This window comes from Nonlabens sp., assembly GCF_051251825.1.
In the GTDB taxonomy this organism is placed as follows: domain Bacteria; phylum Bacteroidota; class Bacteroidia; order Flavobacteriales; family Flavobacteriaceae; genus Nonlabens.
Window position 1 is genome coordinate 57,672 of record NZ_JBPOGG010000001.1, and the last position, 57,671, is coordinate 115,342.

The 57,671-nt window shown below is 36.2% G+C and carries 50 protein-coding genes (1 of these 50 only partly in view); 39 read left to right on the top strand and 11 right to left on the bottom strand.

Annotated features, from left to right (window positions below):
* Positions 1-27 precede the first annotated feature (27 nt).
* Genes ACSHWW_RS00270 through ACSHWW_RS00280 form a run of 3 tightly spaced genes read left to right on the top strand, consistent with a single transcriptional unit; the run spans position 28 to position 3,838 of the window.
* Complete coding sequence (locus tag ACSHWW_RS00270) at positions 28-1,212, top strand: phosphoglycerate kinase (protein WP_435680396.1); 1,185 nt, start codon at positions 28-30, stop codon at positions 1,210-1,212.
* Between the two features lie 15 nt (positions 1,213-1,227).
* A complete protein-coding gene (locus ACSHWW_RS00275; protein ID WP_435680397.1) occupies positions 1,228-2,853 on the top strand; it encodes a LysM peptidoglycan-binding domain-containing protein in 1,626 nt (541 codons plus the stop codon).
* Between the two features lie 7 nt (positions 2,854-2,860).
* Complete coding sequence (locus tag ACSHWW_RS00280; RefSeq protein WP_435680398.1) at positions 2,861-3,838, top strand: DUF4837 family protein; 978 nt, start codon at positions 2,861-2,863, stop codon at positions 3,836-3,838.
* A gap of 160 nt (positions 3,839-3,998) precedes the next feature.
* Here the strand turns inward: ACSHWW_RS00280 and ACSHWW_RS00285 are convergent, their stop codons facing one another.
* Positions 3,999-4,190 carry a Sec-independent protein translocase subunit TatA/TatB gene (locus ACSHWW_RS00285; RefSeq protein ID WP_435680399.1) on the bottom strand — a complete coding sequence of 64 codons (192 nt, stop codon included), beginning with the start codon at positions 4,188-4,190 and terminating at the stop codon, positions 3,999-4,001.
* Positions 4,191-4,295: 105 nt separating this feature from the next.
* Between ACSHWW_RS00285 and ACSHWW_RS00290 the strand changes: the two genes are divergently transcribed.
* The 19 genes from ACSHWW_RS00290 (at position 4,296) to ACSHWW_RS00380 (ending at position 24,138) form a co-directional block, all read left to right on the top strand.
* Positions 4,296-5,162 carry a M23 family metallopeptidase gene (locus ACSHWW_RS00290; RefSeq protein ID WP_435680400.1) on the top strand — a complete coding sequence of 289 codons (867 nt, stop codon included), beginning with the start codon at positions 4,296-4,298 and terminating at the stop codon, positions 5,160-5,162.
* Positions 5,162-6,661, top strand: a complete 1,500-nt coding sequence (locus ACSHWW_RS00295; RefSeq protein WP_435680401.1) for a GH3 auxin-responsive promoter family protein — start codon at positions 5,162-5,164, stop codon at positions 6,659-6,661. Before ACSHWW_RS00290 ends, ACSHWW_RS00295 begins: the two co-directional genes overlap by 1 nt.
* A gap of 254 nt (positions 6,662-6,915) precedes the next feature.
* Complete coding sequence (locus ACSHWW_RS00300; protein WP_435680402.1) at positions 6,916-8,643, top strand: DUF6909 family protein; 1,728 nt, start codon at positions 6,916-6,918, stop codon at positions 8,641-8,643.
* A 75-nt stretch (positions 8,644-8,718) separates the two neighbouring features.
* Positions 8,719-9,756, top strand: a complete 1,038-nt coding sequence (locus ACSHWW_RS00305; RefSeq protein WP_435680403.1) for a hypothetical protein — start codon at positions 8,719-8,721, stop codon at positions 9,754-9,756.
* Complete coding sequence (gene rfbB, locus ACSHWW_RS00310) at positions 9,749-10,765, top strand: dTDP-glucose 4,6-dehydratase (RefSeq protein ID WP_435680404.1); 1,017 nt, start codon at positions 9,749-9,751, stop codon at positions 10,763-10,765. The genes ACSHWW_RS00305 and rfbB overlap by 8 nt, the downstream gene beginning before the upstream one ends.
* Positions 10,762-11,625, top strand: a complete 864-nt coding sequence (gene rfbA / locus ACSHWW_RS00315; protein ID WP_435680405.1) for a glucose-1-phosphate thymidylyltransferase RfbA — start codon at positions 10,762-10,764, stop codon at positions 11,623-11,625. The genes rfbB and rfbA overlap by 4 nt, the downstream gene beginning before the upstream one ends.
* A complete protein-coding gene (rfbC, locus tag ACSHWW_RS00320; protein ID WP_435680406.1) occupies positions 11,622-12,152 on the top strand; it encodes a dTDP-4-dehydrorhamnose 3,5-epimerase in 531 nt (176 codons plus the stop codon). The genes rfbA and rfbC overlap by 4 nt, the downstream gene beginning before the upstream one ends.
* Before the next feature lie 11 nt (positions 12,153-12,163).
* A complete protein-coding gene (gene rfbD / locus ACSHWW_RS00325) occupies positions 12,164-13,006 on the top strand; it encodes a dTDP-4-dehydrorhamnose reductase (RefSeq protein ID WP_435680407.1) in 843 nt (280 codons plus the stop codon).
* Positions 13,007-13,026: 20 nt separating this feature from the next.
* Positions 13,027-13,377: a DUF2085 domain-containing protein gene (locus ACSHWW_RS00330; protein ID WP_435680408.1), complete on the top strand. Its 351-nt coding sequence runs from the start codon at positions 13,027-13,029 to the stop codon at positions 13,375-13,377.
* Between the two features lie 12 nt (positions 13,378-13,389).
* On the top strand, positions 13,390-13,620 hold the full coding sequence (locus tag ACSHWW_RS00335; protein WP_435680409.1) for a hypothetical protein: 231 nt from the start codon (positions 13,390-13,392) through the stop codon (positions 13,618-13,620).
* 130 nt (positions 13,621-13,750) lie between these two features.
* Positions 13,751-14,878, top strand: a complete 1,128-nt coding sequence (gene gmd, locus ACSHWW_RS00340) for a GDP-mannose 4,6-dehydratase (protein WP_435680410.1) — start codon at positions 13,751-13,753, stop codon at positions 14,876-14,878.
* Between the two features lie 125 nt (positions 14,879-15,003).
* Positions 15,004-16,056: a GDP-L-fucose synthase family protein gene (locus ACSHWW_RS00345; RefSeq protein WP_435680411.1), complete on the top strand. Its 1,053-nt coding sequence runs from the start codon at positions 15,004-15,006 to the stop codon at positions 16,054-16,056.
* A 41-nt stretch (positions 16,057-16,097) separates the two neighbouring features.
* Complete coding sequence (locus ACSHWW_RS00350; protein ID WP_435680412.1) at positions 16,098-17,354, top strand: oligosaccharide flippase family protein; 1,257 nt, start codon at positions 16,098-16,100, stop codon at positions 17,352-17,354.
* On the top strand, positions 17,347-18,420 hold the full coding sequence (locus ACSHWW_RS00355) for a glycosyltransferase (RefSeq protein ID WP_435680413.1): 1,074 nt from the start codon (positions 17,347-17,349) through the stop codon (positions 18,418-18,420). The genes ACSHWW_RS00350 and ACSHWW_RS00355 overlap by 8 nt, the downstream gene beginning before the upstream one ends.
* A gap of 2 nt (positions 18,421-18,422) precedes the next feature.
* Entirely contained in the window at positions 18,423-19,706 is a 1,284-nt protein-coding gene (locus ACSHWW_RS00360) for a hypothetical protein (RefSeq protein ID WP_435680414.1), read from the top strand.
* On the top strand, positions 19,707-20,975 hold the full coding sequence (locus ACSHWW_RS00365) for an O-antigen ligase family protein (protein WP_435680415.1): 1,269 nt from the start codon (positions 19,707-19,709) through the stop codon (positions 20,973-20,975).
* Positions 20,968-22,239: an O-antigen ligase family protein gene (locus tag ACSHWW_RS00370; protein ID WP_435680416.1), complete on the top strand. Its 1,272-nt coding sequence runs from the start codon at positions 20,968-20,970 to the stop codon at positions 22,237-22,239. Before ACSHWW_RS00365 ends, ACSHWW_RS00370 begins: the two co-directional genes overlap by 8 nt.
* Before the next feature lie 86 nt (positions 22,240-22,325).
* Positions 22,326-23,414, top strand: a complete 1,089-nt coding sequence (locus tag ACSHWW_RS00375) for a glycosyltransferase family 4 protein (RefSeq protein ID WP_435680417.1) — start codon at positions 22,326-22,328, stop codon at positions 23,412-23,414.
* A 178-nt stretch (positions 23,415-23,592) separates the two neighbouring features.
* On the top strand, positions 23,593-24,138 hold the full coding sequence (locus ACSHWW_RS00380; RefSeq protein WP_435680418.1) for a putative colanic acid biosynthesis acetyltransferase: 546 nt from the start codon (positions 23,593-23,595) through the stop codon (positions 24,136-24,138).
* A gap of 7 nt (positions 24,139-24,145) precedes the next feature.
* Here the strand turns inward: ACSHWW_RS00380 and ACSHWW_RS00385 are convergent, their stop codons facing one another.
* A complete protein-coding gene (locus ACSHWW_RS00385) occupies positions 24,146-25,084 on the bottom strand; it encodes a hypothetical protein (protein ID WP_435680419.1) in 939 nt (312 codons plus the stop codon).
* Between the two features lie 138 nt (positions 25,085-25,222).
* Here ACSHWW_RS00385 and ACSHWW_RS00390 point away from each other — a divergent pair, with 138 nt between their 5' ends.
* The 5 genes from ACSHWW_RS00390 to ACSHWW_RS00410 are packed head-to-tail and all read left to right on the top strand — an operon-like array spanning position 25,223 to position 30,244.
* Positions 25,223-26,440 carry a WcaI family glycosyltransferase gene (locus ACSHWW_RS00390; protein WP_435680420.1) on the top strand — a complete coding sequence of 406 codons (1,218 nt, stop codon included), beginning with the start codon at positions 25,223-25,225 and terminating at the stop codon, positions 26,438-26,440.
* A 60-nt stretch (positions 26,441-26,500) separates the two neighbouring features.
* Positions 26,501-27,490 carry a UDP-glucuronic acid decarboxylase family protein gene (locus tag ACSHWW_RS00395; RefSeq protein WP_435680421.1) on the top strand — a complete coding sequence of 330 codons (990 nt, stop codon included), beginning with the start codon at positions 26,501-26,503 and terminating at the stop codon, positions 27,488-27,490.
* A complete protein-coding gene (locus ACSHWW_RS00400) occupies positions 27,453-28,841 on the top strand; it encodes an undecaprenyl-phosphate glucose phosphotransferase (RefSeq protein ID WP_435680422.1) in 1,389 nt (462 codons plus the stop codon). Before ACSHWW_RS00395 ends, ACSHWW_RS00400 begins: the two co-directional genes overlap by 38 nt.
* Positions 28,842-29,615: a glycosyltransferase family 2 protein gene (locus ACSHWW_RS00405; protein ID WP_435680423.1), complete on the top strand. Its 774-nt coding sequence runs from the start codon at positions 28,842-28,844 to the stop codon at positions 29,613-29,615.
* A 5-nt stretch (positions 29,616-29,620) separates the two neighbouring features.
* Complete coding sequence (locus ACSHWW_RS00410) at positions 29,621-30,244, top strand: hypothetical protein (RefSeq protein ID WP_435680424.1); 624 nt, start codon at positions 29,621-29,623, stop codon at positions 30,242-30,244.
* 69 nt (positions 30,245-30,313) lie between these two features.
* Here ACSHWW_RS00410 and ACSHWW_RS00415 read toward each other — a convergent pair whose 3' ends face one another.
* On the bottom strand, positions 30,314-31,612 hold the full coding sequence (locus ACSHWW_RS00415; protein ID WP_435680425.1) for a phenylacetate--CoA ligase family protein: 1,299 nt from the start codon (positions 31,610-31,612) through the stop codon (positions 30,314-30,316).
* Positions 31,613-31,674: 62 nt separating this feature from the next.
* Between ACSHWW_RS00415 and purD the strand changes: the two genes are divergently transcribed.
* The gene (gene purD, locus ACSHWW_RS00420; protein ID WP_435680426.1) at positions 31,675-32,946 is read left to right on the top strand and encodes a phosphoribosylamine--glycine ligase; all 1,272 of its coding nucleotides are present in this window, start codon (positions 31,675-31,677) and stop codon (positions 32,944-32,946) included.
* 10 nt (positions 32,947-32,956) lie between these two features.
* On the opposite strand, the gene ACSHWW_RS00425 is transcribed toward purD, so the two are convergent.
* The gene (locus tag ACSHWW_RS00425; protein WP_435680427.1) at positions 32,957-33,199 is read right to left on the bottom strand and encodes a DUF6341 family protein; all 243 of its coding nucleotides are present in this window, start codon (positions 33,197-33,199) and stop codon (positions 32,957-32,959) included.
* 46 nt (positions 33,200-33,245) lie between these two features.
* On the opposite strand from ACSHWW_RS00425, the gene ACSHWW_RS00430 reads away from it, so the two are divergent.
* Genes ACSHWW_RS00430 through ACSHWW_RS00440 form a run of 3 tightly spaced genes read left to right on the top strand, consistent with a single transcriptional unit; the run spans position 33,246 to position 35,850 of the window.
* On the top strand, positions 33,246-34,157 hold the full coding sequence (locus tag ACSHWW_RS00430; protein ID WP_435680428.1) for a hypothetical protein: 912 nt from the start codon (positions 33,246-33,248) through the stop codon (positions 34,155-34,157).
* Positions 34,158-34,213: 56 nt separating this feature from the next.
* Entirely contained in the window at positions 34,214-34,822 is a 609-nt protein-coding gene (locus tag ACSHWW_RS00435; protein ID WP_435680429.1) for a DUF4254 domain-containing protein, read from the top strand.
* Positions 34,823-34,824: 2 nt separating this feature from the next.
* Positions 34,825-35,850, top strand: a complete 1,026-nt coding sequence (locus ACSHWW_RS00440) for a glycosyltransferase family 9 protein (protein ID WP_435680430.1) — start codon at positions 34,825-34,827, stop codon at positions 35,848-35,850.
* Between the two features lie 3 nt (positions 35,851-35,853).
* Here the strand turns inward: ACSHWW_RS00440 and ACSHWW_RS00445 are convergent, their stop codons facing one another.
* The 5 genes from ACSHWW_RS00445 to ACSHWW_RS00465 form a co-directional block, all read right to left on the bottom strand.
* A complete protein-coding gene (locus ACSHWW_RS00445; protein ID WP_435680431.1) occupies positions 35,854-36,669 on the bottom strand; it encodes a sugar kinase in 816 nt (271 codons plus the stop codon).
* A gap of 101 nt (positions 36,670-36,770) precedes the next feature.
* Complete coding sequence (locus ACSHWW_RS00450; RefSeq protein ID WP_435680432.1) at positions 36,771-37,757, bottom strand: SPFH domain-containing protein; 987 nt, start codon at positions 37,755-37,757, stop codon at positions 36,771-36,773.
* 88 nt (positions 37,758-37,845) lie between these two features.
* Entirely contained in the window at positions 37,846-38,145 is a 300-nt protein-coding gene (locus ACSHWW_RS00455) for an antibiotic biosynthesis monooxygenase family protein (protein ID WP_435680433.1), read from the bottom strand.
* Positions 38,146-38,149: 4 nt separating this feature from the next.
* Positions 38,150-38,536 carry a hypothetical protein gene (locus ACSHWW_RS00460; RefSeq protein ID WP_435680434.1) on the bottom strand — a complete coding sequence of 129 codons (387 nt, stop codon included), beginning with the start codon at positions 38,534-38,536 and terminating at the stop codon, positions 38,150-38,152.
* A 30-nt stretch (positions 38,537-38,566) separates the two neighbouring features.
* Entirely contained in the window at positions 38,567-44,083 is a 5,517-nt protein-coding gene (locus ACSHWW_RS00465) for an alpha-2-macroglobulin family protein (protein WP_435680435.1), read from the bottom strand.
* A gap of 351 nt (positions 44,084-44,434) precedes the next feature.
* On the opposite strand from ACSHWW_RS00465, the gene ACSHWW_RS00470 reads away from it, so the two are divergent.
* The 4 genes from ACSHWW_RS00470 (at position 44,435) to ACSHWW_RS00485 (ending at position 51,254) form a co-directional block, all read left to right on the top strand.
* Positions 44,435-46,174 carry a hypothetical protein gene (locus ACSHWW_RS00470; RefSeq protein ID WP_435680436.1) on the top strand — a complete coding sequence of 580 codons (1,740 nt, stop codon included), beginning with the start codon at positions 44,435-44,437 and terminating at the stop codon, positions 46,172-46,174.
* 53 nt (positions 46,175-46,227) lie between these two features.
* A complete protein-coding gene (locus tag ACSHWW_RS00475) occupies positions 46,228-46,632 on the top strand; it encodes a hypothetical protein (RefSeq protein WP_435680437.1) in 405 nt (134 codons plus the stop codon).
* Positions 46,633-47,060: 428 nt separating this feature from the next.
* Positions 47,061-50,468: a hypothetical protein gene (locus tag ACSHWW_RS00480; protein WP_435680438.1), complete on the top strand. Its 3,408-nt coding sequence runs from the start codon at positions 47,061-47,063 to the stop codon at positions 50,466-50,468.
* Between the two features lie 345 nt (positions 50,469-50,813).
* Positions 50,814-51,254, top strand: a complete 441-nt coding sequence (locus ACSHWW_RS00485; protein ID WP_435680439.1) for a hypothetical protein — start codon at positions 50,814-50,816, stop codon at positions 51,252-51,254.
* A gap of 246 nt (positions 51,255-51,500) precedes the next feature.
* Here the strand turns inward: ACSHWW_RS00485 and ACSHWW_RS00490 are convergent, their stop codons facing one another.
* On the bottom strand, positions 51,501-53,054 hold the full coding sequence (locus tag ACSHWW_RS00490) for a glycine--tRNA ligase (RefSeq protein ID WP_435680440.1): 1,554 nt from the start codon (positions 53,052-53,054) through the stop codon (positions 51,501-51,503).
* A gap of 112 nt (positions 53,055-53,166) precedes the next feature.
* Between ACSHWW_RS00490 and ACSHWW_RS00495 the strand changes: the two genes are divergently transcribed.
* Together ACSHWW_RS00495 and ACSHWW_RS00500 are read left to right on the top strand one after the other, a co-directional pair.
* Positions 53,167-53,880, top strand: a complete 714-nt coding sequence (locus ACSHWW_RS00495) for a glycosyltransferase (RefSeq protein WP_435680441.1) — start codon at positions 53,167-53,169, stop codon at positions 53,878-53,880.
* Complete coding sequence (locus tag ACSHWW_RS00500) at positions 53,877-55,214, top strand: glycosyltransferase family 39 protein (protein ID WP_435680442.1); 1,338 nt, start codon at positions 53,877-53,879, stop codon at positions 55,212-55,214. The genes ACSHWW_RS00495 and ACSHWW_RS00500 overlap by 4 nt, the downstream gene beginning before the upstream one ends.
* A 45-nt stretch (positions 55,215-55,259) precedes the next feature.
* On the opposite strand, the gene ACSHWW_RS00505 is transcribed toward ACSHWW_RS00500, so the two are convergent.
* Positions 55,260-56,141 (bottom strand): hypothetical protein, encoded by an 882-nt coding sequence (locus ACSHWW_RS00505; RefSeq protein WP_435680443.1) that lies wholly within the window; start codon positions 56,139-56,141, stop codon positions 55,260-55,262.
* 47 nt (positions 56,142-56,188) lie between these two features.
* Between ACSHWW_RS00505 and ACSHWW_RS00510 the strand changes: the two genes are divergently transcribed.
* The gene (locus ACSHWW_RS00510) at positions 56,189-56,875 is read left to right on the top strand and encodes a ComF family protein (protein WP_435680444.1); all 687 of its coding nucleotides are present in this window, start codon (positions 56,189-56,191) and stop codon (positions 56,873-56,875) included.
* Between the two features lie 215 nt (positions 56,876-57,090).
* Positions 57,091-57,671, top strand: partial view of an Ig-like domain-containing protein gene (locus tag ACSHWW_RS00515; RefSeq protein WP_435680445.1) — the 5' end (the start) only. The gene runs 1,018 nt beyond the window's last position; 581 of the gene's 1,599 nt are visible here — the first part of the coding sequence; the start codon lies at positions 57,091-57,093; its stop codon lies off the right edge, out of view.

The following is a 57,671-nucleotide window of genomic DNA, read 5'->3' on the forward strand; positions in this document are numbered from 1 at the left end:
ATTTGTCACTATACATTATAAATAACTATGAAGACGATCAACGATATTAATTTTAAGGATAAAAAAGCACTCATAAGAGTAGATTTCAACGTACCACTTGATGATAACTTTGAGGTTACAGATGCGACTCGCATACGTGCAGCAAAGGATACCATCATAAAAATTCTAGAAGATGGAGGCGCTGTGATTTTAATGTCGCATTTAGGTCGTCCTAAAGGAAAGCAAGAAGAATTTTCATTACAGCACATCGTAAATACTGCTACCGAAATTCTAGGAGTTCAAGTAAATTTTGTGAACGATTGCATCGGTGAAACGGCTGAGCAGGCTGCTGCAAACTTGCAACCTGGTGAAGTATTGTTGCTAGAAAACTTGAGATTTTATAGTGAAGAAACTGCTGGTGATTCCGCTTTCGCGAAAGCGTTATCTCAACTAGCAGACGTGTACGTGAACGATGCCTTTGGAACAGCACACAGAGCTCATGCTTCTACAGCAGTTATCGCACAATATTTTGAGGAGAAATGTTTCGGTAAATTGATGACTCGTGAGATTGAAAGTTTAAATAAAGTGCTGGAAACTCCAGAAAAACCAGTAGTAGCTATATTAGGTGGTGCAAAAGTATCTTCTAAAATTACGGTAATTGAAAATATTCTTTCTAAGGTGGATGATCTTATCCTCGCTGGTGGAATGGCTTACACTTTTATAAAAGCACAAGGTGGCAAAATAGGAGATTCACTATGTGAAGATGATAAAATGGAATTGGCTCTAGAAATTCTAGAAATGGCCAAAAAACACAACACAAATATTCATCTACCAGTTGATTCTATAACAGCCGACTCATTTTCTGAACACGCAACTAGAGATATGGCACCTATAGACGCTATTCCAGATGGATGGATGGGACTAGATATAGGTGAAAAATCTAGATCACAATTTCATACGGTGTTAATGCAAGCCAAAACTATTCTTTGGAATGGTCCTGCAGGTGTTTTTGAAATGGAACCATTTGCACACGGAACAATTTCTTTAGGAAAGTCTGTAGCTCAGGCAACAGCAGCTGGTGCATTCTCGTTAGTAGGTGGTGGCGACTCAGTTGCAGCTGTAAAACAATTTGGTTTTGAAGATCAAGTAAGTTACGTTTCAACTGGTGGTGGTGCTATGCTAGAAATGCTAGAAGGAAAAACGCTTCCTGGTATTGCGGCTATTTTAGATTAATTATTAGATTTTTACATGAAATATATTCTCTTTTCCCTTTTTTCCTTCCTTTTTCTACCGCTTGCGGCTCAAACTGAAAAAGACTCCACTGAGACTAAGGGAAAGGTGATTTCTTACGAGCAATTTAAAAAACAGCAATCTGCTCATGTAATCATTAAAAAGCCTACAGATTCAGTAAAACCTGCATTGGAAACAGTAGTAGATACGGTACAACAAGTGGTTGAGACTATAGTGGAAACTGCTGTAGAACCTACTACTGCGATAACTATTCCAGTACAATCAGTTGAATTACCTGTTCTCAAGGAATTTCCAGAAGTAGATGATTTTGATGAGAAACTACTGCAGGAATTGTACAATAATGATATGTATGATTACATGTATGATGAGATCATACAAATGGATTACAGTGATGCTGTTTTAAAATCATTACCTACTGACACGCTTAAGGCTCGTTTGAAACGTATCAACGAGAGCACACCTTTTCAAATTGATTATAATCCAGTTTTAGAACAGTTGATTAATAAAAAACTGAGTTACCAGCGCGTTTATATGGAGCGCTTGATGACCTTGAGTGATTATTATTTTCCGCTATTTGAGGCAACGCTGGATAAATATGATATTCCGCTAGAGATGAAATACTTAGCGGTGGTAGAAAGTGCACTTGACCCAAGAGCAAAAAGTCGAGTAGGCGCAACAGGTTTGTGGCAATTTATGTTTGCTACGGGACGTGATTTTGACCTTGAGGTGAACTCTTATGTAGATGAGCGCATGGATCCTATCAAGTCTACAGAGGCTGCTTGTAAGTTCTTAAGAAGTTTATATAATATTTATGGAGACTGGGATCTGGCACTTGCGGCTTATAATTCTGGTCCAGGAAATGTAAATAAAGCCATAAGACGCAGTGGCGGCTATAAAAATTACTGGAATTTAAGGCCTTACTTACCACGTGAAACGGCTGGATATGTTCCTGCTTTTCAAGCCATGGTATATTTATATACTTATGCCAGTGAGCATGGTTTTCAACCACAACAAACAGCTCATAAAACCATCGCTACAGACACGATTCACGTGAAAAAAATGATCTCACTCGAGCACGTCGCTCAGTTTACTGATGAAGATATAGAAACTGTTCAATTTCACAATCCTAGCTATAAACTAGATGTGATTCCAGCCATATCTGGACGTAATTATTACTTGAGATTGCCAGTGAGAGCTGCGAGTAAATTTGTGAGTAATGAGGATGCGGTGTACGCTTTCGCGAAAGCGGAATTTGACAAAAAAGAAAAACCTTTACCAGAACTCGTTAAGGCAGAATCTCGCGTGGTCTATCGCGTTAAAAATGGAGACTACTTAGGGAAAATAGCCAATAAATATGGTGTGAAAGTAAGCCAACTCAAGCGCTGGAACAGCCTGCGCAGTAACAATTTAAAAATAGGACAGCGATTATACATTCATCCTAGAAAACCAGTAACAAGTTCCTCATCACTTGCGACAACTACTCCTAGCACCTATAAAGTGAAAAGTGGTGATAGTTTATGGAAAATAGCAAATCGCTATGGCATAACTATTGCTCAAATAAGAAAATTGAATTCTGGTAAAACAGAAGACCTACAACCAGGAACCACTTTAAAACTTAAATAATCCTCTTATGAGATCTTTAATTTATACGTTTATAGCTATTATCTCTCTTACCAGCTGCAATGATGCACCAGTTGTAGTGACTGACAGCGCAGGAAGAATGAATGATATTCTACTTATCATAGAAAATGATTTATGGGAAAATGCAGTAGGTGATACCATCCGTCAAGTGCTCGCTGCGCCTGTGGATGGATTAGTACGTGAAGAACCACAATTTTCATTGAACCAGATCGATCCAGACTCTTTTAAAGGAAGACTGATGAAGAATCGCAATTACATGAAAGTAGAAGTTTCTAATAAAGAAGCTGGCGTGAACGTGACTAAAGGTCTGTATGCAAATCCGCAGACTGGTGTGGTGATAAGAGGAAAAAATGCCGTAGGAATTATAGATCAAATTGTTGCAAATGCTGACCAAATTAAAACACTTTTTAATGATGGAGAAATTGTTGAGAAACAACGTATCATGAAAAAAGCAGCGTTGAACGTGGAACAGATTAAGGAGCGTTTTGGTATAGATTTAATTGCTCCAAGAGCTTATCGATATGCAGCACCTAATGATAAAGACTTTTTCTGGTTGCGACGCAATATTAAGGAAGGAACTATGGACGTGATGATTTATGAAGTAGCACGAGAAGCAATTCCTCAGGATTCAAATGTAGTCGCTAGTATTACTAAAGTTAGAGACTCTGTAGGGACTTTAAAAGTACCTGTAGATAATGGCGCTTTTATAACAGAGCAGGCTTTTTCACCTTATGTAAATGAAAGTCAAGTAGATGGGAAATTTGCTTATGAGACTAAAGGATTATGGGAAGTAAGCGGTCAGTTCATGTCTGGACCATTCTTAAACTATGCGATTTACAACGAGAAAAAAGACAACTGGCTCATTATAGAAGGATATATTTTTGCACCTAGCGCAAAGCAACGCAACTACCTTTTTGAACTAGAATCTATTCTAAAGAGTGTAAAGTTTATAGAGGAAAAGAAGTAATAGCTAGTCTTTAGTCTTTAAGTCTACAATCTTTAAAACTTCTGAATTTCCACATATGATGCGGAATCTGCTGTTACGAACAATAGGATTTTAAAATCACCTCACAAAAAAGCCGTTTCAAATCAATTGAAACGGCTTTTTTAATGGAATATGAGATAGACTATTTTGTAGAGTCTATTTGATCTTTATCTTCTTTTCCTTCTTTAGTAGCGTCTTTAAATTCTTTAATTCCGCCACCTAGGCCACGCATTAATTCTGGTATTTTTTTACCACCAAAAATCAATAACACTACAAGCGCTATTAATATGATGCTACCATAACCTGGCATTCCTAATATAAAATTTGCTAACATAATATGTGCTTTTAAAAACAGTACAAAGATACAATAACTGAACATCATAGAAATAACGTGCGTACTATTATATTATTTTATCTTTGGGAATCGTTATAATAAGCAATGGCAAAGGATAAAGAAAAAGGGAAATTAAAGAAAAAGTGGTTGCACCGCTACCGCATGGTCGTGTTGAATAACGACACCTTTGAAGAACGCTTTTCTTTAAACTTGACCAGGCTCAATGTTTTTGTAGTTACGGTACTATCGGCCATTATATTGATAGGTTTAACAACCGTACTTATTGCATTTACTCCTTTAAGAGAATTTATTCCTGGATATGCGAGTACTAAGTTGACTAAAGACGTTATCGTTTTAGAAAATAAAACCGACTCATTATTGACATCAATAGCTCTACAACAGCAAAAATACGATCGCATTCAAATGGTCTTAAGTGGTAACATTACCACTGCAGAGTATGCAAGAATAGATAGCATTGCAAAGGTAGAAACTGCTAGAGATCAAGATTTGCCAGAACCTATTGAAGAAGATAGTTTATTGAGAGAAGAAGTAGATCGTGAGGATAAATACAATGTCATAGAAGGAGCAACCTCACGTACTAACTTTGTATTCTTTACACCAGTAACAGGAACCATATCAGATAGTTTTAATGCAGATAAATCTCATTATGCGGTAGATATCACAGCTGCAGCAAATTCCCCAGTAAAAGCCGCAGCAGATGGAACTGTTATATTTTCAGGTTGGAGTGCAGATACTGGAAACACTATTCTCATGGAACATTCCTATGGTGTGATAACAGTTTACAAACACATGGCAACTTTAAATAAAAAACAGAATAGCCAGGTCCAGGCTGGCGAGGTCATAGGAATAGTAGGTAATACGGGAGAATTAACTACAGGACCACATTTACATTTTGAATTATGGATCGATGGGTATCCTCAAGATCCTACTAATTTTATCAACTTCCAGTAATGTCTATAAAATCTCTTGCAGCTCGAGTTTTTGCTGCCATCATAGACAAACAAACCAAAAAATGGTCCAGTAAACCTATTGCTGCACAAGAAAAAGTGTTCAAATACTTAATTGGCACAGCTAGCTCAACAGCTTTTGGAAAAGCACATTCTTTTAATTCCATAACTTCTTATAAAGATTTTCAAGAAAAAGTTCCCGTTCGCGATTATGAAGAGTTACGACCTTTTATAGATCGAGTTGTCGCAGGAGAAACAGATATATTATGGCCTGGTAAACCCTTGTATTATGCTAAAACATCGGGAACAACTAGTGGAGCAAAGTATATACCTATTACTAAGGAATCAATGCCAGAGCATGTAAAAGCTGCTCGTAATGCGATACTTAGTTACATTCACGAAACTGGAAAAGCCGCCTTTGTAGATTCTAAAATGATTTTCCTTCAAGGAAGTCCTGAAATGACTGACAAGAATGGCGTTCAATTAGGTCGTTTAAGTGGTATAGTTGCGCATTATGTTCCTGGATATTTACAAAAAAACCGTTTACCTTCTTGGGAAACTAATTGTATTGAAGACTGGGAAACAAAAGTAGAAGCAGTTATAGATGAAACGCTGCCTGAAAAAATGGGCGTGATTTCGGGAATTCCTAGTTGGGTGCAAATGTATTTTGAACGCATCGTGAAACGTACCGGTAAAAAAGTAGGTGAGGTATTTCCAGATTTTAGTCTATTCATTTATGGTGGAGTGAATTTTGAACCTTACCGACCTAAATTTGACCAACTCATAGGTAGAAAAGTAGATAGTATTGAGCTGTTTCCAGCTAGTGAAGGATTCTTTGCTTATCAGGATAAGCAGGATGAAAAAGGAATGCTGCTTTTACTCGATGCAGGAATTTTTTATGAATTCATACCAGCAGATCAATTCTTTGAAGAAAATGCGCCACGATTAACCATCGGTGATGTAAAAATAGGTGTGAATTATGTACTAATCATTTCCACAACGGCTGGTTTATGGGCCTATAATTTAGGCGATACGATTGCGTTTACTTCAACAAGTCCTTACCGTGTAATTGTTACAGGCCGTATTAAGCACTATATTAGTGCGAGTGGTGAACACGTGATAGGAAAAGAAGTAGAACAAGCCATGGAAGATGCTGCTGCGATACATAATGTTATTATTAATGAATTTACTGTCGCACCACAGTTAGCGCCACCGCAAGATGAATTACCATATCACGAGTGGTTTATAGAATTTGGAGCAGTACCGCAAAACTTACAAGAGTTTAAAGAAGCTCTAGATCTCAAGATGAGAGCCCAAAACTCGTACTACGATGATCTCATAGTAGGTAAAGTATTGCAACCTTTAATAATTACTCCAGTTAAGGAAAATGGTTTTAAGGAATACATGAAAACTATAGGCAAACTAGGTGGACAGAATAAATTACCGCGACTTTCAAACGACCGCAAAATAGCTCAGGTACTCGAGCGATTACTAGAGTCGTGAGATATTGAACTATTTTATTAATGAAAGTACGCTAAAGAGCTTCACTTGATATCTCTATAAAATATTATTTTAATTTTGATAGTCTTAAAAAAGGAAGAACAGTATTCATCGCTCATTAAACTCCTTCCTTTGAAGGAAGGTTGGGATGGATGTTATACAAGTGCTTTTAAAACCTTAATTAAAAGCAATTACAGTGTTGCATGACTACTGCAAACTGCGACTTAAAATATTACCTTTGTAAAGAAATTGAATATATGCCCATACTTAACGTAGAACCACGTACCAGAGCCCAAGAAAGTACAAATGCCATAGAACGCATATACATTACTATGCGACATTTATTCAATCGCGGTTTTTATAAACCTATGGGCGTGAGTGGAGAATCTTTGAGAGAATCCCTATTAACACTACGACCTGAAATCTACGGCTCCATTGCCGAGGATAAAATAGAGCTCAACGGTTTACTCTACGTTATGGACCGCTTGCCAGCTGGAATAGAAGAATGCACCTATATCAATTTAACCAGTGATGAAGGATATCAAGGATCACATTTTAAATCTATTATTCCTAAAAAACGACGCCGCAACTGCTACCGCATCGATAAGCATCAAATGAATATTGAGGTCACTCGTGGACGTTCAGAGATTTATGATATTCTCACGCACCTCACATTTCTTATGATTGAATCTCATAAGATCATGAAACAAGTGCTCGTAGGAGATAATGGTAAAACTACTCGCGACTGGCAGTGCTTAGAGGCTGTGATAGGAAAAACCAAACTCACACAGCAAGAAAAAGAAGTAGCGGTGACTCATGTCGCAACCATTCTAGGCCGTACGTTTGATGAGGTGATGCAAGTCTATGGAGATTTTGCAACTGATAAAAATCCAAATCAATTCCTGAATACGATTTATCATCTTGGAAACCTTGCCAAAAAAGAAATTCTAGATCAAGAAAAACGCCTCGTTACTTTTTCGCCGGTATTAAGAGAACGATTAGGACACCATATTCATGGAGATAAATGGGCCTTGCGTATCAAGCAACATTTAATTGATAATAATCTATTTAACAGACCTTTACATATCATAAGTGCTAACTTACACAGTGTAATGAACTCGCTTTATGGACCTAAAGCTCTTGCACCGCAGTTGAAGAAAATTGACCGCATGAAGTTATTTGCTTCACTGAGTAATGACGCTGGGAAAAAAGATCGCGACGCTATTAAAAAGCATGCACTTGCAAACGGTATGTCTTACTTAAAGGATGATAGCGGTACTAATATAGACGTACAGATTTTTGATATGTCTGAGTGCCAGTATATGGATGTAGATTTTTGTACGATACGCTTTCGCGAAAGCGAGCAAAATACAAAGCCAGTGCTCATAGTAATGGATTACGCCTTTGGAGAACAGGCTTATGAGACCATGGATGAACTGTTGAAACCCTATAAAGATGAAAATGGAAAAACACATTTGATGAATGTGAAATCTGTTAATATCATGGGGAAAGCAGGAATCCTAGAAGGTGATAAAGGAGATATTATGGTTCCAGACGCTCACGTTTTTGAAGGAACAGCCGATAATTATCCGTTTAAAAATAGACTGACTAAAAAAGACCTGAATGTAGATGGGATTAATGTCGTTACCGGTTCTATGGTGACCGTGTTAGGTACATCGTTGCAAAATAAAGATTTGCTAGAATATTTCTACAGCTCAAGCTGGAAAGTGATAGGTCTAGAAATGGAAGGTGCACATTACCAAAAAGCCATTCAAGCAGCCTCAAAAGTAAGACGTAGTATTAATAAAAAAGTGAATGTGAGATATGCCTACTACGCGAGTGATAATCCTTTAAAAACTGGTCACACACTAGCCAGTGGTGGATTAGGACTTACAGGTGTAAAACCAGTATATGTCATCACAGAAAAAATACTAGAGCAAATCATGGAGAATAGCGTTCCCACAGATTTGACTACAGATTTATAATTTTAAGGAAGTAATAGCGTTTCTTAAAAGAAGTAAACTTCAATTATATTTGAATAAATAAAATCATCGATTTTCATGGACAACCAACCACAGAATAATCAAGAACAAGAAGTAGATTTAGTACCTGTTTTTGTCTGGATCAGTAATGGATTTAAAGGTCTTTTTAACGGTATAGGAAAAGCAATAAAAGGACTAGGCCATTTTCTAGTTCTGTTTTTAATTTTTATACAGAAGAATTTAATCATCGTAGGACTTGCAACAGTCTTAGGAATAGCTGCAGGATGGTATTTAAATTCTCAGTCAGGGAATCAGTTTACAGCTCAAGTTTTAGTTAAGCCTAATTTTAAAAGCACGGGACAATTAATCTCAAACGTTACTTATTATCAATCTTTAATAGAACAGGAAGATTTTGATAAATTAGGAAAGGAATTAAATATCTCTACAGATAAAGCAGCAAAAATATCTTCTCTAGATATAAATCCAGAATTCAATGATACTGAGTTACTTGAGGAATATGATAAACTAGCTAGAAGATCAGATACTATGGCGCTGGATAACTTCACTTTTGAAGGTTTTAAAGCTGCAAAACGTGATATAGATTATGAGTTTCAGTTAATAGACATATCCTCAACAGACAGAACGGTTCTTGAAGACGTTCTTGAAAATGTCATAAAGGTTAAAGAAAATTCTATCATAAAAGCTGAACGACAAGCTCTTAAAGAAACTGCAGATTTTGATTTAAAAGCAATGTCATATCAACTATCTGAGCTAGATTCTTTAATCGCAGCTTATCAAACAGCTATAAAATCTAGCGATGTAAAAGGAGGAAACGGTACAAACTTATACCTAGGAGATCAAAAACCGTCTGAAGCATTGAAAAATCTGTTTGATCAGAAAAGGAATATTCTTTATAACATGTCTGTAGTTAGAAAAGAGAAATACAGTTATGATAATACTGTAAACATCGCTTCTCAATTCATTAAGAAAGGAACTATTGAAAAGAAACACTACAGATTAAAAGGAGCATTGATAGGTCTAGGATTTGGACTGTTAATTGCGCTTTTTCCATTAGTGTGGAGATTCTTGAAAAACTACGAAAAAGAGAATGCATAAAATTCTTGTCACTGGTGGCGCTGGGTTTATAGGAAGTAATCTTATAGAATACTTGCTGGCTAACTCTAGCGACCATATTTACAATCTTGATAAACTGACTTATGCAGCAGACCTTGATTTTGCACATAATTTTAAACATGATAGACTCACTTTTATTGAAGGAGATATTTGTGATGCAGCATTCGTAAAAGAGTTGTTTCAAAAACATCAGTTTGATAAAGTATATCATCTCGCTGCAGAATCTCATGTGGATAACAGTATTGAGAATCCGCAGGTGTTTGTGGAAACTAATGTGAACGGAACATTTAACTTGTTGCATACTTCATATCAACTATGGATGGAGCAACCTCGTGTTTTTAAAACCGCTTTTCAAACCACGCAACCTCGATTCCTTCACATCTCTACAGATGAGGTTTATGGAAGCCTAGAAGATGACGGCTTTTTTACAGAGACTACACCTTATGCACCTAGCAGTCCATACAGCGCTAGTAAAGCAGCAAGTGATCATCTAGTCATGAGTTATGTGCATACTTATGGGTTTCCCGCGGTAATTACTAACTGTAGTAATAATTACGGACCTAGACAGCACGATGAGAAGTTGATTCCAGTCGTGATAAGAAAAGCACTAAGCGGTGCACCTATTCCTATTTATGGAGATGGAAAGAATGTGCGTGACTGGTTATATGTTACAGATCATTGTCAAGCGCTGCATACCGTTTTAGAAAATGCAGTTACAGGCGAGAACTATAACGTAGGAGGAAAAAACGAAATAAGAAATATAGACATCGCACATCATATTTGTAAAATACTTGATGAAGTGCAACCTCGAGAAGATGGTCAACCTTATGCTTCTCAAATTACATATGTAAAAGATCGTCCAGGACATGATTACCGTTATGCAATCGATCCTACTAAAATTGAAGAAGAACTCAACTGGCAACCAGCCGAAACCTTTACTACCGGAATTAAAAAAACCGTAGAATGGTATCTTAAAAAATATAACTCATGAAAGGAATAGTACTTGCCGGTGGTAGTGGTACCAGATTGCATCCACTCACATTAAGTGTGAGCAAGCAATTGATGCCTATCTATGATAAACCCATGATTTATTATCCAGTATCGACTTTAATGAGTGCTGGAATTCAAGAGATTTTAATCATTTCTACACCTCAAGATCAGCCGCTTTTTAAAAATTTGCTCGGCGATGGATCACAACTAGGCTGCAGGTTTGAATATGCCGTTCAAGAAAACCCTAATGGACTGGCTGAGGCTTTTATCATCGGCGCAGATTTTATAGGAGAAGACAGTGTTGCGCTTATCTTAGGTGATAATATTTTTTACGGGACTGGCCTGGAAAAAGCACTAGAAGATAGTATAGATCCTGAAGGCGGAATCATCTTTGCCTACCATGTTAATGATCCGCAACGCTATGGAGTCGTTGATTTTGATGAAAATATGCGTGTGACGAGCATAGAAGAAAAGCCGCAAGAACCACGTTCTAATTATGCAGTGCCGGGAATTTATTTTTATGATAATGAAGTAGTAGAAATCGCAAAATACATACAACCATCGCACCGCGGCGAACTTGAAATTACTGACGTTAATAATGTCTATCTCAATCGTGGAAGATTGAAAGTAAACGTACTGGATCAGGGAACAGCGTGGTTAGACACAGGAACTTTTGAATCCTTAATGCAAGCGAGCCAGTTTGTACAAGTGATTGAAGACCGTCAAGGACTCAAAATAGGCTCTATAGAAGAAGTTGCATTCCGCAAACGTTACATTGAGAAGCAACAACTTAAAAACCTCGCACAACCTCTTATTAAAAGCGGTTACGGCGATTACCTCATGAGACTCGCAAATAAATGATAGTTACCCAAACACCTTTAAAGGATTGCTATATCATCGAGCCACCTGTTTATGGTGACGATCGTGGTTATTTTAGTGTGGTGCATGATAAACACGCTTTCGCGAAAGCGTTTCCACAACAACCGCCATTTTTATTACAAAATGAGTCGTTCTCAACCTATGGAGTGCTGCGTGGATTGCATGCCCAAAAAGGAGATGCTGCACAAGCAAAATTAGTGCGTTGCGTTCAAGGAAGAATTCTAGACGTTGCGGTAGATTACAGACCAGATTCTCCAACCTATTTAAAACATTTTACCTTAGAATTATCAGGAGAGAATCACAAACAACTACTGGTTCCTAGAGGTTTCTTACACGGTTTTTCAGTACTTTCAGAAACAGCGATTGTGAATTATCAAGTAGATAACACCTACCAGCCAGCAATGGAATACGGTATCAAATATGATGACCCAACATTAAATATAGATTGGCAACTACCTCAGTCTGCTATCCAATTATCTGAGAAGGATGAGAAGCTAGGCTTTATCTAAATTAGACTCAAATGAAAATCATCATTACAGGAGCAAACGGAATGCTAGGCACAGCAATTAAAAACGCTCTGTCATCTCATGATGTCTATGCATTTTCAAGTCAAGAGTTAGACATTACTTGTGTGCAGCGTTTTCATAAAAAAGTTGCTATCATACAACCCGATTACATCATCAATTGCGCAGCTTACACAGCCGTAGATCTTGCAGAAACCGAAGAGGAAAAGGCTTTTAAAATAAATGCGCTTGCGGTTCAAAAAATGGCGCAAATAGCAAAGCAATACGACGCTACGTTCATTCATTTTTCTACAGATTATGTGTTTGATGGAACGGCAAATAAGCCATACGTACCAGAGCAAGCAACAGATCCTATAAATGTTTATGGAGCCAGTAAACTTGCTGGAGAAAAAGCCATCACTCTAATAGATGGTAAACATTACATTTTTAGAATCTCATGGTTATACGCAACACACGGTAAAAACTTTTTCAATTGGGTAGCAGGAACTGATATGAAAGAACTAAGTATTGTGAATTCTCAAACTGGCTCACCTACCAGCGCACTCGATGTGGCTCGATTTATCCATCATTTGATCCATAAAGATCCAGATAATTATGGAATCTATCATTTCACAAACCAAGGAACAATGACCTGGTATGATTTTGCTGTAATAATTAATGAAAAACTTGATTTAGGTAAAAAAATCAATTCTGTAGCCACTTTTAAAACAGCCGCACAACGACCTTCATTTAGCGTTATGGATTGTGAAAAAACAGAGCGTGTATTTGATTATAATATACCGAGTATTGAAAATGGATTGGATGAGGTCATAGCAAAATATAATTTTTATAACCAGTAAATTAAATATATTAGCAGTCTATGTGTGCTCAAAGAACTCGATTAGAATGGGTGGATTGCCATCGTAAACCTGAGCGATCCTTTTTCTGGAAAGGAAAGCAGTTTCCTTTATGCGCAAGGTGTACAGGTATTTATGGTGCTTTTATCTTATTTCCTTTTTTTTCTATTGGATTTTTTAAAATAGATTGGTTGTGGTCACTTTTATTAATGGTGCCTACTATAGTAGATGGCCTTACCCAAGCTTATTATAATAGAGAAAGTAATAATATAATAAGAGTAACCACCGGGATTGCAGCAGGAATAGGAATGGTTTCTTATATGGTACTTACAGGAAACCTCATTGGAAAATTTTTATTAAATTTATTCAACTAAACAACCATAATTATGTCAGAAGATCAATTCGGAAACTCAGTACAATCACAAGATGAACTAGGTACAGGCCTTAAAGTAGTGTCATTTTGTTTACCTATCGTAGGAGCTATTTTATACTTCGTATATAAAAAGGAATATCCTAATAAATCAAAGCAAGCCTGTACAGCTGCGTTAATTGGTTTTGGAGTAGGAATCGTGTTGCAAGTGATTATGTATGCAACAGGTATGGCAGGTTCATACTAGTGTAATTTTATAATATTAAATAAAGGTTACTTTCATTATTTGAGAGTAACCTTTTTTATATTCCATTTGTAAAAGAGTAAACCTAACATATCCTAAGGAAACCTTATTTTTACAGCTTTACAATTAACATATGTCTGAGAAGAATCATAAAGTAGCATTAATCACTGGTGTAACCGGTCAAGATGGTGCTTATTTAAGTGAGTTTTTATTAAAAAAAGGATATGAAGTGCATGGTATTAAACGTCGTGCTTCTTTATTCAATACAGATCGTATCGATCACTTGTATCAAGATCCACACGAGACTGATGTGAAGTTTAAACTTCATTACGGTGATCTTACTGATACGACTAACCTGACTAGAATCATCAAAGAAACGCAGCCAGACGAGATTTATAATCTTGCAGCGATGTCACACGTACAAGTTTCTTTTGAAATGCCAGAATACACCGCAAATGCCGACGGAATAGGCGCGCTACGTATTCTAGAATCTGTGCGATTGCTAGGAATGGAAAAGAAAACTAAAGTTTACCAAGCCTCTACATCAGAATTGTATGGTAAGGTTCAGGAAATTCCACAATCAGAAACCACTCCATTTTATCCACGCAGTCCTTATGCTGTGGCAAAAATGTATGCTTACTGGGCAACGGTAAATTACCGAGAGGCTTACGGAATGTTTGCCTGTAACGGTATTCTTTTTAACCATGAATCTCCTGTGCGTGGTGAAACCTTTGTAACTCGTAAAATTACTCGAGCTACTTCTAAAATTGTTAAAGGACTTCAAGACAAAGTATATTTAGGAAATCTAGATGCTAAACGCGATTGGGGACACGCCAAAGATTATGTGCGCATGATGTGGATGATCTTGCAGCACGATGAGGCTGAGGATTGGGTAATCGCAACGGGAACGACGACCAGCGTGCGTGATTTTGTACGCATGGCTTTTCAATATGTAGGTATTGAGCTAGAATTTACTGGTGATGGCGTGGACGAAAAAGGAACTGTAAAGTCCTGCTCAAATCCAGATTACCAACTAGAAATAGGAAAAGAAGTAGTAGCGGTAGATCCGCGATACTTCCGTCCTACAGAGGTGGATTTGTTAATAGGAGATCCTACAAAAGCCAAAGAAAAACTAGGTTGGATTCCAGAAATCGCACTTCAAGAACTTGTAAACGACATGATGAAAAGTGATTTACACTTAATGTCTAGAGAAGAATATTTAAAAAGTGGTGGTTATAGAATTAATAACTACTTTGAATAAAGAATATCGATTAAAGAATATGGAATATAGAAGTGGAGATAGAACTCAAACTTAAATTTTCTGTTTAAAAAGAAATAAACTATCGTAAAGAGGTCCTCTCCGCTGGAGAGGATTTAGGTGAGGCTATGAATAAAAATTCTAAAATATACGTCGCTGGACATCGTGGTCTAGTAGGAAGCGCTATTGTAAGTGAGCTTAAAAGTCTAGGTTATACTAACTTTATTCTAAGAACTCATAAAGACCTCGATCTCACAAATCAACAAGCCACTGCCGACTTTTTTACTACAGAAAAACCAGAATATGTATTTCTTGCTGCTGCCAGTGTAGGTGGAATCGTGGCAAATAATAGGTACAGAGCAGATTTTATCTATAAAAATCTCATGATTCAGAACAACGTGATTCATCACAGTTATTTGAATGGTGTGAAGAAGTTATTGTTTTTAGGAAGCACTTGTATTTATCCTAAAATGGCGCCACAGCCCATGCCTGAGAACAGTTTACTTACTGGGCCGCTGGAGTATACAAATGAGCCTTATGCAGTTGCAAAAATCGCTGGAATCAAGATGTGCGAGAGCTATAACCTGCAATACGGGACTAATTTCATATCAGTAATGCCTACTAATTTGTACGGTCCTAACGATAATTTTGACTTGGAAAAATCCCATGTACTTCCTGCGTTGATTCGTAAAATGCATTTAGGAAAATTGTTGATGAGTGGCAATGAGCAAGCTTTAATGGAAGATTTAGATGTTGATAGTTACGCTTTCGCGAAAGCGGAATTACAGAAAAACGGCATCACAGAAAATGGCATTGCATTATGGGGAACCGGTTCTCCCAAGCGTGAATTTTTATGGTCGCACGACATGGCAAAAGCCTGTGTGTACCTCATGGAAAATAAAGATTTTGCAGACGTAAAAGGAACAGATAAAGACATAAGAAACACACATCTCAATATAGGAACTGGAGAAGATATTGCTATAAAAGACCTCGCAGAGCTGATTAAAAAAACGGTAGGCTATCAAGGAAATCTCGATTGGGATGCTACAAAACCAGATGGCACACCACGTAAACTTACTGATGTTTCAAAACTGCACGAGCTGGGCTGGAAGCATGAGATTGATCTTGAAAAAGGTGTGGAGATGATGTATGCGGCTTATTTGAATCAAGAAGCGCACTAAAAACGCTATTTTAGCGTTGGTTCAAGTAACCCAACCATTGCATGAGTAAGCTTTCTAAAAAACTTTCTGGAGAAGAAAAAACTGTGGCCAAAAACTATGGTGCGCTTGTGGTTCTCCAAGGTTTAAATTACTTGTTACCACTACTTATCATTCCATTCTTAGAACGTCAGTTAGGACTAGAGAAATTTGGTCTAGTGATGCTTGCGCAATACCTCATGGTTTTTTGTGTGGTTTCTACTGACTTTGGTTTTAACTTAACGGCTACTAGAGAAATAGCAATGATTAAGTCACAAAACGGTGATTATTCAAAGATCTATTTTAAAGTTTTTTGGGCACGTATGATTTTGTTAGTGATTGTGTTTTTAATTCTTATGGTTGTGGTTTTTAGTTTTGATAGATTTTCTCAAAACTGGGCTGTTTATTTGTTAAGCTATGGAGTGGTTATAGGTCAGGCTATTTTTCCAGTATGGTTTTTTCAGGGAATTGAAAAAATGAGACTTATCACTATTATTAATGTGATTGCAAAGGTGATTTTTACAGTTCTATTATTTCTATTTATTACTGGACCAGATGACTTTATGAATGTTCCTGTTTTTAACTCTATAGGTTTCATTACGGCTGGAATTATAAGTTTTATAATTAGTCTAAAATACGTTTCCTGGCAATGGCCAGATTTTAAAGGAACACGCGAGTTTTATAAAGAAAGCTTTCAAGTATTTAGTTCAAATGTAGCTTCACAGATAAGTGTCGCTGCAAATGGATTAATTCTAGGATTTTTTGCTGGAGACGCTATAGTAGGTGTTTATAGCGCATTTGAAAAACTGATTCTTGCAGCAAAGAATATGTATGTACCCATTTACCAGGCCATCTATCCGTATATGTCACGCAAAGAATTAGTAGAGAAAAGAATGATGATGAAAAAATTAATCCCAGCTATAATGGGATTAGGCATATTAGGTTATGCTATTATTTTCTTTTTAGGAGACTGGATTATTGAAGTTTTATATAGAGATGAACGTATCATTGAGAATATTGAGTTATTTAAAATATTAGGACTCATAGCTCTATTCTCTGGATTGAGTATGTTATTCAATGTACTTTATGCTCCAGCGAGAAAGTTATTTAAGTCAAGATTACAAATAATGATTATCGGAGCTGTTTTTAATCTTATAATGAGTTTTATCTTCGTGCCACTGTATGGACTTAAGGCTACAGTTATCGTGGCAACATCTACAGAACTTGTACTTTTAATTTGTGCTGCTGTTTATTATAAAAAAGATCTAAAATATAATGCTTAAAAAACTTGTACTTATACAGACCGTAGTGCCTAGTTATCGCATTAAAGTATTTGAACAGGTTAAAAACCTAGTAACAAATGGTTTTGAGGTCTATTGTGGTAATTCGTTTTTTGACCCTACTATTAAAACATCAATCGATTTTAAGAGAGATGGTTTGCTTAAAAATTATTATTTATTAGGACGTAGATTTTTATGGCAAACAGGACATTGGAATGAGGTTTTTAAAGATAATGTCCTTGTTCTTAGTTTGAATCCGCGTGTTTTATCGCATTGGGTAATATTATTATTGAGATCGCTTTTGCGAAAGCGAACTGTATTATGGGGACATGCTTGGCCACGATCTGGTAAGAATTCAAAATCTGATAGATTGCGTCACGTAATGCGTCTTCTAGCAAATGAAATTATAGTTTATACAGAGCAACAAAAGCTGGAGCTCAAAGAAAAAATGCCTCATAAAAAGATTACCTCAGCACCTAATGCGGTTCTTTTTAAAGATGAAATGTCTAGCGATACGGCTACAGAGGTTAATGATATCATTTATGTAGGTCGTTTAATAGCAGATAAGAAACCACTCTTGTTATATGAAGGCTTTAAAAAAGCTATTAAAGAACTTCCAGAAGCTACTAAGCTTATAATTATAGGAGATGGACCAGAGCGAGCAAAACTGTTAGAGTTATGTAAAAGAGATGAGTTACAAGATCGTGTTTTATTACCTGGTAAAGTTACTAGTGATGAGTTGCTTAAAGAGTATTATAAACATACACTTGTAAGCGCATCTCCTGGTTATGTAGGTTTAAGTATCACACAAAGCTTGGGTTATGGTGTTCCTATGATAATTGCTCGAGATGAAAATCACAGTCCAGAACTGGAAGCAGCAAAGGATGGGTTTAATGCTGTATTTTTTGAATCAAATGATACAATCGACTTAAAGAACCAGTTAGTTAAACTGATTGCAGAAAAAGAAAAATGGCTCGAGAATCGAGAAAGTATCGTTCAGGATTGTAAAAACTCTTACAGTATTGAGATAATGGCTCAAGCTTTTGTTAATTTGGTAAACGTCAATTAACAATGATTATACTACTGCTCATATTTTTATTTCTTTTTACACTTGTAATGCGAGTGGTAAAATTCAATATAATAAGCCCATTATATATTTACTTAATGTTTTACATAATAGCTCTAGGCTTAAGTGTACCTTATTACTATTATTTTGATGATAAGGTTTCCTTGTACAATTTTGATTTTATTTCTAGTGCGCAATTTGATCTTGCAGTGACCTACCACTTAATTGCTATGATCGCATTTTGTGTAGGAGTTCTAGTGTTTTATGATTTTTCAAGTAGTAAATCAAGATTGCTATTGAACAAATCTTTTGCAAAAAGCCTTTTTTTGAACCCTAACGTTCAAATCAATATTTTACCTGCAATTCATGTGATTATGTTTACAATAATCTTGTTTTGTGGAATAACTTATGGAAAAGAGATTTTTTATAGAAATATTTATCTTGTTGAGGAAAACCGTACGTTTATCACATTGTTCAAATTATTAAGCTTTGTCGCAACCTTAATGCTTGCTTTGGTGTTTAGAAAACATAAGTGGATTGCATTATTTTACTTTACACTGGTAATGTTAATAGGTATAGGAACTGGTTCCAGACTAGCGTTTGTTTACTTAGCGGTGTTTGCACTTTTAATTTATCAAACGAGCTCAAACAAGGCTAAGGATAAATTGATTTTAGTTCTTAATATGGTTATAGCTTTAATTTTCCTTTCTTATTTAATGACATTGAGAATGTTACCTGAACATGGCATTGTTCCATACTTAAGCAGCGTTTTTAGTAACTCTAAAGCCGTAGGAGATAGTTTAGTTTTTAATATATATTATTCATTCATTTTTGGCGTATTTGTAAGCGCAAAGACTCTTATGGAAAATGTTCCAAACTGGAATAATATACTAGTCGCTGTAAATCCCGCTACGGGCAATATGGCTGGTTGGTATGATATTGCAAAATCCATGCGTCTCAATCGTTTTGCTCCTATGAGTGCAAATGGAGAGGTCTTTACAATGGGTAAAACATTTACTTTTATCTTTTTTACTTTTATAGGAGCCATATTCACTTATTTTGAAGTGCAAATGCGTATATTTTTCAATAAAAAGAAAAGAGTCATTGGTTTTATCATTGCGTTATTAAGTATTCTTTTTGTAGCCATGTCATTTGAATATAACCTTAGATCTACAATGAGATATATTTATTACATCACTTTTGTAATTATAGTTGCTGGATATTTAAGTAAGTTTAAGTATAAAATCGGGTCTGTAAAAATCCCTAAACTTCAAAAAACGGATTTGTAGATGATAAAATCATTTCTAGCAAAATTCAGTTCGCTTGAAGAGAAGCTATTTTTATCTTTAATGATAATTATGGGATTGTTTCCTGTATTGCCTAATAAGTTGAAACCATTACCGGTTGTTATTCTTATTTTAATTACCATTTGGATTCTGATGAAGTCTCCTAAAAGAAAAATTAAAACAGGCTCTATTTTATACCCTATAATTCTCTCATCGCTCTTAATTATATATGCGGTAAGCCTTTTATATACTGACAATTTACGCATAGGTTTTAAACGTCTAGAAACAGGCGCTTCTTTATTCATTGTTCCTTGGGCCTTTTACCATTTAAGTGAGAGAATAAGCTGGAAAAAAGAACATTTAAAAGCACTACTACATACCTATTTCTGGTCGGCAGTTGTATATGCGGTTATTATAATCATTTTCTTTTATTCGATAGGCTATTATCGAGGAGAACAAACGCTGGAATATTGTTTATCATGGTTAGATGGTATGTTATGGGGTTTAAGTCAGCACGCTATTTATGCTTCTATGATTATAAGTATTGCGGCCTTAATGATTCCTTATATCTATCAGGATTATAAAGGTTGGAAAAAGATATTACTAGCTCTAGGCGGAATCTTATTAATTTATATCCTTTTTCTCATGTTTAGAAAAGGAGTGATCATCGCAATATCCTTATCGGCCTTAATCTTCTTAATGAAACACTGGAGAAAGATAGGTTTAGTGAGAATAGGCTTAATCACTACAGTACTTTTAATTGCTGGGTTTTTAGTAAAAGATAAAATAGCTGAGCGCGTCATTGAAATGTTTTCAGTAGATACTTATGCTCAAGTTGATGTAGATAAATCTACCAGCATGCGATTTACAGTTTACAATTGTGTGATTGATGATATTAAAAAAAGCCCATTGATAGGTCATGGAATAGGTGATGGATATGAATTAATTGAAACATGCCTCGAGGAGAAGCATGGAATTGTTTTCCATGATAGTAAACTGAGAAAAAACTCTCATAACCAGTATTTGGGAATTTGGCTGTATTGTGGATTAATAGGCTTAGGACTATTCTTGATTCAGCTATTTCTCTATTTTAAGAAAGCTGTATCTACTAAGAACTTGTTTTTTATACAATTAACTTTGTTTTTCACGGTAGTGCTTTTCACAGAAAACATTCTAAATCGTCAAACAGGAGTTTTACTCTTTGCTTTGTTTCTCAATCTGTTCTTTTTTATGCAACTTGCAACTGATTCAAAAGCAGCTCAAAATGACTAAATCTTTAACACCTTCCATACGTTTTGAAAGGTTGTTTCTTACAGCTCTAGTTCTTTTATTTGCCACACCATTATTACCGCAACTACTTAAAATAGCGGTCATCGCATTTTTTATAGTAGTTTGTTTGAGCGAAGCCATAAAAAACAGACCACAATTTAAGTGGAGTTTTTTCCTCTTTAATTCAGGTCTTTATATTGCTTATTTATGGAGTGTCCTGTATTCTCAAGACATGAATTATGCTTTTGCAAAATTAGAAGTAGCAGCATCACTCATTCTTTTTCCCTTATGTTTTGCGGCAGTTTCCAGAGAACTCATTGAAAAAGGAATTAAGAGTTTGAAGTTATTATTTACGACCTACATTCTAGCAGTTCTTGCGGTAAACATCATATTAATCATTGGGTTTTTAACTATTAATCATAATTGGTCAGAGTTTATAGAATATGCGCCTTATGTAAATAACTTAAAGGCTTTCCCTGGAATACACTCTTTGTATTTAAGTATGCATAACGCTGTTGCGATTATTATGGTCTTTTATTTATTGCGTACAGAGCGATTTTTTAAAACAGGAATTCCATTATTTATCATTGGTTTTTTACTAGGGATTGGGCTCATTCTACTCCTTAAAAAAGGACCTGTATTTGCACTGCTTGTGGTCGCAACTCTATTAAGCATCAGATATAAACTCAAGCGTATCTGGGCATTTTATGCGGTGTTTATTATAAGTCTTGGTTCTTTATTAGTAGCTTTTCCTAGTACCATCCAGCGATTTAATCAATTGCTTAAAATGGAAAAAGTAGAAACCACAAAAAGCTCTGCTCAAATCCAGAAAGTAGTACTCACCTGTGCACAAGAACAAATGGAAGAAGCTGGGATTTTCGGGTTCGGTATAGGAGATGGGAAACAAGAACTTATAGATTGCTATGGCAATGTAGATCAAGACCTAGTAAGTAGTTCCTATAATTCTCATAATCAGTATATAAGTCTGGTTTTAATGGTAGGATTTTTAGGTTTATTTATCTTTCTAGCCATGCTGTTTTATAATGTGATGAATGCGGTCCGCTCAGGTGTATTTATAACTATTGCGCTTATATTATTTTATGCGATAGTTATGTTTTCAGAGAATCTATTAGAACGTCAGGAAGGTGTGATTTACTTTGCGTTGTTAATCAATTTGCTTTACTTTTTAAACCAAAAAAACCAGCAAAAAGTCCGTCACAACCCTAATCAGGAGGAATTACTCAAACAGTTTAAAAAAGACAATTAATTGGAATAAATAATAAGATTGCAGGTGTCAAAAGGGATACTTTATTGTTTATTTGCAGCTTAGAATAATCTAAAAATCATCAAATTTTGAAAAATTTATTAGTCGTAGGTCCTTTTCCATTACCTATAACAGGCGTAAGCTTAGGAACTCAAATAGTTTATGATGAGTTTTATAAAAAACCAGAATACAAGGTTCAAAAAGTAAACACCAGCTACTCAAAATTTGATGAAAAAATTGGAGAATTAAGTTTTCACAAGGTATTTTTTTATCTAAGGCTTCAAATATATTTTTTCAAAGTTTTCAAAAATGATATCATCTATATTACTATAGGTCAGTCATTTTATGGTGTTATTAAATATGCACTTTATATTCTTGCTGCCCATGTTTCTGGCAAACAGTTGGTTATTCATATCCATGGTAATTTTTTAGGGAGGAATTATAGAGAGAACTTAACTGGTGTAAAAAAGAAGATTTTTCGTTATTTAATGTCTAAACCTGATAAAGGAATAGTTTCATCAGATTCTTTAAAACCTAACTTTACTTCTTTTCTACCAGATCATAAAATTTATAGTCTTAAGAATTTTATCATTGATGAATTATTTGTTCCTGACGATGTGATTAGTGACAAAGACTATGACACCATTAAAATAGTATATTTAAGTAATTTGATGCTTGAAAAAGGAATTTTTGAGTTGCTTGAGGCATTAGTTATTCTTGAAGAAAAAGGAATAAAATATGAGGCTCGTATCGCAGGAAACATAGCTCCAGAAAATAAAGATCGAGTACTGTCACTTTTTAATAAACTTAATCATGCAACGTATATAGGAACTGTTAACGTCGTTGAAAAAAAGGATTTATTAATTTGGTCTAACATTTTTATACTACCAACATTTTACACCATGGAGGCGCAACCATTTGCCATCTTAGAATCTATGGCAACAGGTAATATGGTAATTACAACACCTCATGCAGGCATACCAGATATTTTTGAAGAAAATTTAAATGGATTATATGTTGAAAAAAATAGTATAGAAAGCCTAGTTTCTACTATTGAGCACATTGCTCAAAATAAAAACCTTATAAAAAAATATGGCTTACATAATGTAGAAGAAGCAAGATCAAAATATAGAATTCCTAATTTCATTTCTGAATTAGAACAAATATTTAATAAGTAAGTATTTAGATAAATTACATGAATTTTAAAACTATTTTTTCGTACTTAAATCTAGTCAACACATTGTGCATTAGACTATAGAAAAATATAGAGTTTCCCATTTTGTAAATAACCTGCTCGATGTGATCAACTCATAGTCATCTTAGAAATAATTACCTTGCAATCATAACACAACAACTTTGAAAAACTACCAGCAACTTGATCAGTTTGAATTACCGCCTAACTTCCGTGGGCGAGGTGCTGTTACTGTGCAATTATGGTGGTTAGTGCAGAGTACACTATTTGCCTGGTCGCCACAATTCATGTATGGCTGGCGCAGGTTTTTGTTGCGTTCTTTTGGAGCAAAAATTGGTAAAAACGTCATCATAAGACCTACGGTAAGAACACAATTCCCATGGAAAGTATCTATAGGTGATCACAGCTGGATAGGTGACGACGTAGTGTTGTATAGCCTAGGAGAAATAGAAATAGGCAATCATGTGGTGATTTCTCAAAAATCATACATCTGTACAGGAACACATGATCCACAAGCGATAAAGTTTGATATCTACGGACATAAAATCACCATTGAAGACCAGTGCTGGATTGCGACTGACGTTTATGTCGCTCCAGGAATAACCATAGGTCGTGGTACATTAATAGGTGCACGCAGTAGTGTTTATAAAAATTTACCAGCTGGAAAAATATGTTTAGGAAGTCCTGCACAAGTAATAAAGGACCGCTAGTTGAATGCTACCAATATCCTAATTCAATTCCTCTTTGATATCTAAGCAAACCTAAAAGTTCGTAGCCTATGGAATTAAAATGAACGCCATTTGAAATTAAGGATTGTGGAGCATATCCATTATTCATTCCATTTAAATCTTCGGCCGTAGGATAGGTTCCATTATCGGGTAATAAACCATAATCTATAGCATCATAGATAGCTTGAGTGGACATATATTCCTTTAAATCTATATGCTTGTCACCATATTTTTCACGAATAGGTTGAACTAACTCAGTCGTTCCATTGATGTGTGAAGTGATAATAATTACATTTTCATCTCCTTTGTGCTCTACAAATAAATCAATCTGATTTAGAAAATCCATTGGTGTGCTGTAATCACCATTTTGACCTATAAATATTGTAGCTATTCCTTGAGTTTCTTTAGATAGAGAAGTGTTTATTATTGAATTAGGCTGTGTAACGTATTCAGAGCTGCTAGAATCAGTTCTACCTATGTAGTAGTTACCATGTCGTCTTATAAGTTTACACTTAATACCATCTACATAACATGGATTAATTCCACCATTACCTTTAATTAATGGAGAAACAATTGAGTCGTTATAAACACTGAATAGTCCCGATGGGATTTTAACAAAAAATCCACTTCTGGGTAGTTTAATGGATTCTTTCATATACATAGGAATTCCACCTTGGCGTGCACCTATGGTAAGCGTGTTTTCACCACCTACGCCCATATTTTTAACCAACCATTGATTGCCTAAAAGTTGAGATGTAACGCTGGACATAGTTGTTCCATTTCCGCCAGCACCTGCTGTTAATGAATCTCCTATATCTATTAAAATATTTCCTTCAGGTCTATCCACTTCCATCACCTCATCAGTACAACTTATACTGAGAATTATAAGGAATAGATATACAGGAAGTTTAAACTTTTTAAAAATCATTTTATAAAATCAAAAAATTTCAAAGAGGAAATTTTAATCAAATATATAATAATGTAATGTGTAAAAAGGCTACACAGAATTATGAACTAAATTTGCAGGAGATATCATCTGTTTTAGAGCTGTTAATCAAAAAATATTTTGAAAGGAAAACACATCACATTCATAGGACTTAACTACGCACCTGAGGACACTGCCATAGGTTTGTACTCTACCCAAATGGTAGAAGCTCTTGTAAATGCTGGAGCCACAGTAAATGTCGTTACAGCTTTTCCTTATTATCCACAATGGAAAATAGCACCAGAGTATCAGGATCAACCTAACTATCTTCAAGAAGAACATAAAGGAGCAAAACTATATCGTTACAAACAGTACGTTCCAGAAACTCCTACTTTCTTGAAACGCATCATTCACATTTTGAGTTTTACTAAAGGAAGTTTTTTCAATCTTAGAAAGATTGACAATTCAGACTTAGTCATCTCAGTAATTCCGTTTACGGCCAGTTCATGGCTTGCAGGATATCATGCAAGAAGTCACAAGGCAAAAAGCTGGATTCACATTCAGGATTTTGAATTTGACGCAGCATTACAGTCCGGATTATCCAGTGGTGGGAAAAAGTTCATTTTCAAGTTCCTTTTTGGTCTTGAAAAGCGCATTTTAAATAAGGCAAATGTGATAAGCACCATAAGCCACAACATGATTGCAAAGCTGGAATCTAAAACCAACCAGCCTAACTATTACTTGCCTAACTGGATCGATGAGAATCAAGTGAATCCAGCAACTGCAACTCAACATGACTATTTAAAAACAAGTAAATTCAAATTGCTTTACAGTGGAAATGTAGGTGATAAGCAGGATTGGGATTATTTTTCTGCTTTCGCGAAAGCGTTACCTCAAGAACATTACGACATCATCATCGTAGGTGCTGGAGCAAAATACCAGCAGTTAAAGGATACTACAAACCAAGAAAATATACACTTTTACGATCCAGTTCCTTTTGAAGAACTCTCAGACCTATTGTGTAGTGCAAGTGCGCATTTCCTCTTTCAAAAAACTGAAGTGCTAGACACCGTGATGCCTTCTAAATTATTAGGAATGATGGCTAGTGAGAAACCTTCACTAGTATTAGGAAACGCAAAAAGTGAAGTGAAACAAGTCATGGAACTTGCAAATGCAGGTCTTTATTTTTCCACACCAGACGTAGAAATGGCAGTCGATCAATTGGAAAAATGGCGATTGAATCCAGAGGAAACTATTAAAATAGGAAAGGACGCAAGGCGTTACGTTACATCTCATTTTGCACGCAAACCTATTCTCGATGCTTGGGTAAACGAATTGAGTAAATTACTGGACCTTTAGAGCATAGAGCTAACCGCTCATTTTCCCTATATTTACCACTCAAACCTTGACACTGTTTACATGAGCAAAAGAATTCTTATCACTGGCGCGGCTGGATTTTTAGGGTCACACCTTTGTGATCGATTTATTAAAGAAGGATATCGCGTGGTAGCCATGGATAACCTCATTACAGGAGATCTTAAAAATATTGAACACCTTTTCCCGCTAGAAGATTTTGAATTTTATCACCATGATGTGAGTAATTATGTTCATGTAGCTGGAGAACTGGATTATATCTTGCATTTTGCCAGTCCAGCGAGTCCTATAGATTACTTAAAAATTCCTATTCAAACTTTAAAAGTAGGTTCACTAGGAACACATAATTTACTCGGTCTTGCCAAAGCTAAAAATGCACGCATACTTATCGCATCTACTAGTGAGATTTATGGAGATCCTTTAGTGCATCCACAAGATGAATCTTACTACGGAAATGTAAATACCATAGGACCACGTGGAGTTTATGACGAGGCAAAACGTTTTCAAGAATCCATGACTATGGCATATCATCGATTCCATGGATTAGAAACTCGCATAGTGCGTATTTTTAATACTTATGGACCTAGAATGCGATTGAATGATGGTCGTGTGATTCCGGCTTTTATGGGACAAGCGTTGCGTGGAGAAGACATCACTGTTTTTGGCGATGGAAAACAAACACGTTCTTTTTGTTATGTAGATGATCAAGTAGAAGGAATCTATAGATTGCTATTGAGTGATTACAGTGATCCCGTAAACATTGGTAATCCACATGAGATTACTATAGGAGATTTTGCTCAAGAAATTATAGAACTTACAGGAACAGATCAAAAGGTCATCTATAAAGAATTACCACAAGACGATCCATTAAAACGTAAGCCAGACATCTCACTAGCAAAGAAAATCCTAGACTGGGAACCACAAGTTTCTCGTGAAGAAGGAATGCGTATAACCTTTGATTACTTTAAAACCTTATCTCAAGAAGATTTAGAAAAGCGTGAGCACAAAGACTTTGCAAAACATATCAGACGATAGTATATCCTATCGTGATGGTCGCTACTCGGGACTGATTAGACCACTTCTGTATCTCACAGATTTGAGTTTGATCATTACTGGTGCGGCATATTTTTTTGAAAAAGGTTTTGACCTACTCACTTTTGGAATATTCATTGGGATTTGCTGGATCATCGTTTCTATGCAATTTGGTTTTTATCAAATTCATCGCAATACCAAATTCACGACCTTGTTATTACGCATTGCTAAACAAACGGTGTTTTTTGGGTTTATAGTTTTTGCGTTTTTCGGATATTACCTTGAATTGAGTAAAGACTCTATTTTCATTTTTAAGTATATAGGAGCAGTAATGGCGCTCATAGCGACCATTAAGATCAGCATCTTTTTTCTCTTGAGAAATTATCGTAAAGTATTAGGTGGAAACGTAAGACATATTGCTATTCTAGGAGAAAATAAAGACACTCAACAGCTCAAAAACTTCTTTGCAAAACGTCCAGACTACGGTTACCAACTTAAAAACCTATTTGATATAAATGAATCTTTTGACATTCAAGAGTTTACAGATTGGGTACTTGAAAATAACATAGACGAGATTTTTTGCTCCGTTCAAGAATTGACTAATGAGCAATTACTAGAACTCACAGATTTTGCAGATAATAACCTGCGTACCTTAAAATTCCTTCCAGATACCACAGCTGTATTATCTAAACAGTTGCATTATGAATACTATGGAACCACACCTATTTTATCGTTAAGACAAATTCCTCTAGATGATCCAGTAAATAAACTAGCAAAACGTGCTTTTGATATTATCTTTTCATTGCTAGTCATCGTATTTGTACTTTCTTGGTTGATTCCTATTGTGGCGATAGTTATAAAACTAGAGTCCAAAGGAGCTGTGTTTTTCAAGCAAAAACGCAACGGACTCGATTACAAGGAGTTTACTTGTTATAAATTTCGCTCTATGGTGCCTAATAAAACTGCCCATTTACATCAGGTGACACGTGGAGATCATCGCATTACTAAAATCGGGAAGTTCCTGCGCAAAACCAGCATCGATGAATTACCACAATTTTTCAATGTATTTCTAGGCGACATGAGTGTAGTAGGACCACGACCACATATGGTAAGTCACACACACATGTATGCAGAGCGTATCGATAAATTTATGGTGCGCCACTTTGTGAAACCAGGAATTACTGGACTAGCTCAAGTAAGCGGTTATCGCGGTGAGGTAGAGACTGAAGAAGATATTATAGGTCGAGTACGCAACGATATATTTTACATTGAAAACTGGAGCACCGTTATGGATTTAAAAATCATTTTTAAGACCATCGCAAACGTATTTATGGGTGAAGAAAAAGCCTATTAGATGGAGCTCGTAACCGTCATCATGCCTACATATAATAGTGCTGCGACACTTAAGCAAGCACTAGATAGCATCACAAATCAAACTTACAGACCCATAGAAATCATTACTATTGATGATGCAAGTGATGATGATAGTCACGCTATTGCGAAAGCATATGCTCAACAACATACCACTCAAGACCTTCAGTTCGTTACGCTAAGTAATAATGAGAACGCTGGCGCAGGAATCACAAGAAATAAAGGAGTTGAACACGCCACAGGAACCTACATCGCATTCCTAGATGCAGACGATTTGTGGAAACCGCATAAGCTCACCACTCAAATCAACGCTATGAAATCTCACAATGCTACCGTATGTTATGGAGCTTATGAGATTTTTAAAACCACTCCAAAGCAACCTATTGCTATTCATAACATTTCTAAAAAGCTTACTTATGATAAACTTCATAAAGCAAACTACTTAGGAAACCTCACAGGAATTTATAATGCTGAGGTTTTAGGAAAAGTAGCCATTCCTTCATTACGCAAAAGACAAGATTGGGCCATGTGGTTAGACGTTCTTAAAAAAGCAAACCACGCCATAGGAATTCAAGAGCCGCTTGCTAGTTATAGATTAAGCGATGGCTTATCTGCAAATAAAATGGAGTTGATTAAACACAACTATGCAGTGTATAGAAAACACTTAGGCTACTCTGCGATTAAAAGTTGTTGGAATATGTTGTTGTTCTTTTATGAGCAGTTTTTAGTAAAGAAGTCCATGATCGAAAAACTCTAGTGATAATGACTAATAAGACTCGATTATTTTTAAAAATAATCATTCCTATATTCTTGCTTTCTGCTGGTATTTACCTTTTAGAAATTGAATACAATAGGTTTACTGAAAATTTAATTATTTTATATTATCCTATATCCTTTGGGTTAGTAGTCGGATTAGTTAATAATAAAAACCACCGTTATAATTACTGGTTCAACACATTTCTAAGCTTGGTAATAGCTGCACTTATATTCTTTACGGTCTTTTTAATTCCTTATTTGATAGATCAATTACAAGATTATATAAGACAAAGTGATGAGTATTATCGTTTCGGTTTTTCAAAAGAAGATTTACTCTTTATATCTGCTTTTTACGTTGCGCCAATTCTAGTTTTTCTGGGTTATGGTCTTATATTTAAAATAAGAAGAAACATTGCTTTTCTAGGAATCGTAATTATGACGATTTTCTGTATGTTTTTAATTAAAAACAATATTATTGGAAACCAAAGAATTGAGTTTTTAGAAGAAGGAAGTAATTCATTTAGATTTCTTCATCCCTATGTGTTATGGCAATTAGTGATGGTTTTTGGATTACAAATAACAATTCATCAAAAGGAATTGATTGAAATTATTCTTGGTAAAAAAGAATAGATATCTTAGAAATTGAAAAACCGTTTTCCGCCTACTGCCCAACAACCTAGGAACCCAAAAACCCAATACCTATAAATCTTCACAAACAAACTGCTTCAACTTCCCACGACTGCTGCGGTCTAGAGAGTCTAAACGAGTAAAAACAACTTCAAGTCCTGATTCTAGATATTCATCCATTGCATTTTGAACTTTGGACTTTTGAGAAGCGTCCATTTCTGTTTTACTTACATATTGAATTTCAAAAAGTGCTGGGTCTTTTTGAATGACTATAAATTCTAGAATATTTATATCTTCATTGACAATAGATTTAGTGACATAATAAAAAGTCAATCCAGGAACGACTTTACCACTGGGCAATCGCGCTATATCGCTGGTACGACCTTGCAGATTTTCTAAAACTCTTGTACCATTTTCTAGCGTTTTTAAACTGCCTAAATCACCTATCTCATAACGAATCATAGGATGCGCTAGATTGAACAAATCAGTGACTAGAATACGGCCTATCGTGCCGTCTGGAACAGGTTGATTCTTGTCATCTACTATTTCTATAAATAGATTCTGTTGATTCAACACAAACTCACCTTGCACATTTTCCATGGCAATTAATCCTACTTCGCTCGCTCCATATTCATTTACCACAGGAACACCTATCCATTTTTCTAGGAGTTCACGATCATCTGGAAATAACATTTCGCTTGTAACAATGCATAATTTAAGACTCGGACATACAGAAATAAGTGGTTGATCCAGTTTACGACAGTATTTTGCTAGCAATACTATGCTACTGGTATAACCGTTGAGATAGTCGTATTTGCTTTCGCGAAAGCGTGATACATATTTCTTTAAAATTTCATCATTCAAATTGAAAATAGGAAAGCGCTTGCGATTGCTCACAAAGTCTTTGAGCAATTCTACATACTTAACTTTCCCACTCAACGGAATTCCGTAAAAACGTGCCTGTAAAGAAGTATTGAGGTCTATATTATGCTGACCGTATGCATGATGGAAAGCCGCCCAAGTCATGGCGTGCGCAAATTTATTCTTTGCAAACGTAAAAGGATGACCACTCGAGCCACTGGTTTTGCCTTTAAAAATATTTTTAGAACTATAATTAGCGCTCAATCGCTCTTGAAGTGGTTGCTGTAAATCTTTTTTAGTAAGAACTGGCAGGTTTTCCCAGTCCATAGTGTTGTTCCCTAGCAGTTTCTTGTAGAATGAATTAGTGTTTTTATGATGCCTAACTATAGTGTTTTTGCGATATTCTAAAGTGTTTTCATTCGTTTCTAGTAATTCCTTAAAATGATTTTTGGCTTCCCGGATGTGGAAACCTTGCCATCTTAATATGTTGTCAAAAAGTTGTAGCGGCATTTTAAGTTTTAAAGCAATATTGAGCAAGGTAAAACTTATTTTTGCATTCTTAAACACAACCTATGAACGTTCTTATTCTAGGAAGCGGTGGCCGCGAGCACGCTTTTGCATATTCTTTATCTCAAAGCTCATTACTCACGCAACTTTTTGTAGCTCCAGGTAATGCTGGAACAGCTCAACTAGCGACTAATGTTGCATTAGGTGTGACTGACTTTCCAGCGATTAAAGAATTTGTTCTTGAGAATGATGTTCAAATGGTACTTGTTGGACCAGAAGCACCACTTGTAGAAGGAATCTATGATTACTTTCAGGCAGACGCTGCTTTAAAAAACGTAAATGTCATAGGTCCATCTCAACAAGCTGCAATGCTTGAAGGTTCTAAAGAGTTTGCCAAAGAGTTTATGCAACGCAACAACGTTCCTACTGCAGCTTATCAAAGCTTTACCGCAGCAACTCTCAAGGAAGGAATGGCATTCATCGATTCATTAAAACCACCATACGTTCTTAAAGCAGATGGACTCGCTGGTGGAAAAGGAGTGCTTATCATTGCTGATGCTCAAGAGGCCAAAGAATCTCTTGAAGAAATGCTGGTAGGTGGAAAATTTGGTGCTGCTTCAAATAAAGTGGTGATTGAAGAATTCCTCGACGGAATAGAAATGAGCGTTTTTGTACTTACAGATGGCGATTCATATAAAATCATGCCTACTGCCAAAGATTACAAACGCATAGGTGAAGGCGACACAGGACTGAACACTGGTGGAATGGGAGCGGTTTCTCCGGTACCATTTGCAGATGATGCTTTAATGCGCAACATCGAGCAAAATGTAGTAATTCCCACGATCAACGGATTCAAAAAAGAGAATCTGGTTTATAAAGGATTTGTCTTTATAGGTTTAATGATTGTAGATAATGAGCCACTCGTTATTGAATATAACGTGCGTATGGGTGACCCAGAAACCGAAGCGGTTCTTCCTCGTATTTCTAGTGATTTATTAAGTCATTTAAACGCGTTTGCCACTTCTTCATTGAGTAAAGAAAATTTAGTTATTGATTCTCGCAGTGCAACTACAGTAATGTGTGTAGCTGGTGGCTATCCAGAGGCTTATGATAAAGGAATGGAAATTACAGGTCTAGAAACTGTTGAAGACAGCATAGTTTTCCACGCAGGAACTACGGTTAAAGATGGAAAAGTAGTTACTAGTGGAGGACGAGTGATGACGGTAACATCATTTGGTAATGATTTCAATGAAGCGCTAAAAAAATCCTATCATAATGTAGAGAAACTACACTTTGATAGGATGTATTATAGAAGTGATATAGGGTTTGACCTATAAGACTTGGAATTTATTTTTGGTCCTTTCCTAAGAAAGAATGTGCTGTTTGTGTGTGATCTTCTTCACCATTTGCTTCAAAAATGCGTAATTGCTTGATCCAGTAAGCTAGGGCTACTATAAGAACTATAATACACAACCATGAAACTGTATTAGCAAGCCACCAGTTATCTTGTTCTAATATAGCGAGTTGCTTAAATGGCCATAATAATATCTCTTCAAAAAAGTACGCGATTCCTTCAAAAAATTCTTTCATTGCTGTAAATTGCTTAATCCAGTTGCAAAAATAGTCAAAAAAATATATGCTTTCTACTTTTTTTAGTACTTCTAAGCCCATTCATTATTTGATGGTCTTTATCATGGTAGTAATAGCGATTATTTCTGCGCAGTGGTGGAATGTAAATATCACCTGGTGGGAACTAAGTGGCGTTCTCATTCTATCTGCGAGTTTAGCTGTTTTTGAATTCGTAGTTTCTAAGAATGATATCACACCATCATCCAGTTACGCGTTATGGGTAACAGCAGTTTTATCATTGTTATATCTCACGTTCAATGTAACGCTTAGTCCTATTATAGCGCTGTTTTTCATAATGTTAGCTCTACGCAGGCTACTCAGTCTCAAGACCGATCATTCAACGATTAAAAAAATATTTGATGCCACTTTCTGGATAGCGATAGCTACGATATTTTATCATTGGAGCGCGTTATTTTACTTAGTAGTATATGTTGCTATATTTTTATATGCACGTAATGATTTTAGACATTGGGTAACACCATTGATCGCCATGGGATGTGTGTGGTTCTTGTTATTTACATATGACTACGTCTGGGAAAATCAGGTTGTAAATACACTTATGGACTCATATCAAATCACTTATTTATGGAGTAATGATTTTATTGAAAGCCAACAAGTAATTCTATTAATTCTGGTGGCAATTGCGGTGTTAGGATTACTCATTTATCTTTCTAAACTTATTGATATTCAGCAAAGTGTGCGACCTCGATTTACTATTATCACATTTACAGGTTTGTGCGCGATGACCATTGCAATTCTTGATTTTGACTCTTTTGCAAGCGGTGGTTTTCTATTACTTATCGCAGCTTTGGGAATATTAATTGCACGACTTGCACATTCTGTGAATCATAGAGTATTTGTAGAATTACTGCTTTGGTTTCCTATTTTGTTGTTGATCAGTAGTTTCTTGCTGCGTTAATTTACAATGGACATTATCCCAAAGAAACTTATATTTGTACTTCAAAATTATAAACTATGTTTACAGATAAGGCCAATGCTATTTTTCAAAAAGTAATCGATGTTTACCACGTTGAAAATACAGTGGACCAATCTTTTGAAAACCCTTACGACCGCACCACGCATCTTATCGAGCACCTTTTATATCGCAAGTGCTGGATAGATACTGTACAGTGGCATTATGAAGATATTATTCGCGATCCTAATATTGACCCAGTAGCTGCACTGACATTAAAGCGTCAAATCGATGCGAGTAATCAAGATCGTACAGATATGGTAGAGTACGTAGATAGTTACTTTTTAGAAAAATATGCAGACGTTACCGTTAAGGATAACGCAACCATTAATACTGAAAGTCCAGCATGGGCAGTAGATAGACTATCTATTCTTGCATTGAAAGTATATCACATGGAAGAAGAAGCAACACGTACTGACGCTTCTCAAGATCACATTAATGCTTGCCAAAAAAAATTAGATATTCTTCTAGAGCAGCGCATTGATTTATCTACAGCGCTCGACCAGTTGCTTGAAGATATCGCACACGGCCGCAAATACATGAAAGTGTATAAGCAAATGAAGATGTACAACGACGACGAGCTCAATCCTGTATTGAGAGCACGCAAGTAATCATGACCGTACCACAACGCATACTCGTTATCAGGCTTAGTGCCATGGGTGACGTGGCGATGTGCGTCCCAGTATTACTCGCTTTACACAGAGATTACCCGAGTGTTGCCGTGATTACGCTTTCGCGAAAGCGTTTTCAACCCATCTTATCACAAATACCCAACATTCAGTTTGTAGAAGCACAAGTGGACGACCTTCATAAAGGCGTTCCAGGATTATGGAAACTTGCCAAGGAGTTGAAAGAGCAGCAACCACAAGCCATTGCAGATTTTCATAATGTCCTGCGCAGTAAAATGTTGCGCACTTTTATGATGGGGATACCTACAGCTACTATTGATAAAGGTCGTAAAGAAAAGAAGCAATTAGTAGAGAACCCATCTTTTTTTAAACCCTTAAAGCACACCACAGAACGCTATGCAGACGTGTTGCGCAAACTAGGTTTTGAAATCAATTTACAACACAACGAATTTCTCTCAAAAAGACCTATTTCTGCTCAAATTCATGAAAAAATAGGCAAAAATACCTCAAAATGGATCGGTTTTGCACCTTTTGCTGCTCATCGCACCAAAGCCGTTGGGCTAGAAAAAGCTAAGGAGATTGCACAAGAGATTGCTGGGTTATCTCATGTAAAACTATTGTTATTCGGTGGTGGGAAAAAGGAAACCAGTGACCTTGCACAAATCGCTTCAACTGCAGATAATATGATCTCCTTTGCAGGTAATTTAGACTTTGAAGAAGAACTCAATCTTATCTCAAACCTTGATGCTATGGTTGCAATGGATAGTGGTAACGGTCATCTTGCTGCCATGTATGGTGTGCCAGTCATTACATTATGGGGAAACACGCATCTTTATGCTGGTTTTGCACCGTACGCACAACCTATAGAGCGTCAACTCACCGTTAGTAGAACAACTTATCCACTAGTTCCTACTTCCATTTTTGGTAATCAACTAGTAGATGGTTATGAGGATATTACTGATTCAATTGAGACAACTCGCGTTATTGAGGAGTTGAATAAGTTGTTGTAGGTTTTATATCAAAACGATATTTGCAGATTCTTTTGCTAATCCTATGGTTGCAATAGAACCACTATTAAACTTCAAAAAATCTTGTTCCACTCCATCACTAAAAATTATTCCATTATTAGGCATATAGGATTCGATAGTGAGTGAATTATTTCTAATGATGCCAGCATTCAAATTAGTCTGTGTTCTTATGCTTTTGAATGGCTCTCTTACCGCAAAAAGTAAATCGTTTTCTTTGAGTTTAGGTTGCTTAGCAACTAGATCCTTTTCAAACATTTTAGTTACCCCATATGCCATATTAAAAATGGAACTTAACCAACCTGTTGAACCTGCAGGTGTAGAAACTATAATTCCACTTGAAGAATGTTGCTCCGTTGTATTATTAAATGTGATTTTATAACGCGCAGATACATGGGAAGAAGCTCCGATGAATAAATCATTAAAAGCAAGTAATCTTTGACCATCATTAAGTTTTGCTTCAGCAAAACTCATTATTTTAGATTGATAATCTTTAGCCATTACATTTTCAACTCCTTCAATAAAATTAGTTGTGTTGAAGGGCAACAAAATCCCGTCATATCTTTCAATATCAGGATTCACGGCAATTATAGGTAAGTTTTGAGAGTACTTTGCTGTATTTGCTACAAGACCATCTTGACCTATAACAATGATGATGTTTTTTTTAGAAAAAATATAAGAGGAGACGAACTGTCTATCTATTGTTTTGTTTTTGATTACTTTAGAAAGTTGTGTTTGTAAAGAGTTTAAAGATGCTTTAAAAATGGAGTCTTCAGTTTCATATTCTTCAAAATCACCTCCCAATCTTTCAATATAAAATTTGGCTTGTGCTTTTGTGTTAAATCGTTCAATAAGCGATTCTAAACGTGTTTTACTCTTAACAATTATGGCGTACTCAAAGTTCATCAATTACGCTCTTTCTTTTCATTAAGAATAGAATCTAATAAATCAGGGCTTATATTTAAATTTCCAATTTTTCCTGCGTTATCTGCAAGTTCTCTAAAAGCAAGTGAAATGTTGAATCTTGGATCTGAATTATTATTTAAAGCCGTTAAGGTTTTCCAGTCCATATCTCGATAAGGCTTTAGAGTAGTTTCTAGTACATAACCTTTTGTTTCGGCTTCCTTTTTATCGTTCTCCGTTTTTTGTTCAATTAACGATTTACGCTGATTTTCCACAGAAATATCAGCATCTAACTTCATTTCTCTAAGCTTTCTTTGGTTGTCAGACTTCTGGACATCTGATTCCATTTTCTTTTCTGCAATTTGCTTTTGTTTTTCTTCTACGGCAATTTCTGTATTCAATTCAGATTCTTTAATGATTCGTTCTTGTTCAACAGCAAAGTTGCGTCTTTCATAAATGGCTTGATCAGCTTCTTGCTGTAGTTTTTCACGAGTCTCAGTTTCCAGTGCTCGAGCCATTTCTGGAGTTGCTTGAATCGCAAGAATATTCGCCCCTAGAATTTCTATGCCTAGCATTCCAATAGCTGTGGAGGTTTTAAGTCCTTCGGTAATATTTTCTTCTATTGATTTTGCAGATCGTATAGCTTCTTTCAACTTTATTCCATGAATGTAAGCTGATGTTGCCGTTTGTGCTTCATTGATGATTCTCTGATTTAGTTTTTCAATGTCATTCTTCTTATACTGGCCGTTATCTTGAACAGTAAAATCTAGAATATCTGCCAAAGTTTTAGGATTGTTAATTTTATAGCTTATTTGTCCCTGAATTGTTACTGTTTGATAGTCATTTGTAGACTCGTTAAAAACAAAGGGTAAATCATTACTTCCCATCGGTATAGCCACGATAGAACTGTTTGGAGAGAAATAGAAAAAGGAAAGACCTCTACCTTCTTTCTGTATATTCCCATTTTTAAAATGGAGAACATAAGTCATTGAGTCAAATTTTATGTGCTTAAATCCAAACATATTGTTTTGTGTTTTTAATCTTTCAATATTACAAGAAATAGAATTTATTTTTCACTTACTTCCCAAAACTATATTCACGTTCTACTTTACAAATACGTACATGATACCATTCATACCAGTCAGATTTTCCTAGACGTTGCGCCATTTGATGATCTAATTGCTGTTTCCACTGAGAAATTGCTTCAAGAGAATCCCAGTAAGAAACGGTAATTCCTATTTCTTCACGTGCACTCTCATGGTGTTTATAGCCAGGTTGTTGCTGTGCAAGATTTTCCATCAATTGTGCCATGCGATTATACTCAGGATGGTTTCCTTTTCTCAATGAAGTGAATATAACTGCGTAGTATGGAGTCATTATATTAAGTAAATAATTTAGTAATATTCCTCAAGTTAAAGCTTTTGGGAATAGAGCTGAAGTCATAGAACTCCTTAAATAGAAATATTACTTCTTCAATTTTTAGTATCTCATCTTTTTGAACTGATATAATTCCGGAGCTTGTATTTAAAATAACCCAACTTGTCTTTAAATGCTTTTTAAGTATCTTATTACCAATTACATAATGCTTAAAACCATAATCATCATGTTTACGATATTCGACTATTATCTTTTCGTTATCTCGTATACATTGAACATAATCTCCATTTTCCTTAGTTACTATTAAAAAATCATCAAATCCTTCCAATTCTTTCAGAATACTGATCCAGGTAGAATTAGGTTTTTTTTGATGGTTTGTGGATAAATACATTAATAGTCGATTCTTAAAGTGTCATAATCGTTACCTCTTCACTTCAATCCATTGCCCTTTATTACGCACGATATATTCATTATCATACATCGCTTCGCACTGAATTCCTGGTAAGTAGTAATTACCCAAGTAGCTAGCGTTAATTTTAGTCTCAAACGTAATGGACTTATTTGCCTGCAAGCTGAAATAGTAATTCACTCTGTCATCTCTTATGTCTGTGTACTCTGCTTTATTATCTGGATTATCGCCATATTCTGTGAAACGAGTATTTACTATTTCCCAACCGCTCGGTAGTATTTGTGTTAAAGCTATATCATTTACATATAATCCTGTGGTGTTTGTGATAATGACCTTGGCGGTAATTTCAGTTCCTTGAATGATGTTATTCATATCAATTGCCTTTCCATTACCATCAGTATAACTCACGATAGCAGCTAGTTTGCTCTTCACTGCTTTTTCTTCTCCTACCGGTAATTTTCCAGTGGTTGCAGTAGTGATGAAAATGCTGTTATCACCATTATTAGTTACGTTTATAGAAGTCGCTTGAGTATCTATATCTAGATCACGACTCGCAAGACTTTTTCCGCTTGTAACTGATATTGCTTTCCCTTTATAGTTATAACTCACGTCTATTCCTTTGCCGCCTACGTAATCGGAATATTTTGAGATGGCTAGTAAGGAATAAGCGGTTTCTTGTGTGCTATAATATTTTTGAGAATCCAGTCCTTTTGCAAGGTCTTCTACCAGATCTCTAGCTTTTCCATTTTCTTTTAATAGAATCATCGTTTCTAGCGCCATCGCACGATTACGTTGAGGTGAACCATAAGTTCTGTAATCATATTTAGATGGTTTGAAGTCTATGTTTGAATTAGACATCAACTCGTTGGCTGCTTTTTGCTGACCTACTAATGCATAAGCAGCAGATAATCTCAACTTACTTTCGTTTGACAAGTTTTTAGTCTCACGCAAGCGATTCATAGAAGATAAATCTGGTGCTCCAGCAAGTGCGAGTGTATATAATCGATAGGCTTGAGTTAAATCATTTCTATCGTTATAACGCCATTCTTTTGAAGCTCTTTTTTGATAAGCAATCCAGTTAGACTTGAAGGAAATAGGAATGGTATAACCCATTTTTTCTGCTTCTACTAAAAAGTGTCCTGCATAACTCGTTCCCCAATCATTTGCACTTCCATGACCTGGCCAGTAAGAGAAACCACCACCAGGACGTTGATAACGACCTAGTTTTTTAATAGCTGCTTTTACGTTGCGAGTTGTTTCTGCTTCTTTTTTACTGGTTAAATCTACTACTTTATTCAAGTGTAATTGTGGAAATGCAGCACTAGTAGTTTGCTCCACACAACCATGTGGATAGCGAACTAAGTAACTCAATCTACGACCTAAATCCATAGATGGTAAGCTAGAAAAAGTAACCTCAGCACTGTTAGTTCCACCAGTCCCAAAAGGTTTGATAGGAACGCTCACGGTTGCTCCAGCAGCCACTTCAGCCTTTTCAGACACGGTTGTGAAAGGATTAGGGTTTACCACATCAATCTCAGTACTATAAGCTGCAGTTTCTCCGTTTCCACTAGCTTTTAATTCTAGCTTTGCAATTCCTGCTTGTGGTTTTACTTTTACATCAAAGTACGCAATCTGATCACCAGTTTCTGTAAAAGTTAGTTTTTGTGTATTTCCATTTAAGAATTCAAAGTATGGAGAGTTATCCATCGTAACGCTTACATTCTTCACCTTTTTATCCATGGCAAAGATGGTTACTGGCAATTTAACGGTTTCCCCTGGAGACAGTTTTCGCGGAAGCGAAGCCAACATCATTAACGGCTTTTTAACCGCTGTTGTTTTCTCAGCATTTCCATAAGATTCTGTATTATCATTTCCTGCAACTACCATGGTGCGCACAGATCCTACATATCTAGGAATATCTATAGTATGTGATTTACTGCCGCCAGCTTTTAACTGGAATGGTCCTAAATGAATGACCATAGGGACAAAACGGTTGGCCTTTTTACCTTTTGCATCTTGCGCAGTTCCATCACCACCTATTTCAAAAGCGGCGTCGATGCGACCACCATAAGCGCCTACTACGTCGTCAAAAATATCCCAAGTTTTTACACCGAGCGCTTCACGAGCAAAGAAAGTATCCCAAGCGTTTGGAGTTTTAAAGTTGGTTAAATCGAGCAAACCTTCATCTACTACGGCGATGGTATAAGTCATGGCTTTACCACTTTTCTCGCTTACTTTAATAGTCGCTTGACTTTCTGGAGCGAGCTCGTCTGGCATATTGATGACTGGATATAAATGAGATTCCTTATTCTCCACCAGCAACGGAATCACACCATACATGCGTAATGGTAAGTCGTTTGCAGTCTGCGCGTGTGGTTGTAAATAAGTGATATGTACAAAGACATTAGGCACGTAAAGATTGTTGAGCGGTATGTTTACCTCTGTTTCATCTTTGCGTGTATCTACCCATTGAGCATCGAGAACTTCGGTGCCGTTTTCAACGGTTACGAGTGCACGTCCACCGCTGGCACTTGGGAACGTGATTTTTGCATTATCACCTACTACATATTTCTCTTTGTCTGCATTAAAAATGAGCATGGATGCAGTTTCTGGATCTGTTTTTCGGCTTTTTCCAGCCCAACCTGGCCAGTCTACATAAACTAGTTTACCGGTTGCATGACCACTTGCTGGATCATAAACTCTCACAAGATATCTTCCCCATTCTGGATACTCAAGATTGAAGTTAAAACTACCTTTTCCATTACTACCAGTAGTCACGGTAGTTTGCATCATTAACTCTTTATATTCTCTAGATTCATATCTAGAAAGGCTGCTGGAAGAACTTTGCCACCACCAGCGCCAGTTTACTTTATAAACTTTTACTTCTAGATTTTTAGTGGCTTTAGGTTTTCCGTTTTCATTGAGTGTCACCACATCAAATTTGTGATCTCGATCTGTAACTAACATACCACGACGCTTGTCTCCTGGTGGAACATCTAGTCCTACATAAGTGTCATATGGAGAATATACTTTGGTAGTAACGTTTGTGCTGAAATCTCCACCGTTTTCATAAACCTTAGTCAGGAAACTGGCTTTTAACATTCCAGGCGCTTGAGTGGACATTCCAGGCTTGAACGTGAAGTTTGCTTTTCCTTGCTGATCCACATTACTTTTAAACACTTCTATTTCCTCAGTGTCATAATAGCGTGATGGATCGTCAAAAACGTAGCTGTCATAGCTATCAAACTTAGTTGTCGTAGGATATAATTTTGCAGTAATGTCTGCTTTAAGACCTTTTGCTATCGCACCGTGCAACCACATGGTTTCTAGATTTCCAGTACTTGCTTTTCCAGATTTTAAAATCTCGTCTTCAAAATCAAGTTTTACCTTCAATCGGTTAGGTTTGATGGTTTCAATCTTGAGTGTTTTATTAAAAGTGGCACCACCTACTTCTATGCGCGCATTCCAGTTTCCGGTAGGTGCTTCACTATCTGTTTGTAAATCAAACTGATAAAAATTGTTCAATCCAGCTTTCATCACCTCGCGATGTGTGACTTTACCATTAGGATTGCGCAGCTCTAATTTTATAGGGTGACCGCTCGGTAATTCATTATCGGCATCATTAAGGACAAATGTTAGGTAAATATGATCACCTGGTCGCCACACGCCGCGTTCTCCATAAATGTAACCTTTGAGACCATTACTCAAGCTTTTTCCGGCAGTGTCAAACTTACTTACTGGCAGTGCATTTCCATCATCGAGTCTTACATAACCGAACTGATTGTTATAACTGACCTGTGCAAAAAAGGCTTTATCGTTTCTCAAATCTATGTTGAGCAATCCATCTGCATTGGTGCGACCTTCATAAAGCTCTTGTTGCTGGAAATTGAATAATTCCACGCGAGCACCACCTAAAGGCTTAGCCGATACAATATTGTTCACAGCAACCAGATAGGTATTATTCTCACCACGTTTCACGGTAATTCCTAAATCACTCGCCAGCACGTTTGTACTCACACTTTTATTGCGATAGAACGAATTTGAACAAGGATTTTCGCGCTCGCTCCAGTCATAATCATAATAATAGTCGTCATAATAATAGTTCTGGTAGCTATCCCAATTAGAAGACTCAAAAGAATCGTCAAAATCGATTTCTTCTACAACTTCAGTTTCATTAAGCTCGCTGTCCTCACAGTTGTAAGCGCTGTATGCTTTTTTATATTTGAATTCTACGCGGTATAAAGCGCCAGGATCTGGAGCGATGATTTTATTTAAGTCTATAGAAAACACATTCCACTTGGTCACATCTTTACCGCTGCCTTTTAAATCGATTACTTCACGAGCGACTGGACGACCTACATTACGCAGGTTTCCTTTATTCCCTAAATTGTTACTTTGTAAATACTGTAACACATTATTAGTATAAACTTTATAAACCCATACATCAACAGCCTTTAAGTTGACAGCTTTAAAATTGATTTTTAAATTCTCAGATGATGGTAGAATAGTTCCATTACGCACGAGTTCCACCGCAGGATCTACTTGCTCAAATGCAATATAACTCGAGAACGGATATTTTAAATTATAGCCATCTACACTTTTAACACCTGTAAAAACCTCTACTTTTTTACTTCCAGTTACGGCTTTGTTAGGATATAATTTGAGCTCATTACCATTCACTTCAAAACGGTATTTCTCTACGCCTTCAATTTGTACCAGTCCATCGAGGTTTTGACCTTTTTGTAACGGGTCAGAAAAGTTAACCAGTATATATTGAGAATCGTTATTATAAAGTTCCACGTCTGTTACAGAGAAGGAGTTTTTCCCAGGAATGCGCACCACATTTTCTCCTTCGCTATCTACGCCTATCGCTTTTCCGTTCCAGCTTACCTTGATCTCTTCATCTTCAATAGGACGTTTAATGCTATCTATTTTGAATGTAAAATATTTACCTAACTCATTATTATCGAGCATTTTAATAGGTAATTGTTTTCCGCTTAGAGTTGCTTTTAACAATTGGTCAGCAGCGGTTTTTTCCATGATATCACTACTAGTAATGCTTCCCGAAATGAATTGATAGTTGCTATCATAAGAACTCACAGGTTCTGTGCGCACTATAAAATCTTGTCGTATAGTTTTGAGTTCAAACTCAAAGGTTTTTAAATCTGCTGGGACGTCTTTTACTTTTCCTAGCTGGAACTTCACGGTATATTTTGTGTCTTGTTCCAGTGGCTCAGTAGGTGTAAACGCGATAGTCTGATGATCTAGAGAAGTTACTTTTCCTGTAGCTCGAGGCGAAAGTGTCATCAAACCATCTTCCAGCTCCATATCAACTTTCCAGCTTTCAACAGGCTCATTCAATCTTATTAAAATCGGTTCTCTGGTAGAAATGACGTTATCAGAAACCTGAGCAACATGTTCTCTAAACTTAAAAAACGTATTGACGTTTTCTTCGGTATTAATTTGAGAGTCTTCTTTACAGGCAAAAAGAAGGAGCACAGCACATAGAGCGAGGACGATTTTTTTCATAGAAACAGGCAGGAATTAATGGTATAAACAGATTTCCTATAAAATTATAGAAACTTGTTGAGAGTTAAGCGCATAACGTGAGAAATTTAAATCTATTTTTTTAAATTATTATCTATCACCAGATTTAGGTATTTATACCTATTGCTCATAGGATCCAAGAAACCTAGCTTTGAGAAATAATCATTAACTTTAAAAATATTATGTTTAAACGCACAAACGCACAAACGCACAAATTGGACTAAATCCATTCTTGCGCTAGCAATTATTGCCATGCTCACCGTTACCAGTTGTCAGAAAGATGACGTTCCATAGGAAACAGTTCAAGAAGATCCACAATTTCATGTTGAAAAATTGACAGGTACTCAGCTTACAGAAAATCGATCGCTCAATAAGGCCTTAAGAAAAGCAAAAGCATCTCTCGGGATTAATGCTGCTCAAAAATCTGTTTATGACTCTATTAATGGATTTTGGATTGATGATAGTAAAGTCAACCATTTAACAAGTGGAGATTATGAAAGTTTTACTTTCGGAATTTATAGTTCACTTGACTCATTAAGCATTCAAAACTTAGTTTTCCATAAACAAAAAGATAGCACTTATTTACCAATTGTGTTATCATATGATTTAAATCAAATCGATTCAACACAATCTACAATTAAATATAGAATATTAGATTCTTCTTTTATTTTAGACAATATAGGTAAAAATGATGCAGGTGGGCTTCTAGATATTAATCCTTGTGGATGGGACACATCGGATTGTTTATGTTGGAGAATTGTAGGATATGAAGGAGGAAACCCAATTACACAATTAGAAGTTCAAAATGATTGCTCATGGCAAGCAGATCAGGATGAAACTATAGATGCTGGAGATACCGGCGGCGGCGATGGTGGAGCAAATACTGATGGTAGTGGCTCAAATGATGGAAACGGAACAGCAGGTGGTTGGACTAGTGGCGGTGGTGGTGACGCCAGCGGATCTAATAATATTGATGATAATAACGATCCTTGTGATGATCAATTAACTCTGAGTGATGACTCTTGCTCTGGAGTTATTTCATCGCCTATTTCTGGAATTGAATTTGAAGAAAGATCTAATTTATTTGGCTCCTTAATTCTATCAGATAGAATTTACTTGTCAAATAATCCAGAGCTTGAAGAAATGCTATTAGAGAACTTAGATTTTGAGGATGATTCTGAACTTGATAAAGAAGTTGCAAAGGTAGCGATTGATTTAGCAAAGGCTTTTGATGGTGAAGGAACTACTACAGAAATTGACCCTTCAGAAATCATTCAAAAATTACAGCAAGCTGTAGCTGAAGGTATAACGTCAACTGCAGAAGCTGCTCATAAGCTTTATCTTGTATTGACAAAATTGGAAGATTTATATCCTGGCGCTACCAGCGATATTAATACTTTTGTAATAAATCCGATTCGAATAAGTATGCTTCAATTAACGCAGACAAGTGTTGATCAAATGGAGTGGATGGATTTATTATTAGTTTGGACTTTTGAGCTTGGAGGTAATTATGACGGCATGGTTAACACTTCAGATTTTAATCCCAATAATGATGCTGTATTAATAAATATTCATGGAATAGATAAGCCGCTCATAAGTGGAGATGGAACTAATGACCCAAATAAAAACGTAAAGGATTTAAGCGAACCATTTGATGTAAACCAAATACCTGATAGTCAACAAGGTTCTGTAAATGCTGTCAGGCAACTTGCGTTACAATCTATTCAAAATAATCAGATTCCTGCCCCACCAATACAAAGTAGTTTTTCTAGTACTTTTAGTTATGGTCAAAATGAATTCTACGATGGCATTAGTAACCTAAATGTAGCAACAGCTTTTTTAGGCAGCTATACTGTTAGTACCGTTGTTACTAATAATATGGATGGCACCTATGATATCTCTTTTGAGCTTTCTAACACCACAGGATGGGAAAGTGGAACTAGATTTAGGAAAGATGGTCCTGATAACAATTTACAGCACGATGCAGTAATATCTAACAAACCAAGAGGTTCAGGTATAAATATGGGTGGTAACATTAAACAAAATTTCCAATGGACAGAAACGTATCCTTAAAATCTTTATTATTATTGATTTCGTGCTATACTCTATATTCTTGTAACATAGATTTGAGAAATTCCGATGGTGGTTATGAAGATTATTCTATAGACGATGATAGCCAGTGGAATGGGCTTTATAAATTTCAATCAAATTCAAAAGTGGAAATGTCTACAAATAATGGTGATTTAAACTTAAATCATAAGTATTATATAAAGTTAAAAGACGGAGAATTACTTGATTATGTAATGCCAGAAATAAATGTTGAAAATAAATTTACTGGTAAAACTACTAACGATCAATTGCTTGGGGTAGATAAGATTTATAAAAATGGAGTTAATTTTAAATTTAAAAGAGATAATCTGATTTCAGATTTAAATGGAGTTCTAAAAAAGCGAAACGACACCATTTTTTTACGTTTTCAATATTTTAATAATGAATCTGTAGGATATTGGTATATGTACAAAGAAAAATAATGATTTATTGAATTGAACTCAAAACCTCAAGAACTCCTCTTGAGGTTTTTTGTTACTTCTAGCTTTAGTTTAAGTAGTGATATAGACCTTAAATCCAAACCTCACAGGTTTCGATTAAAACCAGTTCTATTCTACTCAAAACCATAATAACTGTAATCACTTGAAAGCTTTTAAAAGCCAAACCTGTGAGGTTGGTTCCTAAAGAAGCATCGATTTTAAATTGCCTTATAAAACCCCAAAGGTTTGTTTAGTATATGCTGAAGAGCTTTTCAAAACCTTATAAAGAATAAAAATTACCGTAGTTTTTAACGGCGAAACCTTTGGGATTTGAATTAAAATGTAATCATCAATCCTCATAATTCCCATCTTAAAACACCATTACCACACCGATTTAAAATATTTTTGAAGAGAATCTGTTTTAACAGCACATGAAATACTTTATTACATTTCTCTTCACTCTTGTAATGGCACTTGCCAGCGCACAAGAATATGAGAATGTAAAAAAACTACGTCGTGCGGTGAGTGATAGTATTCAACTCGATAGCGTGAGTATTAATCCGTCGTATTTTAAGATGGTGGATCGTCGTGGTGCTGCTGTAGACTCTGCGGCATATCGGGTTGATTTTGTAAACGCCATATTATACGTTCAAGATGCAACCGCGATTAAAACAGACTCGGTTGATATTCAATACTTACCATTACCAGCATTTTTAACGAGAACCTACCAGCAATATGATCCCAAAATCATTTTAGATAATGAAAGCGCTCAAGAACGCATCGTCGCATTACGGCAATCAACCGTGCAGCGCAATTATGTTCCCTTTGATGGATTGAACACCACAGGATCGATCACACGTGGTTTGCGAGTAGGAAATAATCAGAATTCGGTTGTGGATTCAGAGCTGGATTTGAGAATTTCTGGAGCGCTGTCAGACAAGGTTTCTTTGCGAGCTTCTATTCAAGATGCAAATGTGCCACAAACCCAAAACGGCTATTCTCAACGCCTCGATGAATTTGACCAAATCTTTATAGAACTCTACAGCGACGACTGGAACATAAGAGCTGGAGACGTAGATTTAATACAAACAGATTCTTACTTCAACAATTTTACAAAGCGAGTTCAAGGAATCTCAGGTCAAATCAATTTTAATGGTGAAGATTCTAAAAGCTACGTTCAAGCCGCTGGAGCTCTAGTACGTGGTATCTTTAATATTTCCAGATTCACTGGTCAGGAAGGAAACCAAGGTCCATATAAACTCACCGGTCGTAATGGCGAGTTGTTTATTCTGGTAGTTTCTGGTAGTGAACGCGTTTTTGTAAATGGTGTGCCGCTCACACGTGGAGAAAATGCAGACTACGTCATCGATTATAACGCTGGAGAAGTTCGATTTAATGCAACGTTTCCTATCACAAGCGAGATGCGTATTTCTATAGAATATCAATACAGCGAGCGCAATTTTACCCGATTTGTAGGCTACGGAAAAGGTGGTTATGAATCTGAAAAATTAAGCGTAGAATCATATATCTATACAGAAAGCGATGCAAAAAATCAGCCACTGCAGCAAAATTTAAATGAGGAACAAGTTGCTATTCTCGCGGCTGCTGGTGATGATGAAGATCTTGCGATTGCCCCAAGTGCGGTTCCCGATACTTTTTCTGAAAATAAAATTCTGTACCGTCGTGATGTAGTAGCTGGTGTGGAACGATTTGTTTTTTCACAAAACCCGACAGACGAGCTGTTCAATGTGCGATTTTCACTCGTGGGAAATAATCAGGGAAATTATGTGCTCGTAAACGATCAGGCGATTGCAAATATTTATGAATATATAGCACCTATCTCAGGTGTGCCGCAAGGAAATTTTGAGCCAGTGATACGATTATTTGCACCTGAAATTATTACCATCGCTGGTGCCAAAGCACGTTATAATCCTTCTAAAACCACTGTTCTGAACACAGAAATTGCTGCGAGTAGTAATGACTTGAACAGATTTTCTAGTGTAGATGATGATGACAATCGTGGCGTCGCTGTTATACTAGCTGTACAACAGCAACTGTGGAAAAAGGACTCACTCACGACCTTAAAAGCACGTATAAAATCAGATTACATCGACCAGAATTTCCGCAATGTGGAGCGTGTTTATAACATAGAATTTAATCGCGATTGGAACATCGATGTCACGAGCGGTAATCAGATTTTTTCTACTGTAGGATTGGATTATGTGCAAGACTCTACGTTGCGCGCCACTTATGAGTTGGAGCATCTGCAATTTTCAGAAAGTTACAATGGTAATAGACACAATTTGAGTGGTGTGTATCGAGATGGTGGCTGGCAAGCACGCTTTCGCGGAAGCGTACTCAACAGCAACGCAACCACACTAGAATCCCAATTTTATAGAGCAAACGTGGACGTGATCAAACGTTTTAAAAACAAGTGGATAGGTGCTCGATTTGATACCGAGGACAACCAACAAACCGTAATTGCAGACGGTAGTTTCACGCCATTATCGCAGCGATTTGCTGGTTATGAAGTTTATACCGGAATAGGCGATAGTACGGCAGTTTATGTTGAGATAGGTTATAGAAATCGAGTGAATGATAGTGTGCGAGTGGGAAATTTAGAGCGTGTGAATCGATCTAATAATTATTATGTGAGGTCGCAACCTATTAAAAATGAGTTGAGTAGTTTAAAAATATTTGCAAATTATAGAGTTTTAAAAAGCGAACTAGAAACCGTGGAAGATGAGGTTTCTTTTAATAGCAGATTGCAATATCAGCGCAAGTTTTTCAGTAAAAAAGTGTTGTGGAATACCACTTATGAGACTAATAGTTCAACGATTCCACGTCAAGATTTTACTTATGTAGCTGTAAATCCTGGGCAGGGAACTTTTACGTGGATAGACTATAATGGTGATGGGATTCAGGATTTAAATGAGTTTGAAGTGGCGCAATTTCAAGATCAAGGTCGATTTGTGCGCATATTATTACCTAACCAGATTTTTGTACCTACGCATCAAAATAAATTCTCGCAAACGCTCACTTTAAATCCCATTTCCTGGGGACAAAAAGAAGGTTATAAAAAGGTGCTGTCGCATTTTTATAATCAAACGAGCTATTTAGTAGATCGTATGGTGGCTCGAGAAGGAGCGACTTTTGATTTGAATCCTTTTGGCAGTAGTGATAGTCAGCTAGGATTGAATTTAAGTTTTAGAAACAGCCTCTTTTTTAATCGTGGGAAACAAAAATACACGACTAATTATACCTACATAAGTAGTGCAAATGAAAACCTGCAAAGCATAGGTAGTTTGAGCAGCGATGTAGAAAGTCATCAGTTAGGATTTATCCATAAAATTAAAGAAAGCTGGCTCATCACCGTTGATGCTCAAACTGGTTTTAATGCTAGTGAAAGCGAGAACTTTGCTAATCGTAATTTCAAGATTAACGAGAGTCTTTTCAAACCTCAAATCTCTTATTTATTTGGTAAAAGTAGTCGTGTGGACTTGTTCTACGAGCTACAAAACAAAGAAAATGTCGTGAATGATGATGCCATGCTTAATCAGCAGAATCTTGGTGTGAGTTGGTCCTTTAATAAGGAACAGAAGTATGCTGTAAATGGTGAGATTAAATACGTGAAAAATGATTTTCAAGGCCTTGCATTTTCTCCCGTAGGTTTCCTGATACTGGAAGGATTGCAACCAGGAACTAACTTCACGTGGAATCTTTTATTTCAAAAGAATATCTCTAGTTTTCTAGATTTAAACGTTTCCTACAGCGGTCGTGATAGTGAAACGTCTAGAACGATTCATACCGGTAGTGTGCAATTGAAGGCTTATTTTTAATCTTTTTCGTTACCATAATTCTGATTTAAAATATGAAATGCAGAAACCTTACCCTTTAGGGTCAGGGAAAAAGGTTTCTATAAATCTCGCCAAACCCTTGTGATGGTTCACACAGTTTCACTGAGTTCGTCGTCCACCTGTTTTCCCTTTGCAAAGGGAAACGCTTTTTTAGTTACTTTATCAATTTTATTGAATTAATCACTCGACATTATATTGAAAATTAATTCTTTAAAACTATCAACTCGCTATTTCATAGAGTGAAACCTGCGGTATATCAATCCACAATAGATGAGACTAGAGTGTGTGATTACTTTTATCATCTCAATAAACATTAAAATCAATTTTATGAAATATCTAGTTAAGGTATCCTTGTTATTATTTATGTCCATCGCTTTTTTAAGTTGCGATAATGACGACGGTATGGCCGACAATCAAAACCAATGTAACTATCAAGGATTAACCTTCTTTGACGGTACCACAAACACTTTATTGCCAGAAGCACAATTACAAACTGAACTATTCCCAAATAATGGTGGACCTGGAGTTGCGGCTGTTGAAGTATATGAAACCACTAATCCAGGAAACATCTTTTTAACTACAAGTGCTGTAACGCTTAACGCAGTAGGACCTGGAACATTAGGAATCAATGGTACCAATTATGCAGTAACTGTAACTTGTCAGCGTGCAGGAACCGCTGTAGGTGATGAGTTTAGATTTGATGTAGTAACTGTTACTGGTGGTTTTGAAGGTGAACTTTGTGTAGTCATTGATGCAGTAGTTCCATAGTCAATATATTTCTTGAAAAGAACACTATTAAAAAACCTCATAGGTCGTTAAGATCTATGAGGTTTTTTGTTTAAAATTTATAATTATCATTCTGAGTTTGACACGGAATCTACTAGTGATGGAAACGACTATCATTTTCACAACAAAATCTTATTTAAAATACGAAATATAGAAACCTTACCCTTTAGGGTCAGGGAAAAGGTTTCGCTTTACCAGTAAGACTGCTCACTGCCTACTAAATCCTGCCTACTGTTTAATTCTCTTCAACCATTCACTCATGCTCACACGCTTTTCTAAGTAAGATTTTAAATCTTTAATAGCAATACGTTCTTGAGTCATGGTGTCGCGATCTCTTACCGTTACTGCATGGTCTTCTTTAGTATCGTGATCTATGGTAACACAATATGGCGTTCCATTTAAATCGTGACGTGCATATCGCTTTCCTATAGAATCTTTTTCTTCATAGGCTACTTTCATAGACCATTTTAAATCGTCTATGATTTCTTGAGCGATTTCTGGTAAGCCGTCTTTTTTCAATAATGGTAAAATCGCTGCTTTAACTGGAGCAAGAACCGCAGGTAATTTAAGAACCGTACGCTCGCCACCATTTTCTAGTTCCTCATCTACTAATGAGTTAGAGAATACTGCAAGAAACATTCTGTCAAGACCTATGGAAGTTTCAAGAACATAAGGAACATAACTCTTATTTTCTTCGTGATCAAAGAACTGTAGTTTTTTACCACTGTGTTCTTCGTGTGCTTTTAAATCAAAATCTGTTCTAGAGTGAATACCTTCAAGTTCTTTAAAGCCAAAAGGGAAATTAAACTCAATATCAGTCGCAGCGTTTGCATAATGTGCAAGTTTTTCATGATCGTGGAAACGGTAATTCTCATTGCCCATTCCTAGTGATTTGTGCCACGCCATGCGACGCTCTTTCCATACTTCAAACCATTCAAGTTCTGTTCCTGGTTTCACAAAATATTGCATCTCCATTTGTTCAAACTCACGCTGGCGGAAAATGAATTGTCTCGCAACAATCTCATTTCTAAACGCTTTACCAGTCTGCGCAATTCCAAAAGGAATCTTCATGCGACCTGATTTTTGAACATTCAAGAAATTCACAAAGATCCCTTGAGCCGTTTCTGGTCTCAAGAATAAATCTGTTGCTGTGTCTGCACTGGCACCTATTTTAGTACCAAACATGAGGTTGAATTGTCTCACGTCTGTCCAGTTCTTAGAACCTGTATCTGGATCTGCTATTTCTAGTTCTTCAATTAGTGCTTTTACACCTTCAAGATCTTCGGCACCGAGCAGCTCTGCGAGTCTTGCGGTAGGCTCAGTAGCTTTTTTCATGTAACCCATCACACGCGGATTGGTCTCTGCATACATTTTGGCATCAAAGTCTTCACCGAAACGTTTAGCGGCCTTGGCGATTTCTTTATTGGCTTTCTGCAACTGTTTCTCGCAGTAATCTTCTACAAGGACATCAGCACGATAGCGTTTTTTAGAATCTTTATTATCAATCAGTGGATCGTTAAAAGCGTCCACGTGACCACTAGCTTTCCAGGTAGTAGGATGCATAAAAATAGCAGCATCTATTCCCACGATGTCTTGGTTCAATTGCGTCATCGCTTGCCACCAGTATTCTCTGATGTTTTTCTTTAACTCTACACCATTCTGACCGTAGTCATAAACAGCCGCTAATCCATCATAGATTTCGCTGGATTGAAATACATATCCGTACTCTTTTGCATGTGAGAGTACCTTTTTAAACTGATCTTGATCGTTGTTCTTTGCCATAGCTGCAAATGTAAAAAATACTGCGTTTGAATTGATGTGATTTTGTTTATTTCGCTTTCGCGAAAGCGAATATTATAACATCTATATTACTTATAAGAGTTATTTTTAAAAAATGAAGTCAACTTGTGTCATCATTCCGTGTTTTAATGAAGAGTCCAGGCTAGATGTGGACGCTTTTTTAACTTTTGACGCTTTTGAAATATTACTGGTTAATGATGGCAGCGAGGATTATACAAAATGGATATTACACGATTTAGCTATTAAAAATAGACGAATCTCAAATCTACAATTAGATAAAAACGTAGGTAAAGCTGAAGCAATACGTCAAGGAGTTCTATTCTTAAAAGGGAAATTTGAAACTATAGGATATCTCGATGCTGACCTGAGTACGAGTTTACAAGAAATGGAACGGCTTATTGAAATACACAAAACAAGTACATATAAAATAGTTATGGGTTCTCGTTTAAAAATTGCGGGTTCTCAAATTAATAGATATTGGTGGCGACACTTCTCTGGCAGATTAATCGCGACAGTTATAGATAGTATATTTTTAAAAGCTGGAATTTATGATACTCAATGCGGTGCCAAAATTATTAATGGAAAAACAGCTCAAGAGCTATTTAAAACTCCTTTTGAGACCAAGTGGTTATTTGACGTAGAGTTGTTATTGCGTTTAAAAAAATCATCTAAAAATAATAGCTTAAATGAGCTTGTAAAAGAAGTGCCACTTTCTCGATGGGTGGATGATGGTGATTCTAGAATTAGCTTTAAAGATGTGTTGAAACTACCTCTTTCCTTTTATAAAATCTACAAAAGATACTTATGAAGCAATTTAAAGAGCTGCTGACGTGGTGCGAGAAATACGGGCTTTTTACAGTATTGTGTTACAGTATTATAATACGTCTTTTAGTTTTTTTATTTTACAATGGGATCACCTATTTTCCAGATTCGGGAGATTATATAGAACTCTCAGATTTATTGTTAAATGGCGAGCTTATAGGATATCATGGAGCAAGAACACCTGGTTATTCTATGTTTTTAGCTTTTTTAGGAAATCAACACTGGCTTGTTGTTATTGTTCAAAATTTACTCGGCCTGTTAAGCTTATTCTTTATATATAAGATAGCCGAGCAATGGATTTCACGGAAAGGAGCAATTATAATAGGAATACTTTTAAGTAGTTATTTACCATTTGTTTTTTATGATTTTGCAATACTTACAGAGAGCTTATCAGCGTTTTTATTAGTTGTACTCGTTTGGTATATGAATAAAACCAAGTTTTTTGCAAAAGATTGTGAAAGGTCAGTTTATGTAAAACTCGGATTGGTGTGTGCTGCTCTATTTTTAGTTCGTCCGTTTTTTATTTATGTACCGTTTTTAATAGTCAGTTTTATTGCGGCAACTCATTTTAAAGAATTTAAAAGGCACATATTTCTTTTATTTCTATTATTAATTATTCCAGTAATCACTTTAATAGGCTGGAACAGTTTTAATAAATTTAATACTGGTGTTTTTATGACCAGTTCCTATGAAGGAATCAATTTAACTCAAATAGGAACTTCATTCTACGAGAAGTTGCCTGAAGAATATAAAGAAGAAAGGGAGATTTTATTAAAGCATCGTAATGAAATTGTTGCTACGCAACCTGATCATGTTTACCCCATGACGGTATGGTTTGCGAGGAAAGAATTGAAAATAGAAACAGGTTTGGACAATCTAGAGTTATCATTACATCTCAAGAAAATGTCTAAGAATCTACTCATGGATAATCCTATAGAGTACGGGAAACAGATAGGAGTTTCATTCTATAAATTCTTTGGGGCAGAGAGCACCTTATTATGGAATGTAGAAAAATTCAACAGTAATTATATACGTAAAGGCTTAATCGGATTATGGATTTATGGACAGCAGTATATCTTAATTCTCTTGAATATTTCCTTCTTAATACTAAGCTTGATTTTTCTATTGAAAAACAGGATTCTTAAAAACTGGGGAATTATACAGTTTTTAGTTCTGTTAGTTATTCTAGGAGCAGGATTTCAAGCGATGATCACCTTTGGGACTAATTCTCGTTTTTGTTATCCGTTTACTTTTTTCATCTTGATTTTTGTGTTGAAATATCTTCACAATAATTATAAATTACGTCAGTTCTCATCATAAAAAAAAGCGCCTCAAGGGCGCTTTTTTTATACTTGAAATTAAACTCTATCGCAACACCAGCTCAGAGCTACTTACTCTTATGCCGCCATTGTATAGATTGATTCTATAAGTTCCTTTAATGATATCATCTTCATTTGCTTGAACGAGTTCGCATATATCGAGTTCTTTTCCTTTGTAGTTAAAAGATACGACCTTAGAATAAGTGAGTTCTTGATCTTCAAACTGCTGTTTCTTTTTAAGTCCTAGAACGTTATTATCTGGATTTACCACTTGTAAATAGAAGGATTGAACTCCTGTGGTAGCCAGTGCGTTTTGTGGTAGTGTGAAACATACTTTTAAATCGTCCACACGACGAGCTCGGTCGTTTTCTATTTCTTTACCGCTACTTCTTATAATAACTCCTTTTGCATTAAAGTTAGTAGGAAGTAAGGTGGCAGCTCGAGCCATGTTTTCATTAAGATTATCTATTTGAACTGTTTTTTCAGTACTAGAAATAATCTCCTCGTTAAGAACTTGTAGGGTGCTGTCTTTCACACGCACGAGCTCTTGATTTTCTACTTCTAGGACATAAATACGTGCGGCAAGAACCTCGCGTTCATCTTTAATTTTTACGAGCTCTCTACGCAATCGTGCGAGAATTGCTACGTTAGGCTCCAAACGGCTCACAGAATCTTTCAGTCTTGTGATGCGTTCTTTGGCAAGTTCAAGGTCACCAGTTAGTGCGGTTCCTTTTTCAATTTCTATGCGATATTCTTTGGAAATATTATCGAGTTCTTTTTCGATTTCGGTCTTTTCAACTTCTAGTTGTGTGGTAATCGCTTCGTTTTTATGATGTGCTTTATAGGCATAAGTTCCTAATGCAATCAACAGCAAAACGGCTATTCCTAGTAAGATCTTTAATAAACGGTTGTCTTTTTGAGTTCCCATAATGTTATCTTTAAATCGTTAAACGCAGTAAACGTACTAAATAATATATGAAACGCTGGATATATGATTTCTTTAACTTACTCTATCCAGAGCTGTGCATGGGTTGTGAATCACCGCTATCTACTGGCGAAAACCTAATTTGCACCACTTGCCACGGCCATTTACCGCTTACTAATTTTCATAAAACAAGCGATGAAAAAATGCGTGAGCTATTCTATGCGCGTATTAACGTAGAACATGTGACCAGTCTTTTTTACTATGAGAAGATAGGTGCTGTACAACACATGATGCATGAGTTAAAATACCGCGGCAAAGAAGAAATAAGCGCTTATCTAGGAAAATGGCTCGCTACAGAACTGAGCGATCATACAGGTTTTCAAAACATTGATGTTGTGATTCCGGTTCCTGTGCATCCGGTGAGGATGAAGACACGTGGCTATAATCAGGTCTCGGGTTTTGGTAAAGAGCTGGCTGTTGTTTTTGGAGCACGCTTTCGCGAAAGCGTATTAATCAAAACTAAAAATACTATCAACCAAGCAAAGCTGAATCAAAGCAAACGTAGTGATGAGACGCAATCGCCCTATGAACTCGCCGAAACGATTCCCGAAGGTTCTCATGTGCTGCTGGTCGATGATGTTGTGACTACAGGAACGACACTCGTGTTATGCGCTCGAGAATTACTTAAAATTCCAGGTGTGAAAATTTCTATTGCTACTATGGCAATATCTGTTTAAAAATTTGAGGTTTGATAATCATGAATGGCAGACTGAAGTCTGGCGCTGAGAATTGTTGTGTCGCCTGCGGCGTTCTTTTTCTAGCTGACTGAAGTCAGCTAGCGCATTGCTTTACAGAATTTAAATCACTGAAGACTGAGGACTTTAAGACTGTGACTTAATTCTTTTTCCTTTTTATACATAATCATAGTAACTTGCGTGCGTTATATAATCCTGTGAAAAAGACCTTACTTTATACAATTCTGGTGCTGGTAGCAATTACTACGCTCGTGCAATGTGCTAAACGTGGAACGCCTACTGGTGGACCTGTGGACGAAGAGCCGCCAGTGATATTGCGCGCTTATCCAGATAATTATAGCGTCAATTTCAAGGCAAATGAGATTGAAATCACCTTTGATGAGTACATTAAAATAAAGGATTTGCAGAAACAGCTTGTCGTTTCTCCACCATTGAAATATCCGCCAGTGGTGACGCCTCAAGGCGGTGCTTCTAAGAAAATGACTATCAAGATTGAAGATACGCTAGCGGCAAATACTACTTATACGTTCAACTTTGGGCAGAGTATTGTGGATAATAATGAGTCTAATCCGTATCCGTTTTTTAGATATGTGTTTAGCACAGGAACTTACATAGACTCGCTAGAATTAAAAGGTAGAATCACAGATGCGCTTAATTATGAGTCTGACGATTTTGTAAATGTATTGCTCTATAAAATGGACGAGGAATATACAGACTCGCTCATTTTTAAAGGTCCACCGCTATATGTTTTAAATACGCTGGACAGTCTGAAAACTTT

Bases quoted from the DNA above. Each gene is read 5' to 3' on its own strand.
- ACSHWW_RS00270 (WP_435680396.1), top strand. From the start codon at position 28: ATGAAGACGATCAACGATATTAATTTTAAGGATAAAAAAGCACTCATA.
- ACSHWW_RS00275 (WP_435680397.1), top strand. From the start codon at position 1,228: ATGAAATATATTCTCTTTTCCCTTTTTTCCTTCCTTTTTCTACCGCTT.
- ACSHWW_RS00280 (WP_435680398.1), top strand. From the start codon at position 2,861: ATGAGATCTTTAATTTATACGTTTATAGCTATTATCTCTCTTACCAGC.
- ACSHWW_RS00285 (WP_435680399.1), bottom strand. From the start codon at position 4,190: ATGTTAGCAAATTTTATATTAGGAATGCCAGGTTATGGTAGCATCATA.
- ACSHWW_RS00290 (WP_435680400.1), top strand. From the start codon at position 4,296: ATGGCAAAGGATAAAGAAAAAGGGAAATTAAAGAAAAAGTGGTTGCAC.
- ACSHWW_RS00295 (WP_435680401.1), top strand. From the start codon at position 5,162: ATGTCTATAAAATCTCTTGCAGCTCGAGTTTTTGCTGCCATCATAGAC.
- ACSHWW_RS00300 (WP_435680402.1), top strand. From the start codon at position 6,916: ATGCCCATACTTAACGTAGAACCACGTACCAGAGCCCAAGAAAGTACA.
- ACSHWW_RS00305 (WP_435680403.1), top strand. From the start codon at position 8,719: ATGGACAACCAACCACAGAATAATCAAGAACAAGAAGTAGATTTAGTA.
- rfbB (WP_435680404.1), top strand. From the start codon at position 9,749: ATGCATAAAATTCTTGTCACTGGTGGCGCTGGGTTTATAGGAAGTAAT.
- rfbA (WP_435680405.1), top strand. From the start codon at position 10,762: ATGAAAGGAATAGTACTTGCCGGTGGTAGTGGTACCAGATTGCATCCA.
- rfbC (WP_435680406.1), top strand. From the start codon at position 11,622: ATGATAGTTACCCAAACACCTTTAAAGGATTGCTATATCATCGAGCCA.
- rfbD (WP_435680407.1), top strand. From the start codon at position 12,164: ATGAAAATCATCATTACAGGAGCAAACGGAATGCTAGGCACAGCAATT.
- ACSHWW_RS00330 (WP_435680408.1), top strand. From the start codon at position 13,027: ATGTGTGCTCAAAGAACTCGATTAGAATGGGTGGATTGCCATCGTAAA.
- ACSHWW_RS00335 (WP_435680409.1), top strand. From the start codon at position 13,390: ATGTCAGAAGATCAATTCGGAAACTCAGTACAATCACAAGATGAACTA.
- gmd (WP_435680410.1), top strand. From the start codon at position 13,751: ATGTCTGAGAAGAATCATAAAGTAGCATTAATCACTGGTGTAACCGGT.
- ACSHWW_RS00345 (WP_435680411.1), top strand. From the start codon at position 15,004: ATGAATAAAAATTCTAAAATATACGTCGCTGGACATCGTGGTCTAGTA.
- ACSHWW_RS00350 (WP_435680412.1), top strand. From the start codon at position 16,098: ATGAGTAAGCTTTCTAAAAAACTTTCTGGAGAAGAAAAAACTGTGGCC.
- ACSHWW_RS00355 (WP_435680413.1), top strand. From the start codon at position 17,347: ATGCTTAAAAAACTTGTACTTATACAGACCGTAGTGCCTAGTTATCGC.
- ACSHWW_RS00360 (WP_435680414.1), top strand. From the start codon at position 18,423: ATGATTATACTACTGCTCATATTTTTATTTCTTTTTACACTTGTAATG.
- ACSHWW_RS00365 (WP_435680415.1), top strand. From the start codon at position 19,707: ATGATAAAATCATTTCTAGCAAAATTCAGTTCGCTTGAAGAGAAGCTA.
- ACSHWW_RS00370 (WP_435680416.1), top strand. From the start codon at position 20,968: ATGACTAAATCTTTAACACCTTCCATACGTTTTGAAAGGTTGTTTCTT.
- ACSHWW_RS00385 (WP_435680419.1), bottom strand. From the start codon at position 25,084: ATGATTTTTAAAAAGTTTAAACTTCCTGTATATCTATTCCTTATAATT.
- ACSHWW_RS00395 (WP_435680421.1), top strand. From the start codon at position 26,501: ATGAGCAAAAGAATTCTTATCACTGGCGCGGCTGGATTTTTAGGGTCA.
- ACSHWW_RS00405 (WP_435680423.1), top strand. From the start codon at position 28,842: ATGGAGCTCGTAACCGTCATCATGCCTACATATAATAGTGCTGCGACA.
- ACSHWW_RS00410 (WP_435680424.1), top strand. From the start codon at position 29,621: ATGACTAATAAGACTCGATTATTTTTAAAAATAATCATTCCTATATTC.
- ACSHWW_RS00415 (WP_435680425.1), bottom strand. From the start codon at position 31,612: ATGCCGCTACAACTTTTTGACAACATATTAAGATGGCAAGGTTTCCAC.
- purD (WP_435680426.1), top strand. From the start codon at position 31,675: ATGAACGTTCTTATTCTAGGAAGCGGTGGCCGCGAGCACGCTTTTGCA.
- ACSHWW_RS00425 (WP_435680427.1), bottom strand. From the start codon at position 33,199: ATGAAAGAATTTTTTGAAGGAATCGCGTACTTTTTTGAAGAGATATTA.
- ACSHWW_RS00430 (WP_435680428.1), top strand. From the start codon at position 33,246: ATGCTTTCTACTTTTTTTAGTACTTCTAAGCCCATTCATTATTTGATG.
- ACSHWW_RS00435 (WP_435680429.1), top strand. From the start codon at position 34,214: ATGTTTACAGATAAGGCCAATGCTATTTTTCAAAAAGTAATCGATGTT.
- ACSHWW_RS00440 (WP_435680430.1), top strand. From the start codon at position 34,825: ATGACCGTACCACAACGCATACTCGTTATCAGGCTTAGTGCCATGGGT.
- ACSHWW_RS00450 (WP_435680432.1), bottom strand. From the start codon at position 37,757: ATGACTTATGTTCTCCATTTTAAAAATGGGAATATACAGAAAGAAGGT.
- ACSHWW_RS00455 (WP_435680433.1), bottom strand. From the start codon at position 38,145: ATGACTCCATACTACGCAGTTATATTCACTTCATTGAGAAAAGGAAAC.
- ACSHWW_RS00460 (WP_435680434.1), bottom strand. From the start codon at position 38,536: ATGTATTTATCCACAAACCATCAAAAAAAACCTAATTCTACCTGGATC.
- ACSHWW_RS00465 (WP_435680435.1), bottom strand. From the start codon at position 44,083: ATGAAAAAAATCGTCCTCGCTCTATGTGCTGTGCTCCTTCTTTTTGCC.
- ACSHWW_RS00480 (WP_435680438.1), top strand. From the start codon at position 47,061: ATGAAATACTTTATTACATTTCTCTTCACTCTTGTAATGGCACTTGCC.
- ACSHWW_RS00485 (WP_435680439.1), top strand. From the start codon at position 50,814: ATGAAATATCTAGTTAAGGTATCCTTGTTATTATTTATGTCCATCGCT.
- ACSHWW_RS00490 (WP_435680440.1), bottom strand. From the start codon at position 53,054: ATGGCAAAGAACAACGATCAAGATCAGTTTAAAAAGGTACTCTCACAT.
- ACSHWW_RS00495 (WP_435680441.1), top strand. From the start codon at position 53,167: ATGAAGTCAACTTGTGTCATCATTCCGTGTTTTAATGAAGAGTCCAGG.
- ACSHWW_RS00500 (WP_435680442.1), top strand. From the start codon at position 53,877: ATGAAGCAATTTAAAGAGCTGCTGACGTGGTGCGAGAAATACGGGCTT.
- ACSHWW_RS00505 (WP_435680443.1), bottom strand. From the start codon at position 56,141: ATGGGAACTCAAAAAGACAACCGTTTATTAAAGATCTTACTAGGAATA.
- ACSHWW_RS00510 (WP_435680444.1), top strand. From the start codon at position 56,189: ATGAAACGCTGGATATATGATTTCTTTAACTTACTCTATCCAGAGCTG.